The organism is Paracoccus sp. (in: a-proteobacteria) (genome assembly GCF_035556475.1).
GTDB lineage: Bacteria > Pseudomonadota > Alphaproteobacteria > Rhodobacterales > Rhodobacteraceae > Paracoccus.
This window is the reverse complement of record NZ_DATMFA010000045.1, coordinates 1-53,638: the sequence shown is the minus strand read 5'-3', so window position 1 is coordinate 53,638 and position 53,638 is coordinate 1. Positions and strand designations below refer to the sequence as shown.

Genomic DNA, 53,638 nt, shown 5'->3' with positions numbered 1-53,638 from the left:
ATGACTGCGACCTGATGATCGCGGTGGGCGCGCGCTTTGACGACCGCATCACCGGCCGGGTCGCAGATTTCAGCCCCGGCTCGGTCAAGGTGCAGATCGACATCGACCGCAGCTCGATCAACAAGGTCATCCATGTCGACCTGCCGATCGTCGGCGATGTCGGCCATGTGCTCGAGGATCTGCTGAAGATCTGGAAATCGCGCGGCCGCAAGGTCAATCAGGCCGGGCTGACCAAATGGTGGGCCCAGATCGAGGCGTGGAAGTCGGTGAAATGCCTGACCTACCGCAACTCGGAAAAGGTCATCAAGCCGCAATACGCGCTGGAGCGGCTGCAAGCCCTGACCGCGCATCGCCGCGACCGCTACATCACGACCGAAGTGGGCCAGCACCAGATGTGGGCCGCGCAGTTCCTGCATTTCGAGGATCCGAACCGCTGGATGACCTCGGGCGGTCTGGGCACCATGGGTTACGGCCTGCCCGCCTCGATCGGGGTGCAGGTCGCCCATCCCGAGGCGCTGGTCGTCAACGTCGCGGGCGAGGCGAGCTGGCTGATGAACATGCAGGAAATGGGCACGGCAGTTCAGTTCCGCGCCCCGGTCAAGCAGTTCATCCTGAACAACGAACGTCTGGGCATGGTCCGGCAATGGCAGCAGCTTCTGCATGGCGAGCGCTACAGCCAGAGCTGGTCCGAGAGTCTGCCCGATTTCGTCAAGCTGGCCGAGGCCTTCGGTTGCAAGGGCCGGCTGGTCAGCGATCCCGCCGATCTCGACGCGGCGATTCAGGAGATGCTGGACTATGACGGTCCCTTCATCCTCGACGTGATGGTCGAGAAGCATGAGAACTGCTTCCCGATGATCCCCTCGGGCAAGCCGCATAACGAGATGCTTCTGGGCGAATCCTCGACCGAAGGCGCCATCACCGGCAGCGGCGCGGCATTGGTCTGAGCCCGGCGAAACACGAAATCGAGTGAGATGAACATGGCGGCACTGAACATCCAGAAGGGCGCGTCGAGCCATTCGGCCTATGACCTGCGCGACCCCAATGCCCAGACGATCGAAAGCCACACCCTTGCCGTGCTGGTCGAGAACGAGCCGGGCGTCCTTGCCCGCGTCATCGGCCTGTTTTCCGGCCGAGGCTTCAACATCGACAGCCTGACCGTGGCCGAGGTGGACCATCTTGGCCACCGCTCGCGCATCACCGTCGTGACGCGCGGGACACCGGCCGTAATCGCGCAGATCATCGCGCAGCTTGGCCGCATCGTGCCCGTGCATGAGGTCCATGACCTGACCGTGGAAGGCCCCAGCGTCGGTCGCGAGCTTGGCCTCTACAAGGTGTCGAGCAAGGGGGAAAAGCGCGTCGAGGCGCTGCGCATCGCCGAGATCTTCCGCGCGAATGTGGTCGATTCCACGCTGGAGAGCTTTGTCTTCGAGATCACCGGCACGCCCGAGAAGCTTGATGCCTTTGCCGACCTGATGCGCCCCCTCGGCCTGTCGGATCTGGCGCGCACCGGGGTCGCCGCCCTGGCGCGCGGCGTCTGAAATTTCCTAGCCCGCGATCGCGATTTTTAGCGGTTGCGGGTCTTCCTTGCAAAGAGCGTCATTCGTGATCACGCGCAGCATCGGCTGGGCGGGAAGATCGTGGGACATGCCGCGCAGGATATCGGGCAGCTCCGAACGGCGATAGCCCGACACCACCTCGACCCGACGCGCGTGGCGCAGCGGACCGGAGGTCTCGCATTCCAGCTCGACCAGATCGCCCGACTCGGGCCAATTGCCGCTACTCGCCAGATTTTCGCGGCCCTGCAGATAGGCCAATGCGGCGTTATCCTCGCACCAGATGATGGCAGTTTCCTGTGGCAGGCTGCTCCATAGCACAACTCCGATCATAAATTTCCTTCCCGTGGTAACCATGTGCCCTTCTTGCAGCAGGGCTTTCCTTAGTTATGAGGGGAAACCTATCGGCGAACTCTTGCCGATGGAAGGACTTATTCAACGCGAGGTTGCAATTAGCACTTCGTTAAGAAGCAAAATCGGCGATCCCCCAACGCGTGCAGGACGTTTGCCGGAAATTTCCAATATACCCTGATCCGTCAGATAGTTGCATGCGGCGGAAGGTGCTGCATCCTTGTCACAGGACGAGATTATCTTGCCCGCCCGGCGCGAAAATCTGCGACGGCGCGATCCACCTGCGCAATCCGTGCGGCGCTTGGCGGGTGGGTGCCGAAGAACTGGTCGCCTGGATCCGGGATACGGGCGAAAAATTGCGCGCCATGCTGCGGGTTGAACCCGGCCTTGAGCGTAATGATCGCGCCCAGATAATCGGCCTCAAGCTCCCATTCCTTGGAATAATAGCGCGCGCCGAACTGCGCGCCCATCTGCTGCGCGCTCTGGATCGCCTCGGGATTGCCGCCATAGGCGCTGGCCAGCCCGCCGAGGATCACGGCGCCCATTGCCGCGGCACTCGTCTTGCGGTTGATATGGCCGAGGATGTGATGGCTCGCCTCATGCCCGATGACAAAGGCCAGTTCGTCGGCATTGCGCGCCTCGCCGATCAGCGAGAGGGTGAAGCCGATGATCGGCCGGCCGTTCTTGTCGATGGTCTGGAAGGCATTCGGCTCCAGCCCCGAGCGGTCATCGACGACGAACTGGAAATCGCAATTGATCGGCTGGGTCCGGCGCTGCAGGCACTCGCGCTCGACCGCGGGCTCCATCCGGCTCAGGACCTGGATGAAGGACCGCGCCGCCTCTCTCGCGCCGGTGGGTGTGTCGGGGGCCATGGCGGGAAGCGCCGGGACGGTCGCGTCCCCGGGCATCGGCATCTGTTGCGAGACGCAGCCAGCCAGCGCAAGCGCCAGCACCGAGATTGCTGCAGCCTTCCAGGCCTTGAACATTGGCTTCTCCTGCCTCCGGTCCCGGCGGACCGGGCCGCGCGTCGCGCCACCATATCCGCCCCGCTCGGCCAGCGCCAACCCCCGCTCTTGCGGCGGCGTGAAAATCACGCGAAAGTTGCAGTATAACCGCCCGGAAAGGCCCGCGATGTTCACCATCGAGCATGATTTCGACGCGACCGTCATCACCCTGATCGACGAATTGCCGCAAGGCAGCGCGATCGCCGCGCGCCCGCTGAACGAGGATGTGGTGATCCAGACCTTCGATGACCGCGTGGTGGTCGAGCAGTTTGACCCCGATACGGGCGAACTGGCGCAGATCGTCCTGACCATCGAGCAGCTCGACGAATTGCGGGCGGCACTGAACCTGCCCGAGGGCAATTATCGCCTCGAACGCCGCTAGGCTCAGCCCTCGATCCGAAAGACCTTGTCGCGCGAGGTTGCCCCGCGCACCAGCACGATGCGCGTCTTGGCAACCCCCAGCGCCTTCGACAGCAGCTTGACCACGGCGGCATTCGCCTTGCCGTCCTCGGGGACGGTGGTGACGGTGACGCGCAGCTTGCCCTCCTCGACCGCGACGGCATTGCGCGAGGCGCGCGGCGTGACGCGGACGGCAAACTCCGTGCCGGGTTGCGCGAATTGGCTGAGATCGGTCATGGTTCCACAAAACCGGAATGGCGGCGGAAATCAATGGCGACAGGCTTTTTCCATGACGAGTTGACCCTTTGGCATGGTGGCGGGGATTACGCGCTGACCCTGCCCGTCGGCGGCTTCGTCCAGCCCGGCGCCGGTCTGCCCGAAAGCCCCGAGAGCAAGCGACGGCTGGTCAATCTGCTGCATGTGAGCGGGTTGATGCGCGAACTCGCCCTGCAATCCGCGCCTCCGGCCGGGCGCGAGGATCTGCTGCGCGTCCATCCGGCCCATTACCTCGACCGCTTCAAGGCGGTTTCGGATGCGGGCGGGGGCGAGCTTGGCCATCACGCACCCTTCCAGCGCGGCGGATACGAGATCGCGGCCCTTTCCGCCGGGCTTGCCAAGGCGGCGGTCGGGCAGGTGCTGCGCGGCGAACTCTCCAGCGCCTACGCGCTCTCGCGCCCGCCGGGGCATCATTGCCTGCCGGACGGCCCGAACGGCTTCTGCCTTCTGGCGAATATCGCGATTGCGATCCATGCGGCAAAGGCCGAGAGGTTGGCTCGGCGCTTTGCCGTGGTCGACTGGGACGTGCATCACGGCAACGGGACCGAGGCGATCTTTCTGGACGATCCCGACGTGCTGACCGTCTCGCTCCATCAGGACCGCAACTATCCGCTGGATACCGGCGCGGCCTCGATGCGCGGCGCGGGCGGGGGCAATGCGAACATTCCCCTGCCGCCCGGCTGCGGCGATGCCAGCTATCTCGAGACGATGGAGCGTATCGTGCTGCCGCTGCTCAGACGCCACCAGCCCGAGGTGATCATCGTCGCCTGCGGTTTCGATGCCGCGGCCCTCGATCCGCTGGGACGGATGCTGGTTTCGGCCGAGGGATTTCGCGCGATGACCGGGCTTTTGCAGCAAGTCGCCGCCGATCTTTGCGCGGGGCGTCTGGTGCTGGTCCATGAGGGCGGCTATTCCGAAGCCTATGTGCCCTTTTGCGGCCATGCCGCCATCGCACAGCTGGCGGGCTCGGGCATCATCGCGCCCGATCCGCTGGCCGAGGTCATCGCCCGCCGGCAACCGGATGCGCGCTGGCTAAACCCCGTCTCGTCCTATCTGGGCGAACTCGCCGAGTTCTTCGAGGTCTGAATGCAATATATTGATCCCGCGACCCTTTCCTTCCTGCGCAACCGCCGCTCGCACCCGCCCAAGCTGCTGAGCGGGCCGCCGCCCTCGCGGCGCGAGCTGATGGACCTGCTGGAGCTGGCCGCCCGCGTCCCCGATCACGGCAAGCTGGAGCCCTGGCGCTTTGTCGTGCTGGAACGGCAGACGCTGGACCGCCTCGCCCCGATCCTGGGCGAATTCGTGATCCGGCAAGGCGGCGACGAGGCAGCGGCGGAAAAGGCGCGCTCGGCCTTCGCCTCGCCCGTCATCGTGGCGGTGGTCTCCTCGCCCGTCGATAGCCCGAAGATCCCGCTATGGGAGCAGTTCCTGTCGGCGGGCGCGGTCTGCCTTGAATTGCTGAACGCGGCGCTGGCCGCCGGGTTCGGCGCCGCCTGGCTGACCGGCCCCGCCGCACAGCCGGAATTTGCCGAGGCGCATCTGGGCATTGGCGAGGGCGAGCGCATCACCGGCCTCATCCATATCGGCCAACGCGGCGCGACCCCGCCCGACCGTCCGCGCCCCGACGTCGCCGCCAAGACGACGTTCCTCTGATGGTGCTGACTGCCCTTTCACGCGCGTGGGGCGACCTGTTTCGCCCCCGCATCTTCGGCGTGGTCCTGCTGGGCGTGCTGCTGACGCTGGTGCTTTTCACCGTGCTTCAGGCGGCAGCCTTCTGGGCGATCCGCATTTTCGCGCCCGAGACGATGACCCTGCCCTGGATCGGAGAGGTCAGCCTCGCCCCTGCGCTGTCATGGGGCTCGCTGATCCTGTTCCCGATCATGTCGATCTTCCTCATGGCGCCGGTCACGGCCGGTTTCGCCGGCCTTTTCGCCGAGCGCGTGGCCGAAGCGGTCGAGGAGATCCATTATCCCGGCGCGAAGGGGCTTCCGGTCGAGTTCATGGCCGGGCTGATGGAATCGCTCGCCGTCATGGGGGCGGTGATCGGCGTCGCGCTGGTCTCGCTTCTGCTGACGCCGTTCCTCGGGCCGCTGGCCTCGGTGCTGTTCTACCTCGGAAACGGCTGGCTGCTCGGGCGTGAGTTCTTCCAGATGGCAGCCCGGCGCCACCTCCACGCACCGCAGGCGACGGCATTGCGCCAGAGCCTCGCGACGCGCACAACGCTGCTTGGCGTCCTGATCGCGCTGCTGCTGACGGTGCCGTTCCTGAACGTGCTGGTGCCGGTGCTGGCGGCGGCGGGCTTCACCCACCTTTTCCATCTGGCCCGGCGCTAGCTGGTCCAGGCCTCGATATCGGCGCGGGTGATGATGCCCCCCAGGATGATATAGGCGATCACCCCCCAGAGGATTGCCGAGATCAGCGTGGCCCACAGCATCTTCTTTTTCAGCTTCGGCTCATGCGGGGCGCCCGCCGGGGTGCCGGGCGTCACCTCGCCCGCCTCGGCCTGGCTTTTCTGGCCAATGGGCAGCAGGACGAACAGGACCAGAAACCACAGGACCGCGTAAAGGACGATGCCGCCGGTGAGGTTCATCAGACCTGCTCCAACTCGATCAGGCAGCCATTGAAATCCTTGGGATGCAGGAACAGCACCGGCTTGCCATGCGCCCCGATCTTCGGCTCGCCCGAGCCGAGGACGCGCGCCCCTTCGGCCTTCAGCCGGTCGCGTGCGGCAAGGATGTCACCGACCTCGAAGCACATGTGATGGATGCCGCCCGAGGGGTTCTTTTCGAGGAAACCCCGGATCGGGCTGTCCTCGCCCAAGGGATAGAGCAGTTCGATCTTGGTATTCGGCAGTTCGATGAAGACGACCGTGACCCCGTGGTCGGGTTCGTCCTGCGGCTGGCCGACGCTTGCGCCCAGAGTATTGGCGTATTGCGCCGTGGCCGCCGCAAGGTCCGGCACCGCGATGGCGACATGGTTCAGGCGTCCGATCATGCTTTCCTCCCTCGATCCCCGTCGTTCTAGGCCGCGTGCGGGCAGGTTGAAAGCCGAAATCCCGCCAGTCCCATTAACGGCTTCTTAGGGGAAAGGCGCGACCGTGGCGACTTAAAGGGATTCTTCCAAGGGATTTTGACGATGCGCGACGATCTGGCGAATGCTTTCGACGACACTGCCGCCTGGCGGGTGAAACTGCCCGACCGGCCCCTGACCGGGCTTACCGTGCTGGTGGTCGAGGATTCGCGCTATGCATCCGAGGCGGTGCGCCTGCTCTGCCTGCGCTCGGGCGCGCGCATCCGGCGGGCCGATACGATCCGCGCGGCGGTCAAACATCTCCAGACCTATCGTCCGGGCGCCATCGTCATCGACATGGGCCTGCCCGATGGGGACGGCGCGGACATGATCCGCACCATCGCCAGCGCCACGCCGCGCGTTCCGGTGATCCTCGGCATTTCCGGGGATGAGGCCAATCGCGCCCCGGCGATGGCGGCGGGTGCCGACGGGTTCCTGCTGAAGCCGATCGAAAGCCTCGCGGGCTTCCAGCAGGCGATTCTGGCCTGCCTGCCGGACGCGGCGCGCCCCTCCGGTCTGCGCCTCGTCGCCGATGACGTGATCATTCCCGATCAGGCCGCGCTGCGCGACGACCTTGCCCATGTGGCCGAGGTGTTGGCGGGCGCCGATGACGTGGCCGCGATCGACTATATCGCGCGCTTCCTTGCCGGTGTGGCGCGCTCGGCCCATGACCGCCCGCTGGAGGATGCGGCCTCGGCGCTGGCGCGCGATCATGCCGAGGGGCAGGAGATCGCGACCGAACTCGCCCGGATCAGCGGCATGGTGCAGGACCGCCTCGCCTCGGTTCAGGGGGTTTGACGCGCGGGCGCTGTCATCTCGGACAGCCGCCGGCGCTGGTTGCCATCCGCGTCGAAGTTCCCGGGCGACAGCCATGCCTCATGGACCGCACGCAACCGGGGCCATTCGCCGTCGATGATCGAGAACCAGGCGCTGTCGCGGTTGCGGCCCTTGACCACGAGGTGTTGGCGGAACGTGCCCTCATAGATGAAGCCATAGCGCCGGGCGGCGATCATCGAGGGTTCGTTCAGCGCATTGCATTTCCACTCGACCCGGCGATAGCCGGCCTCGAAGGCCCAGCGGATCATCAGCAGGATCGCCTCGGTCGTGGCGGGGCCGCGCTGCAGGACCGGCGCGATCTGGATATGCCCGATCTCGATCACCCCGTTCGGCCGGTCGATGCGCAGGAAGGAGGCGACGCCCCCGACCTTGCCGGACCGGTTGTCGCGCAGGGCAAAAAAGAAGGGGTCGGGCTTGCCAGCCACGCTCTCCTGCCAGGCGCGATAGGCCGCCTGATCCTCGAACGGGCCATAGGGCAGATAGTCCCAAAGCCAGTCATGCCCGCGATTGGCCGCGAAAAGATCATCGGCATGGCGCGCCGGGTCCAGCGGCTCCAGCGTGACGAAGCGGCCCCGAATTGCGGGACCGGGCGGCGGAGGGGGTTCGAAGCCCGTGACGACGGGGCCGATGGGACGGTCAGACATGCCTGCCTCGGATGCGTAGTTTCAGGCGAGCATCCGCGGATCGGCGCCAAGGTCAAGGCCCGGAAAGATCGAGCGTTCCAGCATCTCGCGCTTGGTCCCGAACAGCCCGTGCATCGCCCATGCGGCATAGGCACGGATGTCGCGCGTGGGCATCAGGTCGCGGCCCGCATAAAGGTCGCCCTCGCCCAGTCCCGGCCAGTCGCCAAAGGCCCGCCCGCCCCGGATCGCGCCGCCGGCCATCAGAAGCGCGCCACCGGTGCCGTGATCCGTGCCGTTCGACCCGTTCTCGCGCACCGTGCGGCCGAACTCGGTCATTGCAAGGACGGTGGTGCTGCCCCAATTCGCGCCCAGCCCGTCGCGCAGCGCGAGGATCGCGGCGCTGAGCTTGTCGAGCGCGCGGCCGATCACCGGCCCCTGATTGGCATGGGTATCCCAACCGCCGATCGAGAAAGCGGCAATGCGCGATGCGCCATTCAGGCGCGAGGCGGCGAAGGCGCCAAGCGCGGCCTCGTCCGCCGTGGGGCCCTTGCCGCGCTCGGGCGTCTCGGTCTCGGCCGCGATGCGAAAGGCATCCCGCGCCGCGTCCCGGAACATCGGGTCGTCGTGATAGACATGATCCAGCAGCATCTGCCCCTGCGACGAGAGCGTGACCGAAGAGCGGGGCGCCCAGCCCAGATGCGCGGCCGTGCCGCTCAGGATCTTCATCTGCTCGAGGCCGACGGCATAGGCCGTCTCGGCCGTGGTTCCGGGCATCGCCTGCAACAGCCGGTTCAGCCAGCCGCCGACGCGCCAGTCGACCGGCAGATCGTTTCCTGTCCCGGCCTCCAGCAAGTCCTGCCCGTCGAAATGGCTGCGCTTGTCGCGATAGGGGGTCGAGACGGCATGGGCAAAGGCCAGCTCGCCCTTTTTCCAGAGCGGCATCAACGGCGCAAGGCGGGGATGAAGCGCATGGAACCCGTCGAGATCGAGCGCGCCGTCCTCTGGCCCGACCGAGATATTGCGGCGCAGTTTCGCCAGCATCGGGTCGCCATAGGGCTGGATCGCGTCCAGCCCGTCCATCGCGCCGCGCAGGATGATCACCACCAGCCGGTTGTCCGAGGGCAGCGACGCGAAGGTCATGGAGGTCATCAACGGATGCGCCGCGGCCGAGCAGCCGATCAGCGCGGCGGATTTCAGGAACAGGCGCCGGTCCAGTTCGATCATCGCAATCGCTCCCTATCGCCGGTTGAAGTCGTTCGAGGCAAGGATCAGGGCCACGCCCTCGGCCTGGCTCTCGGCCTTGGGCACTGCCCAGGCCAGCTGTTCGGATTGGGTGCCCCCCAGCGCGGTCTCGATCAACTCGCGGGGATCGGGCAGCTTGCCCAACATGGCGCGCGGGGTCTTCATCGCCCAGGTGATCCGCGCGGCCAGCAATTGCGGCTCGATCCAGGCATCGGGCCCTTCCGGCCAGCCGTCCGGCCCCACCGGGCGCCCCCAGGGCTGGCCCATCATCATCAGATGGTTGGCGGTCAGCGCCGGCAATTGCGGGAAATCGAGGTCGCGGATCTGCTGCCCCGTCACCCCCAGCGCCCGCATCCCCGCCACCATCAGGTCAAAGGGCTGGCGGACCTTCTGACGCAGTCCGGCCGTCATCTCGGGGTGATCGATCATGACGCGATAGACCTGCGGCAGATCGCCGCCGGTATCGCGCCAGGTCGCGGCCATGACATCCACCAGTTCCGGCGACGGGCTGTCCGAAATGAAATGCACCGCCAGCTTGCGCGAGACGAATTGCGCGGTCTCGGGCCGGCGGGCGATGTCACGGAAGGCGGCGCGAATGTCGCGCAGATGACCTTCGCCGGGACCGCCATAGCTGCGCCCCAGCACGGTTTCGGCCCCCGGCTCGGCAAACTGCGGGCGATAGGCGAAACCGTCGCTATAGGAATAGAACAGGCCGGTCAGCAGTTCGGCAAGCTGGCGCACGTCCTTCTGCGTATAGGGCGCGCCGACGCCGAGGGAATGCAGCTCCATCGCCTCGCGTGCGAGGTTCTCGTTCAGACCAAGCGCCTTGCCCTTCTGCCGCTTGGCGGCGGCCGAGTTCGGGCCACGGCTGGTATTCTGGTTCAGATAGACCAGCATCATCGGATGGGTGTCGGCGGCAAAGAACATGTCTTCGAACCGGCCACCTATATGGGGACGGATCGCCTCGTCGACATAGGCCATGGCAAGGGCGTTATGCGTGCCGTCGGTGGCGCGGACAGTGAAGTGATCGGCCCAGAACTGGACCAGACGCTCGCCAAAGCCGGTCGGATCATCCACGGCGCGCGCCAGACGGCGCTGGAGGTCGCGCACCTGCAGCCGGCTGTTCTCGCGGTTATAAGCTTGAAATTTCTTCCTCGCGGCCTCGGTGTCATCCGCCATCGCCTTGCGAAGCTCGATATGACGCCGGGTCTGCTCCTGCGCCCGCGCGGTGGTGACCGCGTTCGCGTCCGGGCCGGAGGCACGGATGCCCGCTAGCAGCGCCGCAGCATTCTCGGCCGGGGGCGCCAGAGGGGAGAGGCCATAGCCAAGGCGGATCGCCGCGATCCGGGGAAAATCAAGGGTCATGCGCAAACCTGCAGGCAGGGAAAAATAGATCCCGGCCCCGGTTGTGTCACGCCTCGGGCTGAAGGTCAGTTCACGCTTTCGGGACAGGCCCGGCGCGGCGCGGACTCTTGCCGAAAGACACGGCACGGGCCTTCGGCAAGCGTCGGCGTGATCACTCGCGCGGCAGCGAGCGCAGGCGCAGCTCGCGCATCTGCTCGTTCGTGGGCTCGCTCGGCGCACCCATCATCAGGTCCTCGGCCCGCTGGTTCATCGGGAACATGATGACTTCGCGGATGTTCTGCTCGTCCGCGAGCAGCATGACGATGCGGTCGATGCCGGCCGCGCAGCCGCCGTGGGGCGGTGCGCCATAACGGAAGGCCTTGACCATGCCGCCGAAGCGCTTCTCGACCTCGTCATGGCCGTAGCCCGCAAGCTCGAAGGCCTTGAACATGATATCGGGACGGTGGTTGCGGATCGCGCCCGAGATCAGTTCATAGCCGTTGCAGGCGAGGTCATACTGATAGCCCTTGACCGTCAGCGGATCACCCGACAGCGCCTCGAGCCCGCCCTGCGGCATCGAGAACGGGTTGTGGCTGAAGTCGATCCGGCCGTCATCGCCCTTCTCATACATCGGGAAGTCGACGATCCATGCAAACTTGAACTGCGCCTCGTCGGTCAGGCCCAGCTCGCGGCCGATCTCGTTGCGGGCGCGACCGGCGACCGCCTCGAAATTTTCGGGCTTGCCGCCAAGGAAGAAGGCCGCATCGCCCTCGCCCAGACCCAGCTGGACGCGGATCGCTTCGGTCTTTTCGGCCCCCAGCGCCTTGGCGATCGGGCCGGCGGCCTCGGTCGAGCCGTCCTCGGCCTTGCGCCAGAAGATATAGCCCATGCCCGGCAGGCCTTGCCCCTGGGCGAAGGCGTTCATGCGGTCGGCGAACTTGCGCGAACCGCCGGTCGGCGCGGGAATGGCGCGAACCTCGGTGCCGTCCTGCTCCAGCAGTTTCGCGAAGATCGCGAAGCCCGAGCCGCGGAAATGATCCGAAACGATCTGCATCTCGATCGGGTTGCGCAGGTCCGGCTTGTCGCTGCCGTATTTCAGCATCGATTCAGCGTAAGCGATGCGCGGCCATTCGGTATCGACACGCCGCCCGCCGCCAAACTCCTCGAAGAGGCCCTGAATGACCGGCTGGATGGTCTGGAAGATGTCCTCCTGCTCGACGAACGACATTTCGAGGTCGAGCTGGTAGAAATCGGTGGGCGAGCGGTCGGCGCGCGGATCCTCATCGCGGAAGCAGGGCGCGATCTGGAAATACTTGTCGAAGCCCGCAACCATGATCAGCTGCTTGAACTGCTGGGGCGCCTGCGGCAGCGCATAGAACTTGCCCGGGTGCAGGCGCGACGGCACGAGGAAGTCGCGCGCGCCCTCGGGGCTGGAAGCGGTGATGATCGGGGTCTGGAACTCGGTGAAGCCCTGATCCCACATGCGGTTGCGGATCGAACGGACCACCTTCGAGCGCAGCATGATGTTGTTGTGCAGGCTCTCGCGGCGCAGGTCGAGGAAGCGATAGGTCAGGCGCGTTTCCTCGGGGTATTCCTGCTCGCCGAAGACCGGCAGCGGCAGGTCGTCGGAGGGGCCAAGCACCTCGGTTGCGGTCGCATAGACCTCGATCTCGCCGGTCGGGAGCTTGGGGTTGATCAGCGCCGCGTCGCGCAGCTTGACGCGGCCGTCGATGCGGATGACGGTTTCGGCGCGCAGCTTCTCCAGCGCCGGGAATGCCGGGCTGTCGCTGTCGGCTATGACCTGCGTGATGCCGTAATGGTCGCGCAGATCGATGAACAGCACGCCGCCATGATCTCGGACGCGGTGGACCCAGCCGGACAGACGGATTTCGGCACCGGCATTCGCGGCGGTCAGCTCGCCGCAGGTATGGCTGCGATAGACGCTCATCATCATTTCCCCTTGGTGATAGCGCACGCATGAACCGCGTGTGCCGGGGGAAGTCAAGCATTCAGAACGGACGGACCACATTCCCGGAATAGAAATAGGTCCCCATTCCGACCGCGAAGAGCACGTTCCCGGCCACCGCATGCAGAAGCCAGGCCGAGGGGAATCCGTGTCGCAGATAGGCGCGGGCAAAGAACCAGCCGCCGATGAAGGTCAGGATCGCGACCACCCATGACCAATACATCAGATGCGCGAAGGAAAAGATCGCCGCGTTCAGCGTGATCGCCGCGCGCCCCTCTGGCAGAAGCGCGCCGTAGCGGTGAAAGAACAACGGGCGAAAGATCAGCTCCTGCGGCAGGGCCGACAGAATCGGGTAGAAGGTCCAGATCACCAGCAGGAATTCCGGCCGGCTCCGCACCATGTTGAAAAGCGCGCCGGGATGGAACCACCAGAGCAGCGCGACCCCGATCACAAAGCTGGCCAGCGCCATGCCCGCAAGCTCGCGCCAGGGCAGGCGCGACCAGCCCCGGACCAGCCCGCGCCAGTTGAAGCCTCCGGTCAGCCACAGCAAGCCGAGGCCGATGATGCTGAAGACGGCCAGCGCCTCGAACAGCAGATGGCCGGGCATGAACAGCGCGATGCCAAGCGGGGCGCCGATGTAAAGCGCCCCGAACTCGGCCCAGCGCAGGCGGCGCGCTATTGCAGCCGTCGATTTAGCCACAGGCGCCACTGCTGGGGGCTTCCCGCAAAGACGTTCAGATCGACATTCCCGCGGATGCCGGGGACGATCCCGGTGCCGGTATATTGCCAGAAGCTGTAGGGCTGGCCCGGATAGACGATGCGGGGATGGCCCGCGACCGAGCGCAGCCAGAACTCCTCGGGCCAGCTTCCAAGATTGTTGTCGCGATAGAAATCGACCGTGGTGTAGATGATCGGACGCTGCCCGTAATGGCGGTGCAGGATGTCCTTGAAGATCTTGGCCTCGCGCAGGACCTCATTGCTTGGCGGGCGGCGCGGGCAGGTCTTGGAGGCGGTCCATTCCAGATCGATCACCGGCGGCATCGCCCCGCGTTCGCGCGGGACATTGGCGATATACCATGCCGCCTGCTGCGCGCCCGAGCGACAGAAGTAGAAATAATGATAGGCCCCGCGCGGAATCCGCGCCTGCCCGGCCTCGTACCAGTAGCGGCGGAAGTTCGGGTCGGCATGATCGCCCCCTTCGGTCGCCTTGATGAAGGCGAAGCTGATGCCCGATCCCCGCACCCTGCCCCAGTCGATATCGCCCTGATAGCGCGAGATGTCGATGCCATGGACCGGGTGGTCATAGGGATGCCCCCCCACCCAGGCGTGGGGGGCGGAATCCCCGAATTGCGGCCCCTCGCCATAGCCGACCGTCACCGCCGCAGGGCCGCGACGACCGCCCCCGCAGGCCGCGAGGCCGATGACCAGCACCGCGCATAGTATCTTGCCCAGAATATTCATCACTGCCCTCTGCCCCATGCCCGCATTTTTCGGGCTTTGGACCTTTATCGCAAAGGCACAGGGTTCTGTCACGATGGCGTGACAGTCACGATGCTGTCAGGCGATCACGATTGACCTGTTGCAGGACTGTCGCACTGCCCCGTCACTGCCCTTCAGCAAGGAAGTCGGCCAGCAGATCGGACAGCGGGCCGGGCGCCTCCATCGGGATCATGTGGCCGGAGGGTAGGATCTCCAGCCGGGCGCCGGGAATGGCCGACGCCATCTCCTCGGCCTCGGCGATGCTGCGCAGGCGGTCGCGGTCGCCGGCGATCACCAGTGTCGGGCAGGTGATGGTGGATAGCAGGGCCATGTCGCCCTCGCGGCGGAACATGGCCTGCCGGCGAAAGGTCTCGCCCCCAAGCCGGGCACTCATCGCATGGATGCGCCCGATCAGGGCCTCGTCCCCTTCCCGCTCGGGGGCGAGTGATTGCGCGATCGAACGCCGGGCGATGCCGCGAAACGCCGAAGGGTCTGCGGACGAGGCGACCGCCCGCCGCCGCGCTTGAATCTCGTTGTCGCCCCGCGCCGAGGTGGCGATCAGCACGAGACGCGAGACACGACCCGGCGCGACCCGCGCCATCTCGCGCGCGACATAGCCGCCCATCGAGAAGCCGATCAGCCCGAACCGCGCGGGGGCGGCGTCGAGCGTATCGCGCGCCATCCCGGCGATCGTCGTCGCCCTCGCCGGGTCGGCATGGGTCAGCGGACCGAACCGCTCCAGCGTCGGGGCGATGTCGGTCCAGAGGTCGCGGTCCAGCATGAAGCCGGGAACAAGCGTAAGCGCCATCCTCGGATCAATCCGCGTCGGGGATCATCTTGCCCGGATTCATGATGTTCTCGGGGTCGAGCGCCTGCTTGATCGCGGCCATCACCCCAATCGCCTCGCCATGCTGGGCGCGCATCAGGGGACGCTTGCCGACGCCGACGCCATGCTCGCCCGTGATGGTGCCGCCGACGGCCAGCGCGCGTTCGGCCATGCGGGTCGCGACGCGCTTGGCGGCGGCAAGCTCCTCGGCATCGCCCGGCATGATCAGAAGTTGCGAGTGGAAGTTGCCGTCCCCGACATGGCCGACCATCGGGCCCAGCAGACCCTCGGCCGTGATGTCGGCGGCGGCGGCGGCAACCTGCTCGGGCAGTTGCGACATGGGCACGCAGACATCCGTGACCACGGCGGTCGCACCGGGGCGCAGCGCAAGGCAGGCGCGATAGGCGCCGTGACGCATCCGCCACAGCGCCGCGCGTTCCTCGGGCGTGGTGGCCCAGTCGAAGCCCTCGCCGCCGAACTCGGCCGCGAGTTCGCCGAATTTCTGGGCATCCTCCTTGACCGAGGCGGGCGAGCCGGTGAACTCGACCATCAGATGCGGCTGCTCGCGCATGTGGCTGCCGGAGGACTGGTTGAAGGCCCGCGCCGCGTCGCCATCGACGAACTCGATCCGCGCCATGGGAATGCCCGACTGGATCGTCGCGGTCACGCATTCCACGGCCTGCTCCAGCGTCGGGAAGGCGCAGACGGCGGCGGCGACCTCCTCGGGCTGGCCATGCAGGCGCAGCGTCAGTTCGGTGATGATGCCGAGCGTCCCTTCGGAGCCGACGAAAAGCCCGGTCAGATCATAGCCGGCGCTGGATTTCGCGGCGCGCGTCCCGGTGCGGATGACGCGGCCATCGGCCAGCACCACCTCGAGCGCCAGCACATTGTCACGCATCGTGCCATAGCGCACGGCGGTGGTGCCGCTGGCCCGCGTCGCGGCCATGCCGCCAAGGCTCGCGTTCGCGCCGGGATCGACCGGGAAGAACAGGCCGGTCGCGCGCAATTCGGTATTCAGCGCCTCGCGGGTGACGCCGGGCTGAACGCTCGCCTGCAGATCCTCGGCCCGGATATCCAGCACCCGGTCCATCTTCATCAGGTCCATGACGATGCCGCCATGGATGGCCAGCGCATGCCCTTCAAGCGAGGTGCCGGTGCCCCAGCCGATCACCGGAATGCGATGCCGGTGGCAGATCGCCATGATCGCCGAAACCTCGTCGGTCGAGACCGGCCAGACCACGGCATCGGGCGGGGGGGCGCGGTGGAAGGTCTCGGATGCGCCATGCAGGTCGCGATCGGCCTGAGACTGGGAAAAACGCGCGCCAAGAAGCTGGCTCAGCGCCTCTGCGGCCAAGGCGGTTATCGGCATGGTGTTCCCTCCTGATTGCCAGGCGGTTGATAATCCCGCCATCGACCCAAGGGCAAGCGCATGGCTGGCCTGCGGTGCCTTCAGGCCTCGGCCTTGCCAAACATGCCCTTCACCGCGCCGATCATCGGCCCGACGATGTGGTTCGCGACCGGGATGAGCACGAAGCCGAGGATCAGGCCGAAGATCCCGTCAAGAAAGGCCGTCGTGGCCCAGCTTGCCGCGCCCGGCGCCCATGGCAGGGTGTGGGCCGCAACCTCGGCCCGGTCACGGACCCATTCATAGGGCTGGTGGAAGCCGAGATCGTGCAGGCCGTGGACGATGATTTGCCCGCCGACCCAGATCATCGCGGCGGTGCCAACGATGGTCAGCACCTTCATGAAGCCCGGCATGAAACGCACGAGGCCGCGTCCGAATCCGGCCAGCATCCCGCCTCGACGGGCAAGGTGCAGGCCGAAATCATCTGCCTTCACGATCAGCGCGACAAAGCCATAGACCGCGGCTGTGATGCCGACGGCAACGACGGCGAGGATCAGCGCCTCCATCCAGATCGGGTCGCCATCGGGAATGGCTGCAAGCGCGATAGTCATGATCTCGGCCGAGAGGATGAAATCGGTCTTGATCGCGCCCCTGACGCGCTCCTCCTCCAGCCCGGCGGCGCCTTCCTCGGTGGTGCGCAGCTTGGGTTCGTTGACCTTGTGATCACCAAGCGCGTGCAGGACCTTTTCCGCCCCCTCGAAGCACAGATAGGCCCCGCCGATCATCAAAAGCGGCGTGATCGCCCAATCCGCAAAAGCCGAGAGCAGCAAGGCCACCGGCAAAAGGATCACCAGCTTGTTCACGATCGAACCGCGCGCGATCCTGAGGACGATCGGCACCTCGCGCGAGGCGTCGAAGCCGTGGACATATTTCGGCGTGACCGCGGCGTCGTCGATCACCGCGCCTGCCGCCTTGGCCCCGGCCTTGGCCGCCTGCCCCGCGACATCGTCGATCGAGGCCGCGGCGATCTTGGCGATCCCCGCCACGTCATCCAGAAGCGCAAGCAAGCCGCTCATCCGTCATCCCTTCGTCCTGCGGCCCGATCACGGCCCGGTGATCCGATTTCTGGCGAAGGAACGCCAAAGGGGCAAGCCCGGTTCATCCGCGAAAGATTGCGGCCTATCGCGACGCGGCCCCGACCGGGGCGGCGCTGCCTTGGGTATCGGTTGACCCAGCCGGGGGCGCGATCAGCGCAAGCACGACCAGCGCCGCGACAAGGGAATGCAGGATGATTGACTGCGGCTGAACCTTCATAGCCCCGTGTTCTCCGATGGCCGGACGCTTTCAATCGCGCCCGATGCTCCAGTCACGAGGGCCGTGGCGGAAAGGTTGCGCCCGCCTCGAGGGGTTCACGCGGGTGTGAGAGGGGCGATGGCAAAGACCGGCCCGGTGGCCCGACCCGTGGGCGAGCCGCCGGCCGGCTCGTCCGAGAGCGCGATCCGCACGCCCTCGACCATGTCGGTTCCCGACGGCAGGGTCGTGCGCATCGGCCCCTCGCGCGCGACGAGGCCCAGCGAGATCGGGGCCGAGCCGTCGGGCATGAGGAACCAGACCTGCCAGTCGCGCCCCTCGGGGACGGTGCCGTCCATCAGCATCACCTCGACCTCGCGCCCTTCGACGCGGGCATCGACGCGCATCGTGGCATCGGCCGAGACCAGTTCCGCCCGATAGCCCGGCAGGTCGCGGCCGTTCAGGACCGGCATCAGCAATACCAGCGCCAGCGCCAGCACGGCCGCCACGCCCGAGAACAGCGCCCATGGCCGCTGCCACCAGCCGATGCGGCTGTCGATCACCTCGCTCAGCGGCGCATGGACATGGCCAAGATCCTCGCGGATGCGCTGGCGCGCCCGTGCCGGGGGCATGACCGGGGTAAGTTCATCGGCAAGGCCCGCCAGCCGCTCCTGCCAGTCGCGCACGCGCTGCGCAAATGCCGGATCCTCGGCCAGACGGGCGACGCCGCGCTGCGCATCCTCGTCCGAGACGAGGCCAAGCGCCATTTCGGCGGCGAGGACTTCGTCCTCCTCCTCGGGCGTGAGGGGCGGGGGAAGCTCGTCGCTCATCGGCTCACGCAGTCCTTCAGCCGCAAGAGACCACGGCGCAGCCAGCTGCGCAGGGTATTGACCGGAACCCCCTCGCGCGCGGCCAGCTCGGCATAGGTCAGCCCCTCCAGATAAACCGCCCGGACCGCGCCGGCCTGCGCCTCTCCCAGTTCATCGAGACAGGCGGCAAGCAGGCTTTGCTGCTGCGACCGGATGGTGGAAAGTTCGGGACCGGGATCGGGCGAGGGCACGACCGCCGCCGCCTCGGCCGGGGCGAATCCGGGCCTTGCCTCGCGCGCCCTCAGCCGGTCGATGGCGCGGTTGCGGGCAATGGTGATCAGCCAGGTCATAGGCGAAAGCCCGTTCGCCGAATAGCGCCCGGCGCTGCGCCAGATGTTGATATAGACCTCCTGCAGGGTTTCCTCGGCCTCGGGCCGGTCCCGCAGCAGCGAAATGCAGATCGCGTGCAATTTGGCCGAGGTAGCGTCATAGAGCGCATCGAAGGCCGACCGGTCGCCAAGGGCGACACGCGCGATCATCTCCTCCAATGCGACCCGCCGGGCGTCGTTCAAACCGGTCCGGTCCTTTCGCTGCAACTGATGAAAGCTTAGAAACTGCCCGGGCGGGCGTCAATGAAGCGCGCCGGCGAAGATCCGCCATGCGCGGGAGCTTGCACGCGCTGCCCGAATGCGCAATCAAGGCATGGTTGCGAGAAAAGGGCCTGAGCTATGCTGGACGTGAACGCGAAACCCACCGAAGAAATCGACCTGCGCGAGGTGTTCGGCCTCGAAAGCGACATGAGGGTCAAGGGCTTTGCCGAACGGACCGACCGCGTGCCCGAGCTTGACCCGACCTACAAGTTCGATCCCGACACCACGATGGCGATTCTGGCGGGCTTTGCCTATAACCGCCGGGTGATGATCCAAGGCTATCACGGCACCGGGAAATCCACCCATATCGAGCAGGTGGCGGCGCGGCTGAACTGGCCCTGCGTGCGTGTGAACCTCGACAGCCACGTCAGCCGGATCGACCTGATCGGCAAGGACGCGATCAAGCTCATCGATGGCAAGCAGGTCACGGTTTTCCATGAGGGCATCCTGCCCTGGGCGCTGCGCAATCCGACCGCCATCGTCTTTGACGAATATGACGCCGGCCGCGCCGATGTGATGTTCGTGATCCAGCGCGTGCTGGAGGCCGACGGCAAGCTGACGCTGCTGGACCAGAACGAGGTCATCACGCCGAACCCCTATTTCCGCCTGTTCGCCACCGCGAACACGGTGGGTCTGGGCGACACGACCGGCCTTTACCACGGCACCCAGCAGATCAACCAGGGCCAGATGGACCGCTGGTCGCTGGTCTCGACGCTGAACTATCTCAGCCACGACGCCGAGGCCGCGATCGTTCTGGCCAAGAACCCGACCTACAACACCGAGAAGGGCCGCAAGATCATCAACCAGATGGTGACGCTGGCCGACCTGACCCGGACCGCCTTCATGCAGGGCGACCTCTCGACGGTGATGAGCCCGCGCACGGTGATCACCTGGGCCCAGAACACCCGCATCTTCGGCGACAATGTGGGCTATGCCTTCCGCCTGACCTTCCTGAACAAATGCGACGAGCTGGAACGCCAGACCGTGGCCGAGTTCTATCAGCGCCTGTTTGACGAGGAGCTGCCGGAAAGCGCGGCGGTCAAGGCTGGCTGATGTCACGGCTTGCCACTCTGATCCTGATCCTATCGGCAACGGCAGCCTCGGCCGTCGAGGCGCCCAAGCGCTATGATGTGGGCAACCGCCCGCATCATGACGCGACAGCGGGAAATGCCGTCGTCTGCGCTGCGGTCTGGCAATTCATGGCCGAGAACCGGATCGCGGTCGCGCCCCCGGAATCGGGTGCGTTCTTCGGCGCGGCCGCCCCGGCCCTACCGGCTGCCGCAGGCCGGCTCGACCCGGCCATGACCGTCGAACGGTTCGAGGATGGTGCAGAGACGATCCGTCAGAAGATCGCATCCGAATACGGCAAGAGCCGGGGGAATGCGCAGCAGGAAGCCGCCTTCCAGACGGCGCTCGACAACCAGTATTTCGGCTGCATCGGCATGATCGACGATCTGGTCGGCAAGGGGCTTCTCCAGACGAACTGAACCGCCCCGACGCAAGCCTCGGCCCCCGACGGCAAACCGGTTCCACGGCATCCGCGGGAGCCGCCGCGCCAGCCGTTGACCGCCGCCATGGCCCGGCATCGTCCCGATCAGACCGGTCAGCCTGCCGACATGCCGCTTCGGCCCGCTGCCCCCCTCGACAGCGGCAGGAATCTGGCTCAGAAACAAGGCATGAAAAAGTCCGACAACCCCGCCGATCCGTTCAAGAGGGCTCTGACCGAGGCGACGCGCGCGCTGGCGGAGGAGCATGAGCTGAACGTGACCTTCTCGGCCGATCCCCCCGGGGTTTCGGGCGATACCATGCGCCTGCCGCAGGTCAGCCGCCGGTTGACCCGGGACGAGGTCTTGCTGGCGCGGGGCACCGCCGATGCGCTGGCGATGAAGCTGCGCCACCACGACGCCGCGACACATGCGAAATACACCCCCGCCGGACCCATGGCCCGCGACCTCTACGAGGCGATGGAGACGGCGCGTTGCGAGGCGCTGGGTGCGCGGGACATGCCGGGCGCGCTCTCGAATATCGACGCGAAGCTGGGACAGGAGGCCGAGCGCAAGGGCTATGGCCAGATCAAGGCCCCGGCCGATGCGCCGCTGGCCGTCGCGGCGGGCTATATCGTGCGGCAGATGGCGACCGGACGCGCCCTGCCCCCTGCCGCCCAGCATGTCGCGGACCTCTGGCGGCCCTTTGTCGAGGCGCAGGCGAGCGCGGATCTCGAGGAGGTGAATACCGTCCTTTCGGATCAGGCGGCCTTCGCGCGGATGGCGCGGCGGGTGATCTCGGACCTCGGCTATGGCGACCAGCTGGGCGAGGACCCGGACGAGCCGCAGGAGGACGAGGCCGAGGACAGCGCCGAGCAGGACGAGGAATCGGGCGACAACCAGTCCCGCGACCAGAACGAGGACGAGGAGGCCGAGGCCGCCCCCGAACGCACGCAGGAGCAGACCCAGGACGAGCGTCAGGCCCAGGTCAGCATGGACGACCAGTCCGACGAGGAAATGGCCGACGAGGCCGAGATGTCCGAGGCAGAAAGCCCGCCCGACATCCCGCCGCCGGTCAGCGACGCAAGCCCCGACTACCGCGTCTATACGCAGGAATTCGACGAGGAGATCCGGGCCGAGGATCTGGCCGAACCAGCTGAGCTGGAGCGGCTGCGCGCCTATCTCGACAAGCAGCTTGAGCCGCTGCGCGGCGCGGTCTCGCGGCTGGCGAACAAGCTGCAGCGCCGCCTGCAGGCGCAGCAGAGCCGGAGCTGGGAGTTCGACAAGGAGGAAGGCGTCCTCGATGCCGGACGCCTTGCCCGCGTCGTCGCGAACCCAACCATGCCGCTCAGCTTCAAGGTCGAGAAGGATACCGAGTTCCGCGATACCGTGGTGACGCTGCTTCTGGACAATTCCGGCTCGATGCGCGGACGCCCGATCAGCATTGCCGCGATCTGCGCCGACGTGCTGGCCCGCACGCTGGAACGGTCGCAGGTGAAGGTCGAGATCCTCGGCTTCACCACCCGCGCGTGGAAAGGCGGCCAGAGCCGCGAGCAATGGCTGGCCAATGGTCGCCCCGCGCATCCCGGTCGCCTGAACGACCTGCGCCACATCATCTACAAGGCGGCGGATGCGCCGTGGCGGCGCGTGCGCCCCAACCTTGGCCTGATGATGAAAGAGGGGTTGCTGAAGGAGAATATCGACGGCGAGGCGCTGGAATGGGCGCATCGGCGGCTGACCCGCCGGCCCGAGGCGCGGCGCATCCTGATGGTCATTTCCGACGGGGCGCCGGTCGATGACTCGACCCTGTCGGTCAACCCCGCCAACTATCTCGAGAAGCACCTGCGCGACGTCATCGCCATGATCGAGAAGCGGCGGCAGGTCGAGTTGCTGGCGATCGGCATCGGCCATGACGTGACCCGCTATTACCAGCGCGCCGTCACCATCACCGATGCCGAGCAGCTTGCCGGCGCGATTACCGAGCAGCTTGCCGCGCTTTTCGAGGCCGACCCGCGCAAGCGCGCCCGCGTGCTTGGCGCCAACGCATTGCGGCGGGCCTGAGAGAGCGGCGACTGCGCGCGAAGCTTGCTTGATTTGATGTCGCGGCCTGTGCGACCACTTCGGCATCCTTGGAGGCGTGTCGTGTTGAAGATTGGCTTTTTCATACCGGAGTTTCCCGGCCAGACGCATATTTTCCTCTGGCGCGAGCGGCAGGCATTGGCCGAGCTGGGGATTGAGGCGGAACTCGTCTCGACCCGGCCGCCGCCGCGTGCGGTCGCCTCGCATAGCTGGACGGCCGAGGCGCAGCGCCAGACCCGCTATCTCATGCCGATTTCGGGCGGCCAGCTTGCCGGCGCTGCGGTCGAGATGATGCGCTCTCCGCTTGGCGCCGCGCGGGCAATCGGCGCGGCGCTTTCGGCCGAGACCAGGGGCGGGGCAAAGCAAAGGCTGCGCATGCTGGCGCTGGTGGCGATGGGCGCGCGGCTGAAGCGCATCGCGCGCGAGGAAGGTTGGGATCACATCCATGTCCATTCCTGCGCCGACAGCGCCAATGTCGCGATGCTGGCCCAGCGCCTCGGCGGTCCCGGCTACAGCCTGACGCTGCACGGCCCGACGCTGGAGGGTTATGGCCCGAACCAGCGCCAGAAATGGCGCCATGCGCGCTTTGCCACCATCATCTCGCGCCTCCTGACCGGCGTGGCCGAGCGCGAGATCGGCCCGGACCTGCCCCCGGTGGTCAATATCGCCCCGATGGGCGTCGACCTCGACCAGATCCGGCGCAGCACGCCCTGGCAGCCCCCTGCCCCCGGCGAGCCGCTGCGCATCTTCAGTTGCGGGCGGCTGAATGCGATCAAGGGCCATGACCACCTGATCGAGACCGTGGCCATGCTGCGCGAACGGGGCATCGACGCGCGGCTGGAGATCGCGGGCGAGGATGAGTTGGGCGGCAGCGGCTATCGCCAGCACCATCTTGAGGGGCTGATCGCACGCATGGGTCTTTCCGATGCCGTCACGCTGCTGGGCGCGATCAGCGAAGGCGCGGTGCGCGAGGGGCTTGAACGGGCGCATGTCTTTGCGCTGGCCAGCCTGAACGAAGGCATCTCGGTCGCCATCATGGAGGCGATGGCGATGGAAATGCCGGTCATCGTCACCGATGTCGGCGGCAATCACGAGCTGATCACCTCGGGCCGCGACGCCGTCCTTGTCCCGCCCGAGCGCCCCGACATCATGGCCGATGAGATCGCGGCGCTTCTGGCCGATCCCGAACGCGCCGGACGGCTGGCCCATGCGTCGCGGGCGCGCGTCGCCGAGGAATTCCATCACCGCCGCAGCGCCGAGGCCGTCGCCGACGGCCTTGCCCGGACCATGCCCGGCGCCGAGGTCCGGCTGCGGCGGGCGAAAACTGCCTGAGAACCAAGACGAAGAGGTTAAGATGTTCCAGAGTTACGAGAGCCATTCCGACCCGGCCCAGCATGTGCCGCGGCTGGCCGCCCTGCGCGGCGAACTGGCGCGGCGCGGACTCGACGGGTTCATCGTGCCGCGCGCGGATGCCCATCAAAGCGAATATGTCGCAGGCCACGACGCGCGGCTGGGCTGGCTGACCGGCTTCAGCGGCAGCGCGGGCTTTGCCATCGTGACGCCGGAACGCGCCGGAGTCTTTGTCGACGGCCGCTATCGCGTTCAGGTCAAGTCGGAAATCGACCTTGGCCATTTCACCCCGGTCGACTGGCCCGAGGTCAAGGCCGCCGAATGGCTGCGCGAGGCGCTGCCCGAGGGTGGCCGCATCGGCTATGACCCCTGGCTGCATACCCGGCGCGAGATCCGCGAGATCGAGAAGGGCCTGCATGGTTCGGGCATCGCGTTGATCCCGGTCGAGACGAACCCGGTCGATGCGATCTGGCCGGACCAGCCCGCCCCGCCGGTGGGTCAGGTCCGGCTCTGGCCCGACGCGCTGGCGGGCGAGACGGCGGGCGAGAAGCGCGCGCGCATCGCCGGTCTGCTGCGCGAGGCCGAGGCGCAGGCCGCCGTGCTGACGCTGCCCGATTCGATCTCGTGGCTTCTGAACATCCGCGGGGCGGATGTGCCGAAGAACCCGGTCGTCCTCTCCTTCGCCATCATCGAGGAGGATGGCCGCGTCGCCGTCTTTGCCGATCCGGCGAAATTCGGACCCGAGGTCAGGACGGCGCTGGGGAATGAGGTGACCTTGCTGCCGCCCGACGCGCTGGTCCCGGCGCTGACCAATCTTGCCGGGCCGGTGATCGTCGATCCGGCGACCGCGCCCGACAAGGTCTTTGCCCTGATCGAAAGCATGGACACCCCGATCCGCGAGGCGCAGGACCCGGTGATCATGCCGAAGGCCCGCAAGAATGCGGCCGAGATCGCGGGGATGCGCGCCGCGCATCTGCGCGACGGGGCAGCGGTCGCGGATCTGCTCTGCTGGCTGGACGGTCGCGCGCCTACCCTTGCGACCGATCCGCTGACCGAGATCGACATCTGCAAGAAGCTCGAGGAGTTGCGCGTCCAGCGCGGCATCATCGATGTCAGCTTCGACACGATCCTCGGCTCGGGCCCGAATGGCGCGATCAACCATTACCACGTCTCGGAGCAGAGCGACCGGCGCATCCTGCCGGGCGACATCGTGCTGATCGATTCGGGCGGGCAATATTCCGACGGGACGACCGACATCACCCGCACGCTGCCGATGGGCGATTTCGACCCGGCGATCCGGCGGCCCTATACCCGCGTCCTGCAAGGCATGATCGCAATGTCGCGGGCGCGCTTTCCCAAGGGCGTCGCCGGGGCTCATCTGGACGCGCTGGCGCGCGCGCCGCTCTGGTCCGAGGGCATGGATTACGACCATGGCACCGGGCATGGCGTGGGCGCGGGACTGTCGGTCCATGAGGGGCCGGTCAGGCTGTCGCGGATCTCGGACATTCCGCTGCAACCGGGCATGATCCTCTCGAACGAGCCGGGCTATTACCGCGAGGGTGAATACGGCATCCGCATCGAGAACCTGATCGTGGTCGAGCCGGCCGAAAGCCCCGACGGGCGCAGCATGCTGGGTTTCGAGACGCTGACCTTCTGCCCGATCGACCGGCGGATGATCGACCCCGCGCTGATGTCGCGAGACGAGATCGCCTGGCTCGACGCCTATCACGCCCAGGTCCGGCGCCTGATCGGCCCGCTGGTCGCGCCCGAGACGCGGGATTGGCTGGAGGCGGCGACCCGGCCGCTTGCTACGACGGCCTGAACCCGGCAGGCGCCGCGCCTGTCGCGGCGTTGCTGTTTGGGTATTTGGAAAACGGTGAAAGGGCGCGCGGTCAGGGGGATCGTGCGCCCTCGGTCATTCGGCTTTCGCATTGGCCTTGTCGGGATGGCGGCGACGCCAGGAGAGCGAGTTCATGAAGGCGACCGCGATGAAGGCGGCGCCAAGGAGACCGGTGATATATTCCGGGATCGGGCGCAGGGTCTGGATGAACATGATGATCGAGAGGACGAAGATCGACCAGAAGGCCCCGTGTTCGAGATAGCGGAACTGGGCCAGCGTGCCCTTTTCGACCAGCATCACCGTCATCGCGCGGACATACATCGCCCCGATGCCGAGGCCGATCGCGATCAGGAACAGGTTCTGGGTGAGCGCGAAGGCCCCGATCACGCCGTCGAAGCTGAAGGAGGCGTCGAGCACCTCGAGATAGAGGAAGGCTCCGAAGCCGCCCTGCGCCGCCGCCCGCGCGCCACCCCAGCGGTCGAGGATGTGGCTCAGCGTGTCGACGAGCAGATAGGTGATGACGCCCCATATCGCGGCGATAATGAAGCTGTGCTCTTTTCCGTCGGGCATGAAATACAGCACCACCATCACGCAGACGAGGACGAAGCCGACCTCCATCCCCCGGATCTCGCCGATCTTGCGCAGCGCGGCCTCGACCCCCGCGATCCAGTCCACATCCTTGCTCTGGTCGAAGAAGTAGTTCAGCGCGACCAGCATGAGGAAGGCGCCGCCGAAGCCCGCGATGGGCAGATGCGCCTCGTGGATGATCTCGGCATAGCGGGCGGGCTGGGTTGCGGCGAGGCGCACCGCCTCGACCGGGTTGAGGCGGGCGGCGATGACGACGATCAGCAAGGGAAACAGCACCCGCATCCCGAAGACCGCGATGACGATGCCCCAGGTCAGGAAGCGGCGCTGCCATTTCGGCGTCATCTGCTTCAGCTTGTTGGCATTGACGATCGCATTGTCGAAGCTGAGCGAGATTTCCAGCACCGCGAGCACGGCGGCGATCAGGAAGAAGGCCAGCGCGCCCCCCGCCGTCGCCTGATACTGCCAGCCGATCAGACCGGCCAGGAGAAGCCCCGCGCCGGTGACGATGAAGGGCCAGGTCATATAGCGCAGTGTGGATTTCATCCGGCGTCCCCGATTGTGGACCTGCCCTAGCAGCCATAAGCTGCACGCGCCTTGCGGACAACCCGCCGGGCCGGGATTTCGCCGCGCGCGGACCGGAAATGCATCTGAGGCAGGAGAACCGGATGAAATTCGCGCGCTTTGCGATCTATCACCTTCCCGAGGGGGAGCTTGGCGATTTCGGCGCCGCCTGGCTTGGCTGGGACGCGCGGACGGGCAAGGCTCCGGCGCGGCCCGAAGTCGCGGGGCTTCAGGCGAGTGCGGCGGAGATCACCTCCGTTCCGCGCCGATACGGCTTTCACGCCACGCTGAAAGCGCCGTTCCGGCTGGCCGAGGGGCATTCGCCCGATGATCTGGTGCTGCGCACGGCGCTGATCTGCGACCACCTCTCGGCCTTCGCGCTGGATCTGGGGCTGAGCTGCGACTGGGGCTTCGTGGCGCTGCGGCCGCTGCGCCAGCCGGTGGAGCTGGTGGCGCTGGAGCAGGCCCTCGTCACCCGGCTCGACGATCTGCGCGCGCCCCTGACGCCTGCCGAGCGCGAGCGGCGCAAGCCCGATGCGCTGCCCGAAAAGGCCCGCGCGCATCTGGATCACTGGGGCTATCCCTTCGTCCTCGACCTGTTCAACTATCACCTGACGCTTTCGAAAAGCCTGCCCCGCGCCGAGGGCGAGGCGCTGGTCGCGGCGCTGGGTCCGGTACTGGACCCGCTGATCCGGGCGCCGATGCAGGTCCGCGCCGTCTCGCTGGTCGGCGAGGATGCCGAGGGCCGGATGCACCGTATCGAGGATTTCCCGCTGCGGGGCTAGAACCACCGCTTCCATTTGAGGACGACCAGAACGCCGATGACCGAAACCGCCATCAGCCCGATGGCCATGGCAAAGCCGAGGCCGAAATCGAGCCCCGGCATATGCTGGAAATTCATCCCGTAGATGCTGGCGATCAGCGTCGGCGCCAGAAACAGCGCGGTGATGACCGAAAGGAGGCGCACCCTCTCGTTCTGCTGGAGCCCGATCATGCCCATGGTCGCGTCGATGGTCATCCCGATCCGCGAGGTCAGGAAATCGGCATGGACCTCGAGCGCCTGAATGTCGCGCTGGATGGCCGAACGCACGCTGCGCGTCGCCGAATCCTCTTTGTCCTGTCCGGTGACCGCGTGGTGATAGACGAGGATCCGGTCCATCGACAACAGGCCCATCCGCACGCGGCCCATCAGCTCGGCCTGCTGGCCGATGGTGACAAGGGCGGATTCCAGATCCGCGGCATTGCCCGGCTTGGGCTGCCCCAGAACCTTTGCCGCGCTGGCGTCAAGGACGCGGCCCACCCCCTCGGAGAGGTCGGCGAGGCGGCCGATGATCTCGTCCACGAGGCCCAGAAACAGGTGTTCGGCAGTGGCGCAACCGGCGCTCGACCGGTCGGCGCGGTCGGGGAAGGTCGCGAAGGGCCGGGGCGCGTGATGGCGGACCGTGACCAGTCGCCCGCGGTCAAGGATGAACGTCACCGGCATGGCAAGCGAGGTTCCGTCGGGCAATTGCCCCGGCAGCACCCCGGTCATGTAGAAGACCCCCTTCTCCATGTAGAGACGGTTCGAGATCTCGATCTCCTCCATGTCCTCGAGGGTCGGAACCTCGTAGCCGAGGGCGGTCACGGCTGCCACCTGTTCGGGGAGGGGGCGGTAGAGGTCGATCCAGATCGCCTCCTCAAGCCCCGCATCCGGCGGCAGAAGAACCAGACCGGGCGCCGATCCACTCCGGGCATAGGCGTGCAGCATCGTGACCTCGTCGCAAGTCCTGGGCCAGCCTGCTCAGCGCGACCGTCGGCGTCAAGACCGCAGCGCACAGGCGCAATCCTGCGGCCGGGCGGGAATGTCATGCGCATTTCACACCGAGGGGTCATTCTGCCCGGGACAACCCCGCCGAGTATTGCGATGCCCTCTCTGCCCCCGCTGCGCCTGGTCGGCGCCACCATCCTGCGCGAAGGCGAACTTCGCCAGCGATCCGTCGCCATCTCGCGCGGCAGGATCGCCAAGGGCCCGCTGCCCGGCGTGGACCTGACCGGCTATCTGGTGCTGCCGGGCATCGTCGACATGCTGATGCGTCCCGAGCCGGGCCATGACGCGGGCTTGCGGCTGCGCGGATCGGCGCAACTGGCCGCGCGTTCGGGCATCACCACGGCCTGGCTGACGCCGGGCTGGTCATGGGAAGGCGGCGCAGAGGCCCCCGAGCGCGCGGCGTCCCTGCTGGCAGCGATGCCGCGCAGCAGCGTCCCCGATCTGCGCCCGGCCCTCTCGATCGAAAGCTCGCGGACGGACTGCACCCAGCAATTGATCGATGTCTGCCAGAAGGTCGGCATCCGGCTCGCCTGGTTCGAAAGCGATTTCGCGCGCCTGCGCGACCTGATGCAGCATGATGCCCCGGCCTTCGGGATCGAGGCCGGGCGGCTGGACATGCTGGCCGCGGATCTGGCGGCAGAACTGGAGGCGGCGGCGGGGCGCAGGCGCGAGGTGCCGCGCCATCTCTGCCGGCTGGCCGAGGCGCTGGACGAGATCCGCGCCCGCTATGGCAGCATCGGCGATACCGGCGGCGCCATGCGCGAGACGCATTCGATGATCGGCGCGGGCCTTGCCGCGCGCCCCGCCGCCCATTCCGCCGCCGCCGCCGCGCGCGCGATGGGCGACCCGGTCCTGCTTTCGGCCGCGGACGAGGATCGCCTGCGTGACTTCCTGCACGCGGGGCTGGGCGATGTGATCATCTCGGACGGGGCGCCCGAACGGCTGGTGCCGCTGGCGCTGTCGCTGGCCGGTCCCGACCTCGCGAGCCTGCCCCGGATCTGGGCGCTGCTTTCGGCCCGCCCGGCCGAGATCATGGGCCTTTCGGATCGTGGCAGGCTGGATCATGGCTGCCGCGCGGACCTGACGATCATCTCGCTTGGGACCGGAGAGGTCGAGGCAACGATCTGCGCCGGTCGCCTCATCTATCTGGAGGGCGAGGCGCGCACGCGTTTTGCCCAGACCGTCGCGACACCGGGCCCCTTTCCCGATGATCCGCGCATCGCGGCGGAATAGGGTTCAGGCGCGGACCAGAACGGCGAGGTCGGCCACATTGGTCCCGGTCGGGCCAGTGACCACCAGCGCATCCCCTGCGGCGAGCGCGGGGGTCGAATCGTTCCGCGCCAAGGCCGCGACCGGATCGACGCCGCCCGCGCGGATCGCGTCCGGCGTGCCGGGTCCGACAAGGCCCCCCGCCGCTTCGCCCGGCCCGTCGCGCCCGTCGCTTCCGACCGCCGCGAAGGCCCAGTCGAAGGACACGGGCCGCGCCTCTGCCAGCAGGGCAAGCCGCAAAGCGAGTTCCTGATTGCGGCCCCCCATGCCATCGCCGGTCAGCCGCACGGTGGTTTCCCCGCCAAAGGCCAGCGCCTCGCCCGGCGAGAGGCCGGAGCCAAGCTGCCAGATCGCCTCGGCGCAATCCTGCACGTCACCTTCCAGCGGAAGCGGCGCGGCATGGGCTCCGGCCGCAACCATGGCGGCGACCGAAATCGCGTTCGAGCCGACAAGGATATTGCGGGCGGGCGGCAGGGGGTCCGTCTCGTCCCGCCGCAGCAATGCCGCACGCGCGCTCTCGGGCATCCGGTCCCAGATGCCCAGCCTTCGGGCCAGCGCCGCGGCCTCGGCCCGGCTGCCCACCGGCGCGACCGTCGGACCCGAGGCGATGACACGCAGGTCGTCGCCCGGCACATCCGACAGGATCAGCGCCGTGACAGGTGCCGCCGACAGGCGCAGCCAGCCGCCGCCCTTCAGCCGCGACAGGCTCTGCCGGATCAGATTGACCTGCGCAATATCCGCGCCCGAGCCGAGCAGCAGCCGGTTGACCGCCTGCTTCTCGGCAAGGCTCACGCCCTCGACCGGCGCAGGCAGCATGGCCGATCCCCCGCCCGAGATCAGGGCGAGGACGCGATCCTCGGGCCGGCCGGCACGCAGGATCCGCTCGACCTCGACTGCGGCTGCGGCACCATCGGCATCGGGTTCGGGATGGCCCGCACGCAGCACGCGCGCGCCCGTCAGCGGCGCGTCATTCCCGGCATTGGTAACGACCAGCGCCTCCGCCTCGGGCAGACGCACCAGCGCGGCCCCGGTCATGGCGCGGGCGGCCTTGCCAAGAGCGATGACCTGCCAGCGCCCCCCCGGTCCGGGTGGGTCCGCCAGCGCCGCATCCAGCCCGCGCGCGACGGCGGCGGCCGGATCGGCGGCGGCTATTCCGGCTTGGATCAGCGCCATCGCCCGGTCGGAGGGCGACATCAGTTCACCCGGTCGGGCAGCGCCCGCCCCTCGGAAAAGGCAATCAGGTTCGACATGGCCCGCATCGCCATCGCGGTGCGCACCTCCTCGGCCGCGGTGCCCAGATGCGGCAGCAGGGTCACGTTCTCGAATCGCGTGAGACCGGGCGAGACCTGCGGCTCGCGCTCATAGACATCCAGCCCCGCTCCGGCGATGCGGCCGGTTTCCAACGCCTCGACCAGCGCGGCCTCGTCCACCACGTCGCCCCGCGCGATGTTGATCAGGAAGGACTGCGGCCCCAGAAGCGCGAGCTCCCTCGCCCCGATCAGATGCCGCGTCCCGGCCCCGCCCGGCACGGCGATCACCACGAAGTCGGATTGCGTCAGCAACTCCTCCAGCCCCGAGGTCTGGCGCGCCGGAACGTCCAGAGACGAGACGGTCGAGCGGTTGTGGAACAGCACCTGCATCCCGAAGCCCAGATGGCAGCGCCGGGCGATCGCCTTGCCGATCCGGCCCATGCCGATGATGCCGACCGTCGCGCCGGTGACATGCCGCCCCATCAGTTGCGTCGGCTGCCAGCCCGTCCATTCCCCGCGCCTCAGCAGGCGCTCGCCCTCGCCCGCCCGGCGTGCGGTCATCAGGATCAGGGTCAGCGCAATATCGGCGGTCGCGTCGGTCACCGTATCGGGCGTATTCGTCACCGCCACCCCGGCATCGGCAGCCGCCGCCACGTCGATATGATTATAGCCCGCGCCGAAATTCGCGATCAGCTTGCAGCGCAGATCGCCCCGGAACGCCTCGGCGGTAAAGCGGTCGCCCAGCGTCGGCATCACCAGATCGAAATCCCGCATCGCCTGTGCGGCTTCCTCGGGCGTGAAGCCCTGCTCGCGCTCAAGGATCACGGTGTCGAAGCGACCCGTCAGGGCGCGTTCCGCGGCTTCGGTCATCCGGCGTGTGACCAGCAATCTCATCAATACATCCTCCCCCCGACCGGCACAGGCTTGTCGGGCGCGATCAGCACGACCTCTCCCGCCTCGTCGGGCAGGCCCAGAACCAGGACCTCGGACATGAACGGCCCGATCTGGCGCGGCGGGAAATTCACCACCGCCAGCACCTGCTTGCCCACCAGCGTCTCGGGCGAATAATGCCGGGTGATCTGGGCCGAGGATTTGCGCTCGCCGATCTCGGGGCCGAAATCCAGCCACAGCTTGATCGCCGGGCGGCGCGCCTCGGGGAAGGGTTCGGCGCGCAGGATGCGGCCGGCGCGAATGTCGACGGCGGCGAAATCGTCCCAGCCGATCGGGGCAGCGGGCGCGCCGCTCATTTCCCCAGCTCCCGCCCGCGCGCGGCGGCAGCCGCGATGGTGCGCCGCATCAAGGGCGGCAGGCCGCGCTCGGGGTCCATCAACTCACGCAGGCCCGCGGCGGTAGTCCCACCGGGAGAGGTCACGTTCTCGCGCAGCACCGCCGGATCCTCGTCCTCATGGACGGCAAGCGCCCCTGCCCCGGCCACCGTCGCGCGCGCCAGTTCCAGCGCCAGTTCCGGCGACAGCCCCTCGGCCTCGCCCCCAGCAGCCATCGCCTCGATCATGTGAAAGACATAGGCAGGCCCCGATCCCGAAAGCGCCGTCACCGCATCCATCTGCTCCTCGGCCTCCAGCCGCACGACGCGACCGACGGCGGAAAGCAGCACCTCGGCCAGCGCTATCCGCGCCTCGCCCGCCTTGGCATTGCCGATGATCGCGGTGATGCCCTGCCCGATCGCTGCCGGAGTATTCGGCATCGCGCGCACTACCGGAGACTGCGGGAACGCCGCCTCATAGGCGGCGATGGTGACACCCGCCGCGACGGTCAGGACCAGCGTATCCGCCCCGACAGTCAGCTTCGGCAGCACGTCGGCCATCATCTGCGGCTTCACCGCGATGACGAGGACGGCGGGATCGGACGGCAATTCACCGTTTACCGAAATACCCAATGCCGACAGATCCGCACGCGGCTTGGGATCGATCACATGAACCGCCTGCGGCTCCAGCCCGTTCTTCAGCCAGCCATCCAGCAGCGCGCCGCCCATCCGGCCGCAGCCGACCAGCACCAGCCCGCGGCTGTTCAATGTCGAGATATCAGTCATTCGTCCCGTCCCTGCCCACATCGCGGCGCGAACCCGCCCGCGGTCACAATCGTTTGGGGCATCTTTGCGCAAAGCCCGCCGGGACGGAAGTCCGCACCGCCCTCCCGGCCAAGGCTTTCGCCTTCCGCAAGGCTAGGGACAAGGATCCCGCCCGCTGAAGAAAACCCGCTTCATCGTTTCCCAAATACCCTGCGGGGGTCCGGGGGTGCAAAACCCCCGGCAGCAGCCCGGCCGTTAGCCCAGGGCGGCCGCCCGCATCTCGACCACCTCGAAGGGCACGCCGGGCTCGTCCTTGGCGCAGCGGATGACGAGGCTCGTCTTGACCGAGGCCACATTCGGGGCCGAGGTCAGGCTGTCGGTCAGGAAGCGCTGGAAGCTCGGCAGGTCGGGTGCGACGCATTTCAGGATGAAATCGATTTCACCATTCAGCATGTGGCATTCACGGACCAGGGGCCATGTCCGGGTCAGCGCCTCGAAGGCGGAAAGGTCCTTCTCGGACTGGCTCACCAGCCGGACGAGGGCAAAGACCTGCACCTCGAAGCCTAGTTCCCGCGCGTCGATTTCGGCGTGATAGCCGCGGATATAGCCCAGCTCCTCCAGCGCGCGGACGCGGCGCAGGCAGGGCGGGGCCGAGATCCCGACGCGCCGCGCAAGCTCGACATTGGTCATGCGCCCGTCGGCCTGAAGCTCCGCAAGGATTTTTCGGTCGATCTCGTCTAGTCGGGCGCCGCTCATACGTTTCCTCTTTGGCCCGTCGCGGACCGGTTTTCATGCGGGAAGCTAGCGTGCCGGCCCTGTCCGCGCAATATTCTTTCCGTCCGCCTGCCCCAGCCCGGGCACGTTGCATGAGGCGGCGGGGGTGATTACCTAGGCGCGTAAACGCGAAAGGTCCAGTTGCCATGTCCCACGCCCCCGCAGATTCCGCCCCCGACATGCTGCCCGCGCATAGCCGGGTGCTGATCATCGGCTCCGGCCCCGCCGGCTATACCGCCGCCGTCTACGCCGCCCGCGCGATGCTCGAGCCCGTGCTGATCCAGGGCATGCAGCCGGGCGGCCAGCTTACCATCACCACCGAGGTCGAGAACTGGCCGGGCGAGACCGAGATCCAGGGCCCCGACCTGATGGTGAAGATGGAGGGACATGCCCGCGCGATGGGCGCGCGCATCTTCATCGACACGGTGACGAAGCTTGACCTGAAGGTGCGGCCCTTCGTCGCGGAGCTGGATTCGGGCGCGCGCATCACCGCCGATGCCGTCATCCTCGCCACCGGCGCACAGGCGCGCTGGCTCGGCCTCGAGAGCGAGGAGAAATTCAAGGGCTTCGGCGTCTCGGCCTGCGCGACCTGCGACGGCTTCTTCTATCGCAACCGCGAGGTGGCGGTGATCGGCGGCGGCAATACCGCGGTCGAGGAGGCGCTGTTCCTGACCAATTTCGCAAGCCGCGTCACCCTGATCCACCGCCGTGACAGCCTCCGGGCCGAGAAGATCCTGCAGGAGCGCCTGTTCAGGCATCCCAAGGTGCGCATCCTGTGGGATCACGAACTGGTCGAGGTCGAGGGCGAAAGCAGCCCGCCGGGCGTCACCGGCGTCCGCGTCCGCCATACCGGCCACGGCGCGGAACAGGTGATCCCCGCCGACGGGGTTTTCATCGCCATCGGCCATGCGCCGTCCTCGGAACTGGTGCGTGATCAGCTGGAGCTGCATCACGGCGGCTATGTGAAGGTCGAGCCGGGCTCGACCCGCACATCGATTCCCGGCGTATTCGCCGCGGGCGACCTGACCGACCATATCTATCGCCAGGCGGTGACTTCGGCGGGCATGGGATGCATGGCGGCGCTGGACGCCGAGCGGTGGCTTGCCGAACATCACATGGCCGGTGCGCCCAATCCCGACGCGGCAGAAATTCCCGCCTGACGCGGGCCACGCGGATCGCATTTCGAGAGACTGCGGGAAGGGCGGAACCGACCGCCCTTCCCGATCCTGCGAGACCGAACGGCGGCGCCGTTCAACCCGGCGCATTTGCTGGCAATTTTCCGCAAGGTCCAGGGGAAATCTCAAAGCTTGTGTTGAAGCCGCCAGACTGCGCGGCTTAATGGCGGTCGAGCCGGTGCTGGTCTTTGCCACGCGCCGGTTCACCCAAAGACCTCCGCCATCGGGCAGGAACCCGCCCCAGATCAACTGTCGAGAGATCCGATGACCTTGCCGAACCTCGCTCCGATCCCCGAACTCTATGTCAGCGCCGAATCCGCGCAGAAGCTTAAGGCCGAGGCCGGCAATATGCTGTCCTGGGATCTGACCCCGCGCCAGATCTGCGACCTCGAACTGCTGATGAACGGCGGGTTCTATCCGCTGCGGGGCTTCCTGACCGAGGCCGATTACAACAGCGTGCTGGATGACATGCATCTGAGCTGGGGCGGTCTCTGGCCGATGCCGATCAACCTCGATGTCAGCCAGGACTTCGCCGACAAGGTCGAGCCGGGCCAGGACATCGCGCTGCGCGACCAGGAAGGCGTCATCCTCGCCATCCTTTCTGTCACCGACAAATGGAGCCCGGACAAGTCGCGCGAGGCCGAGAAGGTCTTTGGCGCCGATGATGTGGCGCATCCTTCGGTCAATTACCTGCACAATGTCGCGGGCCCGGTTTATCTGGGCGGCCCGGTCACCGGCATCCAGCAGCCGACCCATTACGATTTCCGGGGCCGCCGCGACACGCCGAATGAATTGCGGGCGCATTTCCGCAAGCTGGGCTGGCGGCGCATCGTCGCGTTCCAGACCCGCAATCCGCTGCACCGGGCGCATCAGGAACTGACCTTCCGCGCCGCGCGCGAGGCTCAGGCGAACCTGCTGATCCATCCGGTCGTCGGCATGACGAAGCCCGGCGATGTCGATCACTTCACCCGCGTCCGCTGCTACGAGGCGGTGCTGGACAAGTATCCCCATGCCACCACCCATCTGTCGCTTCTGAACCTCGCCATGCGCATGGGTGGCCCGCGCGAGGCGGTCTGGCACGGCATCATCCGCCGCAACCACGGCCTGACCCACATGATCGTCGGCCGCGACCATGCCGGCCCCGGCAAGAACAGCGAGGGCGGGAATTTCTACGGCCCCTATGACGCGCAGGAGCTGTTCCGCAAGCATCAGGCCGAAATCGGCATCGAGATGGTCGACTTCAAGCAGATGGTCTATGTGCAGGAACGCGCGCAATACGAACCGGCGGACGAGATCGAGGAGGGCGCGACCGTCCTCGACATCTCGGGCACCGAGTTGCGCCGCCGGTTGCGCGAGGGCCTTGAGATCCCCGAGTGGTTCTCGTTCCCCGAGGTCGTGACCCAGCTTCGCCGCACCTCGCCGCCGCGGAACAGGCAGGGCTTCACGGTCTTTCTCACCGGCCTTTCCGGCTCGGGCAAGTCGACCATCGCCAATGCGCTGATGGTCAAACTGATGGAGATGGGCGGCCGCCCGGTCACGCTGCTCGACGGCGACGTGGTCAGGAAGCATTTGTCGAGCGAGCTTGGCTTCTCGAAAGAGCACCGCGACATCAACATCAAGCGCATCGGCTATGTCGCCTCCGAGATCACCAAGAACGGCGGCATCGCGATCTGCGCACCGATCGCCCCCTATACCGCGACGCGGCGCGCGGTGCGCGAGATGATCGAGGCCTATGGCGCCTTCATCGAGATCCATGTCGCCACCTCGATCGAGGAATGCGAGCGCCGCGACCGCAAGGGTCTCTACAAGCTGGCCCGCGAAGGCAAGATCAAGGAGTTCACCGGCATCTCGGACCCCTATGAGGAACCCGCGAGCCCGGAACTGCGCATCCAGACCGAGGGCTATGACGTCGATTACGCCGCCCAGCAGGTGTTGCTGAAGCTTGAGCAGATGGGGCTGATCGGCCTCGAATGAGGCGCCTTGCAAAATGACGGGGGCCGCGCCAGCGTTGACCGGCGTGACCCCTTCGCCTATCCGGGGGCGCGATGCAGCAGCGCAGGAAAAGCAGATGACCGAGCCTGTCCTGATTCTGACGATGAAATGGGGCACGCTCTATGGCGCGGCCGATGTGAACCGGCTTTACCGGCAAGTGCGCCGCCACCTCGCCCGGCCGCATCGCTTCATCTGCTTCACCGACGATGCCGAGGGGATCGACGAGGGCGTCGAGGCGCTGCCGCTGCCGGAACTGGGCTTGCCCAAGGGTCATGGCGACACCCGCTGGCGCAAGCTGGCGCTGTTCCGCCACGACCTTGGCGGCTTTACCGGCATGACGGCGTTGTTTCTGGACCTCGACCTTGTGGTGGTCGATGACCTCTCGGCCTTTTTCGACCTGCCCGGCACGTTCTTCATCATCCGTGACGACGATCTGTTCCGACCCAAGCCCCTGCGCAAGATCAATCCCGAGCGTGACCGCTTCCTGAACTCGGTCGGGAACTCCTCGGTCTTTCGCTACGAGGTCGGGGCGCATTCCTATATCCTCGACGCCTATCTGGCCGACCCCGAGGCCGCGACCCGGGATTACGAGATCAGCCAGCAGTTCCAAAGCGCGCAACTGGCGCTGCACGGGCAACTGCATTACTGGCCGCAGGGTTGGTGCGTCAGCTTCAAGAACGATTGCGTGCCGCGCAATGTGCTGAGCTTTTTCGGTGACCCGCGCCTGCCCGAGGGCGCGAAGATCGTTCTTTTCGCCGGCGCGCCGAAGATGGAGGACGTCTTTGCCGGGCGGGGCCACACCTGGTATCGCCGGATCGGCAATATCGACTGGCTCAGGAAGGCATGGCAGGGATGATCGCCGACGCCTTCCGGCGCTGGAAGCAGGGCCGCCGGATTTCGCGCGCCGAGGCCGAGATCACGTCCCGCAAGGTCGATGCCCGCCCGCACGGGCTTGACGCACCTTTGATCGTCAGCCTGACCAGTTACCCGGCCCGCTTCGCCTCGCTTCCGCTTGTCCTGCAATCGCTGGCGAACCAGACCGTGCGGCCCGACCGGGTGATCCTGTGGCTGGACCGAAGGGACGCGGACGCGCTGCCACCTGAGGCCGCGGCGCCGGGGATCGAGGTGCGGACCTGTCCGAACTGGCGGTCCTACAAGAAGATCGTGCCCACCCTGATCGAGGCGCCGGATGCCTATGTGGTGACAGCCGATGATGATGTCTATTACGGTCCCGACTGGCTGGAGGCGCTGGTGCGCCATGCCGCTGCCGGGGTGGTCTGCCATCGCGCCCATCACATCACCCTGCAGGACGGAGGGCCGCGCCCCTATGGCGACTGGCAGCGCAATATCGGCCGCCCCGAAACCTCGCCCCTGATCTTTCCGACCGGGGTGGGCGGGGTGCTCTACGCGCCGGGCGTGTTCCATCCCGACGTGACCCGCGCCGATCTGTTCGAGACGCTTGCGCCTTCGGCCGATGATGTCTGGCTTTACTGGATGCACCGCCTTGCGGGGTCGCGCCCGGCCAAGATCGGCGGGCGTTTCCGCATCACCGAATGGCCGGGATCGCAGGCCCAGAACCTGCGCAGCGGCAATTTGTCCGGCGACGGCAATGACCGCGCGGTCCGCGCCATGGTCGAAAGATACGGCTTTCCGGGCTGAGGCCGGCAGGTATTCCCCGCCTTCGTTGACGGAACCGTGAGCTTGCGAAATCGTTCGCTGAACACGTGTCCGTTACTTCTGGGGAATATCATGCAGATCAAGCATATGACTGGAAATGTGCCGAACCGTCTCAGCAAGGGCCTGGGCATTGCCCTGCTTTCCTGCGCGCTGCTGGCAGCCTGCGAAAGCACGCAGGAGAAGGCCGTCAGCGATCCCGACCATCTGACCGTAACCGTCGCGGACGGCAAATTGATGGGGCAATATAATCCCGCCGGCTTCGATCAGGAGGTCGTCCGCCAATCGCTCGCCGCGAATTGCATCGGGGGCAAGGTCGCAACCTACGAGGAAGCGGTGGGTGTGGACGGGCTTGTCGCCTTCACCGCCACCTGCGTCGACGGTACCACCGAGGCGAGCGGCACCTTCACCTATCGCCGCCTCTCGACCGCGCCCGCAGCCACAGCGGCCGGCGAAGGCGGCTCCTCCGGCTACTGAGGCGGGGCATCAAACGCATTGCGCCGCCATCCTTCGCGGGAGGGCGGCGCCACAGATGCGATATCCGGCAGCGTTCAGTGGACGCTGACCGGGGTTAGTTCATTCTGCCGCGCCAGCATGAAGGCCATGCTGCGGTCGGCCACCAGCGCCAGACGTGCGCCATCGACGCCATGGACGGCGTAAAGCGCGTCGGCATCGGGCACCTGACGGCGCACATCCTCGGGCAGGGTGTCGATCTCGACCCGGCGGATATAGACCAGATTGCCCGAGGCTTCCGGTCCGAAGCTGAATTTCTCGTTCATTTGCGATCCCCTTTCATTTGCGGCTGATCGGTATGGTCTGCACGATGCTGTCGGGCACCGAACGGCTGAGGTCGATGTTCAGCAGGCCGTTTTCCAGTCCCGCCGCCACGACCTCGACCCCGTCGGCCAGGACGAAGCTGCGCTGGAACGCACGCGAGGCGATGCCCCGGTGCAGGAAGACGCGCCCCTCGTCCAGTTCGGTCTGTCGCCCGCGAATCACCAGTTGCCGGTCCTCGAGTGTGATCGCGAGATCGTCGTCCGAGAAACCCGCGACGGCCAGCGTGATACGAAACCCGTTCGGGCCCCGGTGTTCGATATTATAGGGCGGATAGCCCTCGGCGCCCTTGGCGGCGCGTTCGGCCAGACGCTCAAGCTGGTCGAACCCCAGCAGGAACGGATGAGCGGCCAGACTGATCTTGGTCATCTTCCCAAGCCCTTTGCATCAAAGCGACTGTCGGCCGGATCCCAGGATGGCGACCCGGCCTCGTCAATATGTGGGCGGGGTCGGCGCTCTGCAAGGGCGGGGTATTCGCGGCCCCCGCCAGCAAGGCCATTAACAGTGCGTATTCGGTGGGTTATAAACGGAACAGAAAAACCGAGGCCCCAGATGAACGCCCTGCATGAAATGTCCCATGAAGAGATCGCCCGCACCCGGCTCGAGGTGCTGCGGCGCGAGCACCGGGACCTTGATGCGGCGATCGACGCCCTGTCCAGCCAAAGCCTGATCCACTCGCTGACCCTCCAGCGGCTGAAAAAGCAGAAGCTGGCGCTGAAGGACCGCATCGCGCGGCTCGAGGATGAGTTGACCCCCGATATCATCGCGTAAGATTGCATCGCTGCCCGGCCCGCGCTAGGGCGGGGGCAACGATGCGAACATGGGGTCTGGTCTTGGAAAAACCCGTCGGAATCATCATGGGCAGCCAGTCAGACTGGCCGACCATGCGCGAGGCAGCCGCCATTCTGGACGAGCTGGGGATCCCCTATGAGGCGAAGATCGTCAGCGCCCATCGCACGCCGGACCGGCTGTGGGACTATGGCAAGACCGCCGTTTCGCGCGGGCTGAAGGTCATCATCGCCGGGGCTGGCGGCGCGGCGCATCTGCCGGGCATGATGGCCTCCAAGACGCGGGTGCCGGTGGTTGGCGTGCCGGTCCAGACCAAGGCCCTCTCCGGGGTCGATTCGCTTTATTCGATCCTCCAGATGCCCAAGGGCTATCCGGTGGCGACCATGGCGATCGGCGCGGCAGGTGCGGCCAATGCCGGGCTGATGGCGGCGGGGATCCTTGCGGTTTCCGACCCCGCGCTGGCCGAAAGGCTGGATGCCTGGCGGCAGGCCCTCTCCGATTCCATCCCCGAGGAGCCGAAGGATGACTGAGCTGAAACCGGGCGCGACCATCGGTATCCTTGGCGGCGGGCAACTGGGGCGCATGCTCTCGGTCGCGGCGAGCCGTCTGGGCTATCGCACCCATATCTATGAGCCGGGCGCGGCCCCGGCGGGCGATGTCGCCCATAGCGTGACGAACGCCCCTTATGAGGACGAGGCGGCGCTGCGCGCCTTTGCCGGCGCGGTCGATGTCATCACCTATGAGTTCGAGAACGTGCCGACCGCAGCGCTGGACCTGCTGGAATCGATCCGGCCGATCCGCCCGAACCGCCGCGCACTGGCCGTATCGCAGGACCGCCTGACCGAGAAGGATTTCCTCAGCGGCATCGGCCTTCGCACCGCCCCCTATCGCAATGTCGAGACCGAGGCAGACCTGCCCGCCGCGCTGGCCGAACTGGGCGCGCCCTCCATCCTCAAGACCCGGCGCATGGGCTATGACGGCAAGGGCCAGATCCGCTTTCGCGACAGCGAAAGCCGGGAATGGACCGGCGCGCCCTCGGTGCTGGAGGGGTTCGTAGATTTCTCGGCCGAGATCAGCGTGATCGTCGCGCGCGGCGCGGATGGAGAGGTTGCGGCCTTCGATCCCGGCCTGAACGTCCATCGCGAGGGCATCCTGCGCACCACCACCGTGCCCTGCGGATTGCCGCAATCGCTGCTGACCGATGCCGTGCTGATGGCGGCGCGGATTGTCAACGCCCTCGATTATGTCGGTGTCATGGGGGTCGAGCTTTTCGTCACCCGCGAGGGGCTGATCGTCAACGAAATCGCGCCGCGCGTCCACAACTCCGGCCACTGGACGCAGGCGGGTTGCGCCGTCGACCAGTTCGAGCAGCATATCCGCGCGGTTGCGGGCCTGCCCTTGGGCGATGGCCAGCGTTATGCCGATGTCGAGATGGAGAACCTGATCGGCGACGACATGGACCGGGTGCCCGAATTGCTGCGCCGCCCGCGCATGCAGGTCCATCTTTACGGCAAGGGCGAGGCGCGCCCCGGCCGCAAGATGGGTCACGTCAACCGGGTTCTTTGAGCGCCTTCGCGAGGCGGTCGAACTCGGCCCGGTCCGCCGGGATGCCAAGGCGGATCCAGCGCGGATGCCAGGGAAAGATCCGGCTCCAGATCGCGGCGCGGGCCAGACGGTTCTGCGCCGCTTGCGCATCCGGCGTCTCGTAAAGCCGGAAAAGATGCGTGCCCCCGACCAAGGGCCAGCCCGCCCCCGTGACGATCTGGTCCAGATGCAGGCTCGCCTCGGCCAGCCATGTCACCGTCGCGGCGGACCAGTCGGCATCGGCAAGCGCCGCCGTCCCGATCTCGATCGCGGGGCCGGAGACGGACCATGGCCCGGCGCGCTCGGCCATACCCGCAAGCAGATCCGGCGCGCCGATCGCGAAGCCCAGCCGCAGCCCGGCGAGGCCCCAGAACTTGCCGAAGCTGCGCAGCACCGTGACATTTCCGGGCCGCGCCGCCGCGACCGAGAGGTCGGGCCGGGCATCGGCAAAGCTTTCATCGACGACCAGATGCCCGACCCGCGCCGCGATACGGGCAATCTCGGCGGGCGAAAGGCAGCGCCCGTCGGGATTGTTCGGATTGACGATGACCGCAAGGTCACCCGCAAGCGAATCGGGGTTGGGAACCGCCTCGACCTGCCATCCGGCCGCGGTGAGGCTTGCCGCATGTTCGTTATAGGTGGGCGAGAGCACCGAGGCGCGGTTTCCCGGCAGCAGGCGGGGCAAAAGCTGGATCGCGGCCGAGGCCCCGGCAATGGGCAGGAGCTCGCCCTCTGCCGCGCCATAGCGGGTTGCGGCCGCGCGGATCAGCCCGATCTCGTCCGCCCGCAGGGGCAAATCCTGCAAGGCATGGGCGGAAAGCGGCTTTGCGGGATAGGGCCGGCGGTTGATCCCGGTCGAAAGGTCGATCCACGCCGCACCGCCGAAATCCGATGCCGCCCGGTCCATGTCCCCGCCGTGATCCCTGCTTTCCCAGCCAGTCATACCTGGTTCCCCTTGTGTCCCTGTCGCCGGATGCAGATGCAGCAAAACCGGAGGCGGTAACATTATTTTCTCTTTACACCCTGATGGAACAGTCACACGATATCTTGTAGGCACATTCGGGAAACTACGCCGGGTGTAGTCAAGGCCCACCAGAGTTGGGGTGGGCTGGCCCTACTCTGGAAAGGCAGGGGGAACATGACGCAGCTAGGTGACTTCATCCATAGTGACGAAATCCATCCCATCGACATTGTCGAGACGGTTGCTGCCCATCACGAATGGGATTTCGACCGTCTTGCCGAAGATCAGATCGCCATGGCGGTCGAGGGGCAGTGGCGCAGCTATTCCATAACGCTCGCCTGGTCCCCGCGCGAGGAAGTCCTGCGACTGATCTGCACCTTTGACATGGACCCGCCGGCCGAGCGGTTGCCCGCCCTCTACGAGGTGCTGAACCTCGCCAATGACGAGGTCTGGGACGGCGGCTTCACCTTCTGGGCGAAACAAAAGCTGATGGTCTGGCGCTACGGGCTGGTCCTCTCGGGCGAGGCGATCGCCAGCCCCGAGCAGATCGACCAGATGATCCGCAATGCGATCGAATCGGCCGAGCGGTTCTATCCCTGCTTCCAGCTTGCCTGCTGGGGCGACGCGACGCCCGCGACGGCGATTAACATCGCCATGGCCGAGGCCTACGGCCGCGCCTGATCCCTGAACGACCCCGCGACGCCAGAGGCTTCGCGGGGCTGCCCGGGCGCGGGTGGACGAGATACCCGTGCCATCAAGCCGGCGTTCAGCGCGGCCAGAAATTCGGCCCGGACCGCCTCGCGATTCTCGTCGATCATGGCGCGCAATTCGGCTTCGAACTCCTCGCGGTTGAAATATTCGTCGAGATTGACAATCGCGGCATCGGTTCCGAACCAGATCACCGCGGCAGCCCCCGCGCCGCAGATGATACTGGCGATCGGGCCGCCCGGCGCGCAGATCGCCGCACCGCCCGCCGCGCCGCCACCGATCCCCGTCGCCTTGACCGCGCCTTTCGCCGCGGCCTTTCCGGCGATCTTGGTGGCAAGCTTCTTGGCCATCAGCGCCGAGGCCGCCTTGATCGCGGGCGGCGCTGCGAGCGTCATCGCGGCCGCGACCGGCGCGGTCACACGGACCCGGGCAATCGCATCGTCCTCGATCCCTCGCGTCACCTCGCCAAGCACGGCGGGCCGTTCCAGAGCTGCAAGCTCGGCCCCGATCTGCCGGTCGAGGGTCTGGCTGAAGATGTCGAGAAACCCCTGGTCGAGATCGGCGGCGACGCCTTCCAGCCGGTGGGCGAGACCGGGGAAAAGCCGCCCCTCCATCGCCTCGCCCATCCGGCCGAGCGCCGCCGCGCCAAGCTCGCTATATTCTCCAAGAAGGCTGTAGTGGAAATCCGCATAGGCCGGGATCCCGGCATAGACCGGCGCATAGGCCGAGGCGAGAAGATCGTCGAGCCGCGCGGCCTGACTGCGATAGGCAGCCTCTCCCGCCTCGCGGATCATCTGGCCCAGCCGGGTCTCGGGGATCTCATGCAGGCTGGGCGCGGGTGGCGGCAGGATGCGAGCCAGAACCGGATGGTCGCGCAGCAGCGCCACGGCCGAAAGCCCGATCACCAGCGCCGCCATCATCAGGATCGCACCCCAGAAGCTGCGGATGAACAGGCGGTCGCGCCTCATGCCCGTGCCCCGGTGATGCTGCGCGTGAACTCCAGCACGGCGACGGATGACCGGGCCGCAACGAAGGAGACGAGCGCGGCGTCAATGCTGAAGACCAGCCCGACCCAGACCGTCTGGCGATATTGCGCGGCAAGCCACAGCTTCACGGTGTCGAGGGCCGCGAACAGCCCCATGACCTCGGCGGGCCAGCCGTCTCTGGCCGGTCGCGCGGCCAGAGCGGCGGAGACCGCATCGGCAAGGCTGGCCGAGGTGATCTCATTCGGGATCGGGATCACGGCCCAGTTGATCCAGACAAGCGGCACCAGCCCCGCCAGCGCAGCGACCACGCTGCCGATCCGCTGCCCGGCGAGCCGGGCATAGGGATCCGTCAGCGTCGTCGAAAGGAGCCGCGTCATGAGGGTCGAGAGGATACCCGCCATCAGCCCGACCGCCGCGACGGCCATGATCACCGGCGCCTGCCCCCCGAGGGCGAGCCAGCCGAGGACCGGCAGCGCCACCAGCAGGCCCAGCGTCGCATTGAGCCCGGCCCCGAAGCGTCCGGTCAGCCAGCGGCCCAGCCGCGCGCCGGGCAGGATGGCGACGGCAAGCTCGGCCCGCCTGCGGTCACGCAGCGGAAGGTAGATGCCCCACCAGATCGCGATCCCAAGCGGCAGCAGCGCCAGCGCGGCCCAGCCGGTCAGCGGCAGGGCGAGCCGCCACAGCGCCAGCGGCACCGCCATCGCGACGAAGCCCCGCAGGATCCCCGTCGCCATGCACATCAGGCGGCCGGGCGGCTTCCGTCGCGCGTCACCGGCAGCAGGGGGCAAGGGCCTTGCATCCGCCCCCGCGCCTCACAGCCGGATGACCGAGATCAGCCGCCCGTAATCCACTTCGTTCTGATGGGTGCTGCGGCGATAGGAATAGAAGCGGTCGGGGTCGCTATAGGTGCAATGCCCGGTCCATTCCGCCTCGACCCCGGCCTCGCGCAGCCGCATCAGGCCAAAGCCGGGCAGATCGAACATCGGCCGGCCGTTCGGCCCCCCGGCGAAAAAGCGATGATGGCCGGAATCCTCGGCCAGAACCTCCTCCATGAAGTCCTCGCCGACCTCATAGGCACGCTGGCTGATGCAGGGGCCGATCACCGCGCGGATCCGCGTCGCGCCCAGATCGGCCATGGCGCCGACCGCCGCTTCCAGCACACCGACCAGCGCCCCGCGCCAGCCGGCATGGACCGCGCCGATGATCCCCGCCTCGGGATCGGCCAGCAGGACCGGCTGGCAATCGGCGGTCAGCACCGCCAGCGCGACGCCCGGTTGGTTCGTGACGATGCCGTCGGCGCGGACCTTTGCAAGATCGGCGGGCTCGTCGCCGGCGCGAAGGATCGCGATTTCGGCCGAATGGATCTGGTTGACGGTGGCAAGGCGGTTCGGGGGAAGGCCCATCGCCTCGGCGACCCGGCTGCGGTTGATCGCGACGATCTCGGCCTGATCGCTGGAGCCGAAGCCGCAATTCAGCCCCGAGAAAAGGCCCGAGGACGCGCCCCCGCGGCGGGTGAAGAAACCGTGCCGGATTGGTTCGAGCAGCGGATGGGTCAGGATCTCAAGCGTGGTCTGCATGGGGCTCCAAGGGGTTGAAACCGGGCGGCGGCACGGCGGCCGGCGACCAGATCGCGAGCGTCTTGAATAGCTGGCCCATTTCCTCGGGCGCGGTCAAGCGATGAAGCGCAGCCGCCGCACCCGCATCCCCCGCCGCCTGCAACCGGGCGGCCCGCGCCCTGATGCCAAGCTGAAGGAGCCATTCGCCCTGCGTGACCATGTGCGAGACGCTGGCCCCCGCCGCATGCGCGGCCAATGCCAGCGGCCGGAAATCGACATGCGCGGTCAGATCGGCCTCGCCGGGGTTCAGCAACGGATCCTCGGGCCGGTGCGCGCGCAAGGCCTGGAACGTGTCGCCCTGCCCGTCCCAATTGCCATAGTCGATCAGGATCGCCGCCCCGCCCGCCTTGGCGATGCGGCTTGCGATCTCGGCCATGATCGGTCCGGCGGCCGGGCAGGTCTCGCGGATCTGGCCCTGCGGTGCCGCTGGCCCCGGCTGCGGCGCGGCGAGGCCGAGGGTCAGCCGCCCGTCGGGGTCGAGGGCGACGATCCGCTCGGCCCAGCCCTCAGGCATGCGCTGGAACTGCCGGATCGGTAGCGCGTCGAAGAACTCGTTCGCGACAAGGAACAAAGGCCCGCGCGGCAGCTCTGCCACCGTATCGAGATGGCGGACCTTGCCCAGCCTGCCGCGCTGCACCTCGCGCAGATGGGGCGAGGCCTCGACCAGCACGACCTCGGCCGCCTCGGCCATGCCGGGGGCGGCGCGGATCGCGCGCAGGATGTCGGCCATCAGGGTGCCACGCCCCGGCCCGATCTCGGCCAGGGTAAAGGGCGCGGGGCGGCCCTGATCGAGCCAGGCCTGCGCCAGCGCAAGGCCGACCATCTCGCCGAACATCTGGCTGATCTCGGGCGCGGTGGTGAAATCACCGGCCGCGCCAAAGGGATCGCGGGTCGCGTAATAGCCGTGTTCGGGATGCAGCAGACAAAGCTGCATGTATTCGTCAAGCCGCAATGGCCCCGACAAGCGGATGCGCGAGGCGATCAGCCGCCCCAGCGGGGTCATGGAACAGCCTGCGCCACCGGCGGGCGGCTGCGGGCGCGGATGACGAAGGCCAGTCCGACAAGGACCATCGGCAGCGACAGCAGCTGGCCCATGCTGAGCCCCCAGACCGCGCCGCCGAGGACATGGCCTAGCGGATTGTCGGGCGTGATGAACTGCGCATCAGCCTGACGGAAGAACTCGACCACGAAGCGCGAGAGGCCATAGCCCATGACGAAGACGCCCAGCGCGAGGCCCGGCCGCCTGAGGCCACCGCGGCGGACCAGCGCGAAGAGGACCACGGCCAGCAAGATGCCTTCCAGCGCGGCCTCGTAAAGCTGGCTCGGGTGGCGGGCGCACAGCCCGACAACGCCGGGACAGGTCTGCGCGGCGTCGCCCGGAAAGATCACGCCCCAGGGCAGGTCGGTCGGACGACCCCAAAGCTCGGCATTGATGAAATTCGCAAGCCGCCCCAGCCCCAGCCCGATCGGGGCGGCAACCCCCATTGCATCGGCCAGCCGCAGCGGCGGGATGCCGTGGCGCCGGCAATAGATCCACGAGACCAGCACGACCCCCAGGAACCCGCCGTGAAAGGACATGCCACCGTTCCAGAGCTGCAGGATCTGCCCCGGATTGGCGAGGTAATAGCCCGGCTCGTAGAACAAGACGAACCCAAGCCGCCCGCCCAGCACCACGCCGAGGACAACCCAGGTCAGCAATTCCTCGACCTTCTCGGGCGGCATCGGCGCGCGGTCGCCCCAGAGCGCCGGGCGGCGCATCAGCCCGACGATGATGCGCCAGCCAACGAGCAGGCCGACCAGATAGGCCAGCGCATACCAGCGCAGCGAGAGCGAGAGCCCGAACAGGTGGATGGTAAAAATCTCGGGCGAAATCTGGGGAAAGGGGATCATGGGCTCCTCATCAGCCGGGGGCAGGCTAGTCGCCCGGGCGGGTGTGTCAACATGCGGCCCCCGATTGAACCGCGGCCCTGTCGGGGCCATATAGGCGGCAACCGGAAATCGAAAGGCCCGCCATGACCGCGAACAACCGTTTATTCGACGATCTCTCGAAATTGATGACCAATGCCATGGGTGTGGCCCAGGGCGCCAAGGACGAGGCGCAGACCGCCTTCAACAGCTGGATCGACCGCTGGCTGGCCGAACGCGACTTCGTCACCCGCGAGGAATTCGAGGCCGTGCGTGAAATGGCGATCAAGGCGCGGGCCGAGAATGCCGAACTGCGCGCGCGCCTCGACGCGCTGGAGGGCAAGGCCCCGGTTCAGGGCGAGGCCTGATCCCTCAGCCTGCCCTGCTGGTCATAAAGCAGGATCTCGCCCGCTTCCGTCACCACCACGATCCAGTCGCGGGCAAAGGTGACGGCGGCGGGAACCGCCCCTTCGGGCAGCGCGATCTGGTCGGGCAGCACGGGCAGCGGCGCCTGAGACAGCCTGAGCCACAGCAATGCCACGATCGCAAGCACCCCGATCCCCATCACTGCGGCCAGAGAGGTCACGAGGATACGCAGCCAGCGCAACATCGGCAGCGCTTCCTCGGCCCCCGGTTCCGCCCTATCATTCCGTCCCATGCCAGAAATCCTGATCCACGTCCCCGAGGGACTGTCTGACCGGCTTGATAAAGCCCTTGCCAGCCTCGCGCCAGAGGAGGCGGCGCTGTCGCGCTCGCGCCTCGCTAAGCTGATCGCCGAGGAGGCCGTGACCGGCCCCACGGGTCCGGTGACGGATGGCAAGGCGCGCGCCCTGCCCGGCATCTACCGCATCGAGATCGGCGAGCCCGAGCCGCTGGAGGCGCTGCCCGAAGCGATTCCCCTCTCGATCGCCTATGAGGATGACGAGTTGATCGTCGTCGACAAGCCTGCGGGCATGGTCGTCCATCCCGCGCCGGGCGCGCCAAACGGCACACTGGTCAATGCGCTCCTCGCGCATTGCGCGGACAGCCTCTCGGGTATCGGAGGCGCGGCGCGGCCGGGGATCGTCCACCGGATCGACAAGGAGACCTCGGGCCTTCTGGTCGTCGCGAAAACGGATCGCGCGCATCAGGGGCTGGCGCGGCAATTCGCGGATCACTCGGCGCATCGCCGCTATCTCGCCATCGCGCATGGCACGCTCGATGCGGCCGATCCGCGGCTGCGCGGCCTCAGGGGACTGGCATTCGAGCCGGGGGGCGTCCTGCGCATCACCACGCTTCTGGGCCGCCATTCTTCGGACAGGCAGCGGCAGGCGGTCAGCTTTGACCGTGGCCGCCATGCGGTCACGCGGGCGCGGCTTCTGGAAAGCTTTGGCCACCCGCCCGCCGCGATGCTGGTCGAATGCCGGCTGGAAACCGGCCGGACTCATCAAATCCGCGTGCATATGGCCCATGCCGGGCTGGGTCTGGTCGGCGACCCGGTCTATGGTGGCGCGCGCAAGCCCTCGGCCAAGGCGCTGGGAGCGGAGGCCGCAGCGGCGATCGCCGCCTTCCCGCGCCAGGCGCTCCACGCCGCCGAGCTGGGTTTCGAGCATCCGGTCAGCGGCGAGTGGCTCAGCTTCGAAAGCCCGCTGCCGGAGGACATGGCCCTGCTTTTGCAGGGTTTGCGCGGCCCCCGGGCGGAATGAGCTTCCCTCGCGGAACCGGGGAGGCCATGATCGAGTTTTCAGATACCGCGCAAAAGCGCGGAGCAGGGATTTCAAGATGGCCAGTTACGAGAATCTTCCGGCGCCGAGCCCCGAACAGGGGCTGAACCGCTATTTGCAGGAGATCCGCAAGTTTCCCCTGCTGGAGCCCGAGGAGGAATACATGCTGGCCAAGGCCTGGGTCGATCACGAGGATCCCGAGGCCGCGAAAAGGCTGGTGACCAGCCACCTGCGCCTCGCCGCCAAGATCGCGATGGGCTATCGCGGCTATGGCCTGCCGCAGGCCGAGGTGATCTCGGAGGCGAATGTCGGGCTGATGCAGGCGGTGAAACGCTTCGACCCGGAAAAAGGCTTCCGCCTCGCGACCTATGCGATGTGGTGGATCCGCGCCTCGATCCAGGAATATATCCTGCGCTCGTGGTCCTTGGTGAAGATGGGCACGACCAGCGCGCAGAAGAAGCTGTTCTTCAACCTGCGCAAGGCCAAGGCCAAGCTGGGCGCGCTGGAGGAAGGCGACCTGCGCCCCGAGAACGTGGCCCAGATCGCGCATGACCTGAACGTCTCGCAGCAGGAAGTCATCGACATGAACCGCCGCCTGTCGGGGGGCGACGCCTCGCTGAACGCGCAGGTCGGCAGCAGCGACGGCGATTCCACCGCGCAATGGCAGGACTGGCTGGAGGATGACACCGCCAATCAGGCCGAGGCCTTCGCCGAGGCTGACGAGCTTTCGACCCGGCGCGAAATGCTGATCGCGGCGATGGACGTCCTGAACGACCGCGAGAAGGACATCCTGATGGAGCGTCGGCTGCGCGACAATCCGATGACGCTCGAGGATCTCTCGACCCGTTATGATGTCTCGCGCGAGCGGATCCGCCAGATCGAGGTCAGGGCCTTCGAGAAGCTGCAGAACCGCATCCGCGAACTGGCCCGCGCGCGTGGCATCACCGTGCCCGACAAGATCTGAGGCGGAAATCCGCGGTTGAAAGGGTCTTTCCCGAGCCGAACCGGGCGAAACTGGCGCGCGTCACGCGTGGCGGCGACGGATTGCCCCTTTCCCGTGGCGGCCAGCCAGCTAAAACGCGGGCGAGCGCTGCGGCTGTCGGTTGACCGACAGCCACGCAGGCATATGCTCAGATCCGTGCAGCGGGGGTCCGTGGCGCAAGCATGACGGCGCTAAACCAATATCAGCGGCTCGAGGCCGCAGGGACCTGGCGTGAAAAGCCCGGCGCCACGCCACGCGAAATCGTCGTTTCGCTCGGCGATGCCACATTGGTGCTGACCGACCTGAAAACCGATGTGCCGCTGTCGCATTGGTCGCTTCCCGCCGTCATGCGCCTCAATCCGGGCGAGAGTCCTGCCCGCTATGCGCCCGGCCCGGATGATGCCGAGATGATCGAGCTGGACGATCCGCTGATGATCTCGGCGATCGAAAAGGTGCATCACGTCATCGCGGCGAACCGCCCGCCGGCGGGACGACTGCGCGGCTGGATGCTGCTGCTTGCCGCCATCGCGATGGTGGTGGCCGGGGCGTTCTGGGTGCCGCCCGCGCTTTTGCGTCACGCCGCCGACATCGCCCCGCCCGCCCAACGGGCCGAGATCGGGCGGATGATTCTGTCCGATATCGAGAAATCCGTCGGCGGCGCCTGCTCGCGCCCGGCGGGCGACATGGTGCGCCACCGCCTTGCCGCGCGCCTGATCGGGCCGGAGGCGGATATTGCCGTCCTGCCCGCGGCGCTGCGCGGGGCACGGCGGCTGCCCGGCCCCATCACCATCATCGGCGAGGATCTGATCGCGGGCCAGCCCACGCCCGAGATCGCCGCGGGCCATGTCCTTGCCGCGCAGGCCGCCGCCGCGGCGAGCGATCCGTTGCTCGAAGCCCTGCGCTATGCCGGGCCGCGCGCCACCTTCCATCTGCTGACCAAGGGCACGCTGCCGGCAGGCGCGCTTACCGGCTATGGCGAGCGGCTGCTCGCCACCCCGCCACCCCGCGCCGAGGACGAGGCCGTCCTTGGCTATTTCGCGCGGGCCGGCGTATCGAGCGAGCCCTATGCCCGCTCGCTCGACCCCACGGGCGAGGCGGTGCTGGGCCTGATCGAGGCCGATCCCTTCCGCACCTCGCAGCCGAAGCCGGTCCTGAGCGATCGCGACTGGGTGGCGCTCGAGGAAATCTGCGACCAGTAGTGGGGCGCGGCACCCGGCGGCGCATGACGTCCCGAAGATCCTGCGCCCGCTCATCGCAGCACGGCTGAGGCTCTGCGAACCAGAGCGGTCGGGTCGCGGCATCCGGTGGCGCCCCCCACATCCGCTCATCGCGGCACGGCCGCAGCGAAACCGTTCCGGCGCAGGCGGTCGAGGGCGCGCACGATCGCCTCGCGCGTGTCGAAGGGGCCGGCGAGCAGGGTGGACTGCGTGACAGGCCCGCCCTTCTGGCGCTGGACGGAATAGCCCAGCCCGGCAACCCGCCGGACCACCGCTGCGACCGCCTCGCCCGCCGGAAATGTCCCGATCCGCACATAGCGCGCCGATGGGGGGATCATGTCCGCCTCCACGATCGGACCGCCGCGCTGCCTTGCCGCCCCCTTTGTTCCGCTATTGTCGCGGCTGACCGCCGCCACCGCCGCCGGGACAGTTCTACGCTGAGAAACGGCAACCTGCCCCGCACCGCCCGCCACCTCGACCGGGCGGGCAAAGGCCAATCGCGAGAGGCTCGCGCCCGGCGCGGCCCCGCAATAGCCCGAGGTCGGGTCATTGCCCGCGCCCGATCCGGGGGTCGCGTCATAGCCGAGAAGCCGGCAGAGCCGCCGATTGGGCTGGATTTCACGCGCCATCGCCTCGCGCAGTTCGGGCGCGACGCGGAGCGAGGCCTTGAGCGCGTCGAGCGGCTCGCCCCCCATCGGCTCCGGCCCCATATCGGGCAGAATCTCGGGCGCGATGGGGTCGCTGGTCAGTTCGCCCGGGCGCAGATTGGGGATGATGGCGGTCGCGAGCGCCGCCTCCATCCGCTCGGCACGGCTTTTCCCGGCATCGGGGTCAAGAGCGCGCAGGCGGCTTTTCCCGCCAAGTCCCCGGATCGTCGCCGAGGGGGGATAGCCGCAGATCGGGGCACCGTCGCGCGCGACCCTCGCCTCCCACCGGCCGGAATCGCTGCGCAGAAAGACGCAGCCCCGGCTGTCGATATATTGCCGCGCGGTGAAATCGGCCGGCGGCTCCTCGGCCGGGCGCAGGTCACGCCCGGATGCGGCGAAGGGCAGAATCGCCGCGATCAACGCCCAATAGAGGATTCGTCCCATCTTCAGCCCCTGATCCCTTTCCGGGGTGATAGGGTCAAAGGGCTGAAGCTTCGGTTAACGCGGCCCTATTTCGTGCCGAACATCCGGTCGCCAGCATCGCCCAGCCCCGGCACGATATAGCCATGGTCGTCCAGCCGCTCGTCCAGCGAGGCGGTCACGATAGGAACGTCGGGATGGGCCTCCCGCATCCGCTTGACGCCTTCGGGGGCGGCCAGCAGGCAGAGGAAGCGGATATTGCGGGCGCCGCGCTGCTTCAGCATCTCGACCGCCGCGACCGAGGAATTGCCGGTGGCCAGCATCGGATCGACCACGATGGTCATGCGCGCG

The 53,638-nt window shown here is 67.3% G+C and carries 62 protein-coding genes (1 of these 62 cut by a window edge); 27 read left to right on the top strand and 35 right to left on the bottom strand.

Annotation, left to right across the window (positions count from 1 at the left end; genetic code table 11):
* On the top strand, nt 1-944 hold part of the coding region annotated (gene ilvB / locus VNQ78_RS05825) for a biosynthetic-type acetolactate synthase large subunit (RefSeq protein WP_325687548.1) (this coding region is incomplete at its 5' end). The annotated region extends 564 nt beyond the left edge of the window; 944 of 1,508 annotated nt are visible.
* A 33-nt stretch (nt 945-977) separates the two neighbouring features.
* Entirely contained in the window at nt 978-1,538 is a 561-nt protein-coding gene (gene ilvN, locus VNQ78_RS05820; protein ID WP_325687546.1) for an acetolactate synthase small subunit, read from the top strand.
* Nucleotides 1,539-1,544: 6 nt separating this feature from the next.
* Here the strand turns inward: ilvN and VNQ78_RS05815 are convergent, their stop codons facing one another.
* Together VNQ78_RS05815 and VNQ78_RS05810 are read right to left on the bottom strand one after the other, a co-directional pair.
* The gene (locus VNQ78_RS05815) at nt 1,545-1,886 is read right to left on the bottom strand and encodes a hypothetical protein (protein WP_325687544.1); all 342 of its coding nucleotides are present in this window, start codon (nt 1,884-1,886) and stop codon (nt 1,545-1,547) included.
* Nucleotides 1,887-2,140: 254 nt separating this feature from the next.
* On the bottom strand, nt 2,141-2,890 hold the full coding sequence (locus VNQ78_RS05810) for a M48 family metallopeptidase (RefSeq protein WP_325687542.1): 750 nt from the start codon (nt 2,888-2,890) through the stop codon (nt 2,141-2,143).
* Between the two features lie 145 nt (nt 2,891-3,035).
* Here VNQ78_RS05810 and VNQ78_RS05805 point away from each other — a divergent pair, with 145 nt between their 5' ends.
* Nucleotides 3,036-3,290, top strand: a complete 255-nt coding sequence (locus VNQ78_RS05805; protein WP_325687540.1) for a hypothetical protein — start codon at nt 3,036-3,038, stop codon at nt 3,288-3,290.
* Between the two features lie 2 nt (nt 3,291-3,292).
* On the opposite strand, the gene VNQ78_RS05800 is transcribed toward VNQ78_RS05805, so the two are convergent.
* Nucleotides 3,293-3,544, bottom strand: a complete 252-nt coding sequence (locus VNQ78_RS05800; protein ID WP_325687538.1) for a DUF167 domain-containing protein — start codon at nt 3,542-3,544, stop codon at nt 3,293-3,295.
* A 33-nt stretch (nt 3,545-3,577) separates the two neighbouring features.
* Here VNQ78_RS05800 and VNQ78_RS05795 point away from each other — a divergent pair, with 33 nt between their 5' ends.
* From VNQ78_RS05795 to VNQ78_RS05785, 3 genes are read left to right on the top strand one after another with little or no spacing between them, the layout of a single operon-like run.
* A complete protein-coding gene (locus VNQ78_RS05795; protein WP_325687536.1) occupies nt 3,578-4,669 on the top strand; it encodes a class II histone deacetylase in 1,092 nt (363 codons plus the stop codon).
* Nucleotides 4,670-5,236, top strand: a complete 567-nt coding sequence (locus tag VNQ78_RS05790) for a nitroreductase (RefSeq protein WP_325687534.1) — start codon at nt 4,670-4,672, stop codon at nt 5,234-5,236. It abuts the gene before it with no gap.
* On the top strand, nt 5,236-5,916 hold the full coding sequence (locus tag VNQ78_RS05785) for an EI24 domain-containing protein (protein ID WP_325687532.1): 681 nt from the start codon (nt 5,236-5,238) through the stop codon (nt 5,914-5,916). The genes VNQ78_RS05790 and VNQ78_RS05785 overlap by 1 nt, the downstream gene beginning before the upstream one ends.
* Here the strand turns inward: VNQ78_RS05785 and VNQ78_RS05780 are convergent.
* The gene (locus VNQ78_RS05780) at nt 5,913-6,173 is read right to left on the bottom strand and encodes a DUF1467 family protein (RefSeq protein WP_325687530.1); all 261 of its coding nucleotides are present in this window, start codon (nt 6,171-6,173) and stop codon (nt 5,913-5,915) included. The genes VNQ78_RS05785 and VNQ78_RS05780 overlap by 4 nt on opposite strands.
* Complete coding sequence (mce, locus tag VNQ78_RS05775; RefSeq protein ID WP_325687528.1) at nt 6,173-6,577, bottom strand: methylmalonyl-CoA epimerase; 405 nt, start codon at nt 6,575-6,577, stop codon at nt 6,173-6,175. Before mce ends, VNQ78_RS05780 begins: the two co-directional genes overlap by 1 nt.
* Nucleotides 6,578-6,718: 141 nt before the next feature.
* Between mce and VNQ78_RS05770 the strand changes: the two genes are divergently transcribed.
* Nucleotides 6,719-7,450 carry a response regulator gene (locus VNQ78_RS05770; RefSeq protein WP_325687526.1) on the top strand — a complete coding sequence of 244 codons (732 nt, stop codon included), beginning with the start codon at nt 6,719-6,721 and terminating at the stop codon, nt 7,448-7,450.
* Here the strand turns inward: VNQ78_RS05770 and VNQ78_RS05765 are convergent.
* The 12 genes from VNQ78_RS05765 to VNQ78_RS05710 all read right to left on the bottom strand — a co-directional run bounded on the left by VNQ78_RS05765 (nt 7,438) and on the right by VNQ78_RS05710 (nt 18,985).
* A complete protein-coding gene (locus VNQ78_RS05765) occupies nt 7,438-8,133 on the bottom strand; it encodes a GNAT family protein (protein ID WP_325687524.1) in 696 nt (231 codons plus the stop codon). The two genes, VNQ78_RS05770 and VNQ78_RS05765, sit on opposite strands and share 13 nt — an antisense overlap.
* A gap of 21 nt (nt 8,134-8,154) precedes the next feature.
* Nucleotides 8,155-9,336, bottom strand: a complete 1,182-nt coding sequence (locus VNQ78_RS05760) for a DUF1501 domain-containing protein (RefSeq protein WP_325687522.1) — start codon at nt 9,334-9,336, stop codon at nt 8,155-8,157.
* 12 nt (nt 9,337-9,348) lie between these two features.
* Nucleotides 9,349-10,719: a DUF1800 domain-containing protein gene (locus VNQ78_RS05755; protein ID WP_325687520.1), complete on the bottom strand. Its 1,371-nt coding sequence runs from the start codon at nt 10,717-10,719 to the stop codon at nt 9,349-9,351.
* A 151-nt stretch (nt 10,720-10,870) separates the two neighbouring features.
* Entirely contained in the window at nt 10,871-12,646 is a 1,776-nt protein-coding gene (gene aspS / locus VNQ78_RS05750) for an aspartate--tRNA ligase (RefSeq protein ID WP_325687518.1), read from the bottom strand.
* 61 nt (nt 12,647-12,707) lie between these two features.
* Nucleotides 12,708-13,364, bottom strand: coding sequence for a type II CAAX prenyl endopeptidase Rce1 family protein (locus tag VNQ78_RS05745; RefSeq protein WP_325687516.1), 657 nt, complete (start codon nt 13,362-13,364; stop codon nt 12,708-12,710).
* Nucleotides 13,340-14,125, bottom strand: coding sequence for a GH25 family lysozyme (locus VNQ78_RS05740; RefSeq protein WP_325687514.1), 786 nt, complete (start codon nt 14,123-14,125; stop codon nt 13,340-13,342). The genes VNQ78_RS05745 and VNQ78_RS05740 overlap by 25 nt, the downstream gene beginning before the upstream one ends.
* Before the next feature lie 142 nt (nt 14,126-14,267).
* Nucleotides 14,268-14,951, bottom strand: a complete 684-nt coding sequence (locus VNQ78_RS05735; protein WP_325687512.1) for an alpha/beta hydrolase — start codon at nt 14,949-14,951, stop codon at nt 14,268-14,270.
* Between the two features lie 7 nt (nt 14,952-14,958).
* Complete coding sequence (locus VNQ78_RS05730) at nt 14,959-16,338, bottom strand: FAD-binding oxidoreductase (RefSeq protein ID WP_325687510.1); 1,380 nt, start codon at nt 16,336-16,338, stop codon at nt 14,959-14,961.
* A gap of 80 nt (nt 16,339-16,418) precedes the next feature.
* The gene (locus tag VNQ78_RS05725) at nt 16,419-17,390 is read right to left on the bottom strand and encodes a DUF808 domain-containing protein (protein WP_325687508.1); all 972 of its coding nucleotides are present in this window, start codon (nt 17,388-17,390) and stop codon (nt 16,419-16,421) included.
* Nucleotides 17,391-17,493: 103 nt separating this feature from the next.
* Nucleotides 17,494-17,628, bottom strand: coding sequence for a hypothetical protein (locus tag VNQ78_RS05720; protein ID WP_325687506.1), 135 nt, complete (start codon nt 17,626-17,628; stop codon nt 17,494-17,496).
* Between the two features lie 95 nt (nt 17,629-17,723).
* Nucleotides 17,724-18,434, bottom strand: coding sequence for an anti-sigma factor (locus VNQ78_RS05715; RefSeq protein WP_325687504.1), 711 nt, complete (start codon nt 18,432-18,434; stop codon nt 17,724-17,726).
* Nucleotides 18,431-18,985 carry a sigma-70 family RNA polymerase sigma factor gene (locus tag VNQ78_RS05710; RefSeq protein WP_325687502.1) on the bottom strand — a complete coding sequence of 185 codons (555 nt, stop codon included), beginning with the start codon at nt 18,983-18,985 and terminating at the stop codon, nt 18,431-18,433. The genes VNQ78_RS05715 and VNQ78_RS05710 overlap by 4 nt, the downstream gene beginning before the upstream one ends.
* A gap of 156 nt (nt 18,986-19,141) precedes the next feature.
* Between VNQ78_RS05710 and cobS the strand changes: the two genes are divergently transcribed.
* From cobS to VNQ78_RS05685, 5 genes are all read left to right on the top strand, one after another.
* A complete protein-coding gene (gene cobS, locus VNQ78_RS05705; protein ID WP_325687500.1) occupies nt 19,142-20,116 on the top strand; it encodes a cobaltochelatase subunit CobS in 975 nt (324 codons plus the stop codon).
* Nucleotides 20,116-20,550, top strand: coding sequence for a hypothetical protein (locus VNQ78_RS05700; protein WP_325687498.1), 435 nt, complete (start codon nt 20,116-20,118; stop codon nt 20,548-20,550). The genes cobS and VNQ78_RS05700 overlap by 1 nt, the downstream gene beginning before the upstream one ends.
* 189 nt (nt 20,551-20,739) lie before the next feature.
* Nucleotides 20,740-22,608: a cobaltochelatase subunit CobT gene (gene cobT / locus VNQ78_RS05695; protein ID WP_325687496.1), complete on the top strand. Its 1,869-nt coding sequence runs from the start codon at nt 20,740-20,742 to the stop codon at nt 22,606-22,608.
* A gap of 81 nt (nt 22,609-22,689) precedes the next feature.
* The gene (gene epsE / locus VNQ78_RS05690) at nt 22,690-23,958 is read left to right on the top strand and encodes an exopolysaccharide biosynthesis GT4 family glycosyltransferase EpsE (RefSeq protein ID WP_325687493.1); all 1,269 of its coding nucleotides are present in this window, start codon (nt 22,690-22,692) and stop codon (nt 23,956-23,958) included.
* A 22-nt stretch (nt 23,959-23,980) separates the two neighbouring features.
* A complete protein-coding gene (locus VNQ78_RS05685; protein WP_325687490.1) occupies nt 23,981-25,798 on the top strand; it encodes an aminopeptidase P family protein in 1,818 nt (605 codons plus the stop codon).
* Nucleotides 25,799-25,891: 93 nt separating this feature from the next.
* On the opposite strand, the gene VNQ78_RS05680 is transcribed toward VNQ78_RS05685, so the two are convergent.
* Entirely contained in the window at nt 25,892-26,947 is a 1,056-nt protein-coding gene (locus VNQ78_RS05680; RefSeq protein ID WP_325687488.1) for a DUF475 domain-containing protein, read from the bottom strand.
* A 122-nt stretch (nt 26,948-27,069) separates the two neighbouring features.
* On the opposite strand from VNQ78_RS05680, the gene VNQ78_RS05675 reads away from it, so the two are divergent.
* Nucleotides 27,070-27,750: a DUF1045 domain-containing protein gene (locus tag VNQ78_RS05675; protein ID WP_325687485.1), complete on the top strand. Its 681-nt coding sequence runs from the start codon at nt 27,070-27,072 to the stop codon at nt 27,748-27,750.
* Here VNQ78_RS05675 and VNQ78_RS05670 read toward each other — a convergent pair.
* Entirely contained in the window at nt 27,747-28,712 is a 966-nt protein-coding gene (locus tag VNQ78_RS05670; protein WP_325687483.1) for a magnesium transporter CorA family protein, read from the bottom strand. The two genes, VNQ78_RS05675 and VNQ78_RS05670, sit on opposite strands and share 4 nt — an antisense overlap.
* A gap of 156 nt (nt 28,713-28,868) precedes the next feature.
* On the opposite strand from VNQ78_RS05670, the gene VNQ78_RS05665 reads away from it, so the two are divergent.
* Nucleotides 28,869-30,005 (top strand): amidohydrolase family protein, encoded by a 1,137-nt coding sequence (locus tag VNQ78_RS05665; RefSeq protein WP_325687480.1) that lies wholly within the window; start codon nt 28,869-28,871, stop codon nt 30,003-30,005.
* 3 nt (nt 30,006-30,008) lie between these two features.
* Here the strand turns inward: VNQ78_RS05665 and VNQ78_RS05660 are convergent, their stop codons facing one another.
* The 5 genes from VNQ78_RS05660 to VNQ78_RS05640 form a co-directional block, all read right to left on the bottom strand.
* On the bottom strand, nt 30,009-31,235 hold the full coding sequence (locus tag VNQ78_RS05660) for a glycerate kinase type-2 family protein (protein WP_325687478.1): 1,227 nt from the start codon (nt 31,233-31,235) through the stop codon (nt 30,009-30,011).
* Nucleotides 31,235-32,185 (bottom strand): D-glycerate dehydrogenase, encoded by a 951-nt coding sequence (locus VNQ78_RS05655; RefSeq protein ID WP_325687476.1) that lies wholly within the window; start codon nt 32,183-32,185, stop codon nt 31,235-31,237. The genes VNQ78_RS05660 and VNQ78_RS05655 overlap by 1 nt, the downstream gene beginning before the upstream one ends.
* Nucleotides 32,185-32,538, bottom strand: a complete 354-nt coding sequence (locus tag VNQ78_RS05650) for a tRNA-binding protein (protein WP_325687474.1) — start codon at nt 32,536-32,538, stop codon at nt 32,185-32,187. Before VNQ78_RS05650 ends, VNQ78_RS05655 begins: the two co-directional genes overlap by 1 nt.
* Nucleotides 32,535-33,341 carry a pyrroline-5-carboxylate reductase gene (proC, locus tag VNQ78_RS05645; RefSeq protein WP_325687472.1) on the bottom strand — a complete coding sequence of 269 codons (807 nt, stop codon included), beginning with the start codon at nt 33,339-33,341 and terminating at the stop codon, nt 32,535-32,537. The genes VNQ78_RS05650 and proC overlap by 4 nt, the downstream gene beginning before the upstream one ends.
* Before the next feature lie 234 nt (nt 33,342-33,575).
* Complete coding sequence (locus VNQ78_RS05640; protein ID WP_325687470.1) at nt 33,576-34,076, bottom strand: Lrp/AsnC family transcriptional regulator; 501 nt, start codon at nt 34,074-34,076, stop codon at nt 33,576-33,578.
* 164 nt (nt 34,077-34,240) lie between these two features.
* Here VNQ78_RS05640 and trxB point away from each other — a divergent pair, with 164 nt between their 5' ends.
* The 5 genes from trxB (at nt 34,241) to VNQ78_RS05615 (ending at nt 39,412) form a co-directional block, all read left to right on the top strand.
* Nucleotides 34,241-35,254 (top strand): thioredoxin-disulfide reductase, encoded by a 1,014-nt coding sequence (gene trxB / locus VNQ78_RS05635; protein ID WP_325687468.1) that lies wholly within the window; start codon nt 34,241-34,243, stop codon nt 35,252-35,254.
* Between the two features lie 279 nt (nt 35,255-35,533).
* A complete protein-coding gene (locus VNQ78_RS05630; RefSeq protein WP_325687466.1) occupies nt 35,534-37,243 on the top strand; it encodes a bifunctional sulfate adenylyltransferase/adenylylsulfate kinase in 1,710 nt (569 codons plus the stop codon).
* Between the two features lie 94 nt (nt 37,244-37,337).
* Nucleotides 37,338-38,117 carry a hypothetical protein gene (locus VNQ78_RS05625; RefSeq protein WP_325687464.1) on the top strand — a complete coding sequence of 260 codons (780 nt, stop codon included), beginning with the start codon at nt 37,338-37,340 and terminating at the stop codon, nt 38,115-38,117.
* Nucleotides 38,105-38,920 (top strand): glycosyltransferase family 2 protein, encoded by an 816-nt coding sequence (locus VNQ78_RS05620; protein WP_325687462.1) that lies wholly within the window; start codon nt 38,105-38,107, stop codon nt 38,918-38,920. The genes VNQ78_RS05625 and VNQ78_RS05620 overlap by 13 nt, the downstream gene beginning before the upstream one ends.
* Nucleotides 38,921-39,010: 90 nt before the next feature.
* The gene (locus VNQ78_RS05615; protein ID WP_325687460.1) at nt 39,011-39,412 is read left to right on the top strand and encodes a hypothetical protein; all 402 of its coding nucleotides are present in this window, start codon (nt 39,011-39,013) and stop codon (nt 39,410-39,412) included.
* 74 nt (nt 39,413-39,486) lie between these two features.
* Here the strand turns inward: VNQ78_RS05615 and VNQ78_RS05610 are convergent, their stop codons facing one another.
* Complete coding sequence (locus VNQ78_RS05610) at nt 39,487-39,714, bottom strand: DUF1150 family protein (protein WP_325687458.1); 228 nt, start codon at nt 39,712-39,714, stop codon at nt 39,487-39,489.
* Between the two features lie 13 nt (nt 39,715-39,727).
* Complete coding sequence (locus VNQ78_RS05605) at nt 39,728-40,138, bottom strand: Hsp20 family protein (RefSeq protein WP_325687456.1); 411 nt, start codon at nt 40,136-40,138, stop codon at nt 39,728-39,730.
* A 183-nt stretch (nt 40,139-40,321) separates the two neighbouring features.
* Here VNQ78_RS05605 and VNQ78_RS05600 point away from each other — a divergent pair, with 183 nt between their 5' ends.
* The 3 genes from VNQ78_RS05600 (at nt 40,322) to VNQ78_RS05590 (ending at nt 42,124) form a co-directional block, all read left to right on the top strand.
* Entirely contained in the window at nt 40,322-40,540 is a 219-nt protein-coding gene (locus VNQ78_RS05600; protein ID WP_325687453.1) for a YdcH family protein, read from the top strand.
* Nucleotides 40,541-40,626: 86 nt separating this feature from the next.
* Nucleotides 40,627-41,088, top strand: coding sequence for a 5-(carboxyamino)imidazole ribonucleotide mutase (purE, locus tag VNQ78_RS05595; RefSeq protein ID WP_325687451.1), 462 nt, complete (start codon nt 40,627-40,629; stop codon nt 41,086-41,088).
* Entirely contained in the window at nt 41,081-42,124 is a 1,044-nt protein-coding gene (locus VNQ78_RS05590) for a 5-(carboxyamino)imidazole ribonucleotide synthase (RefSeq protein ID WP_325687449.1), read from the top strand. The genes purE and VNQ78_RS05590 overlap by 8 nt, the downstream gene beginning before the upstream one ends.
* Here the strand turns inward: VNQ78_RS05590 and cobD are convergent.
* Entirely contained in the window at nt 42,108-43,085 is a 978-nt protein-coding gene (cobD, locus tag VNQ78_RS05585; protein ID WP_325687447.1) for a threonine-phosphate decarboxylase CobD, read from the bottom strand. The genes VNQ78_RS05590 and cobD overlap by 17 nt on opposite strands.
* Nucleotides 43,086-43,280: 195 nt before the next feature.
* Between cobD and VNQ78_RS05580 the strand changes: the two genes are divergently transcribed.
* A complete protein-coding gene (locus VNQ78_RS05580) occupies nt 43,281-43,784 on the top strand; it encodes a YbjN domain-containing protein (protein ID WP_325687445.1) in 504 nt (167 codons plus the stop codon).
* Here the strand turns inward: VNQ78_RS05580 and VNQ78_RS05575 are convergent.
* The 5 genes from VNQ78_RS05575 to lgt all read right to left on the bottom strand — a co-directional run bounded on the left by VNQ78_RS05575 (nt 43,769) and on the right by lgt (nt 48,303).
* Nucleotides 43,769-44,779, bottom strand: coding sequence for a hypothetical protein (locus tag VNQ78_RS05575; protein ID WP_325687443.1), 1,011 nt, complete (start codon nt 44,777-44,779; stop codon nt 43,769-43,771). The two genes, VNQ78_RS05580 and VNQ78_RS05575, sit on opposite strands and share 16 nt — an antisense overlap.
* Nucleotides 44,776-45,531: a hypothetical protein gene (locus tag VNQ78_RS05570; protein ID WP_325687441.1), complete on the bottom strand. Its 756-nt coding sequence runs from the start codon at nt 45,529-45,531 to the stop codon at nt 44,776-44,778. Before VNQ78_RS05570 ends, VNQ78_RS05575 begins: the two co-directional genes overlap by 4 nt.
* A gap of 78 nt (nt 45,532-45,609) precedes the next feature.
* Nucleotides 45,610-46,374, bottom strand: a complete 765-nt coding sequence (gene pgeF, locus VNQ78_RS05565; RefSeq protein ID WP_325687439.1) for a peptidoglycan editing factor PgeF — start codon at nt 46,372-46,374, stop codon at nt 45,610-45,612.
* Entirely contained in the window at nt 46,358-47,416 is a 1,059-nt protein-coding gene (locus VNQ78_RS05560) for a class I SAM-dependent methyltransferase (protein WP_325687437.1), read from the bottom strand. Before VNQ78_RS05560 ends, pgeF begins: the two co-directional genes overlap by 17 nt.
* Nucleotides 47,413-48,303, bottom strand: coding sequence for a prolipoprotein diacylglyceryl transferase (gene lgt, locus VNQ78_RS05555; RefSeq protein WP_325687435.1), 891 nt, complete (start codon nt 48,301-48,303; stop codon nt 47,413-47,415). Before lgt ends, VNQ78_RS05560 begins: the two co-directional genes overlap by 4 nt.
* Nucleotides 48,304-48,425: 122 nt before the next feature.
* Between lgt and VNQ78_RS05550 the strand changes: the two genes are divergently transcribed.
* Nucleotides 48,426-48,686: an accessory factor UbiK family protein gene (locus VNQ78_RS05550; protein WP_325687433.1), complete on the top strand. Its 261-nt coding sequence runs from the start codon at nt 48,426-48,428 to the stop codon at nt 48,684-48,686.
* Here the strand turns inward: VNQ78_RS05550 and VNQ78_RS05545 are convergent.
* Complete coding sequence (locus tag VNQ78_RS05545) at nt 48,671-48,976, bottom strand: DUF6476 family protein (protein ID WP_325687431.1); 306 nt, start codon at nt 48,974-48,976, stop codon at nt 48,671-48,673. The genes VNQ78_RS05550 and VNQ78_RS05545 overlap by 16 nt on opposite strands.
* On the opposite strand from VNQ78_RS05545, the gene VNQ78_RS05540 reads away from it, so the two are divergent.
* From VNQ78_RS05540 to VNQ78_RS05530, 3 genes are all read left to right on the top strand, one after another.
* Nucleotides 48,975-50,003 carry an RluA family pseudouridine synthase gene (locus VNQ78_RS05540; protein ID WP_325687429.1) on the top strand — a complete coding sequence of 343 codons (1,029 nt, stop codon included), beginning with the start codon at nt 48,975-48,977 and terminating at the stop codon, nt 50,001-50,003. The two genes, VNQ78_RS05545 and VNQ78_RS05540, sit on opposite strands and share 2 nt — an antisense overlap.
* A 76-nt stretch (nt 50,004-50,079) precedes the next feature.
* Nucleotides 50,080-50,985, top strand: coding sequence for an RNA polymerase sigma factor RpoH (gene rpoH / locus VNQ78_RS05535; RefSeq protein ID WP_325687427.1), 906 nt, complete (start codon nt 50,080-50,082; stop codon nt 50,983-50,985).
* 200 nt (nt 50,986-51,185) lie between these two features.
* A complete protein-coding gene (locus tag VNQ78_RS05530) occupies nt 51,186-52,202 on the top strand; it encodes a hypothetical protein (RefSeq protein WP_325687425.1) in 1,017 nt (338 codons plus the stop codon).
* 125 nt (nt 52,203-52,327) lie between these two features.
* On the opposite strand, the gene VNQ78_RS05525 is transcribed toward VNQ78_RS05530, so the two are convergent.
* The gene (locus tag VNQ78_RS05525) at nt 52,328-53,311 is read right to left on the bottom strand and encodes an SPOR domain-containing protein (RefSeq protein ID WP_325687422.1); all 984 of its coding nucleotides are present in this window, start codon (nt 53,309-53,311) and stop codon (nt 52,328-52,330) included.
* A 65-nt stretch (nt 53,312-53,376) separates the two neighbouring features.
* On the bottom strand, nt 53,377-53,638 hold a 262-nt coding region (gene upp, locus VNQ78_RS05520; RefSeq protein WP_325687420.1), incomplete at its 5' end, for a uracil phosphoribosyltransferase.

Coding starts and splice junctions, on each gene's coding strand:
- ilvN (WP_325687546.1), top strand. CDS start 978: ATGGCGGCACTGAACATCCAGAAGGGCGCGTCGAGCCATTCGGCCTAT.
- VNQ78_RS05815 (WP_325687544.1), bottom strand. CDS start 1,886: ATGATCGGAGTTGTGCTATGGAGCAGCCTGCCACAGGAAACTGCCATC.
- VNQ78_RS05810 (WP_325687542.1), bottom strand. CDS start 2,890: ATGTTCAAGGCCTGGAAGGCTGCAGCAATCTCGGTGCTGGCGCTTGCG.
- VNQ78_RS05805 (WP_325687540.1), top strand. CDS start 3,036: ATGTTCACCATCGAGCATGATTTCGACGCGACCGTCATCACCCTGATC.
- VNQ78_RS05800 (WP_325687538.1), bottom strand. CDS start 3,544: ATGACCGATCTCAGCCAATTCGCGCAACCCGGCACGGAGTTTGCCGTC.
- VNQ78_RS05795 (WP_325687536.1), top strand. CDS start 3,578: ATGGCGACAGGCTTTTTCCATGACGAGTTGACCCTTTGGCATGGTGGC.
- VNQ78_RS05790 (WP_325687534.1), top strand. CDS start 4,670: ATGCAATATATTGATCCCGCGACCCTTTCCTTCCTGCGCAACCGCCGC.
- VNQ78_RS05785 (WP_325687532.1), top strand. CDS start 5,236: ATGGTGCTGACTGCCCTTTCACGCGCGTGGGGCGACCTGTTTCGCCCC.
- VNQ78_RS05780 (WP_325687530.1), bottom strand. CDS start 6,173: ATGAACCTCACCGGCGGCATCGTCCTTTACGCGGTCCTGTGGTTTCTG.
- mce (WP_325687528.1), bottom strand. CDS start 6,577: ATGATCGGACGCCTGAACCATGTCGCCATCGCGGTGCCGGACCTTGCG.
- VNQ78_RS05770 (WP_325687526.1), top strand. CDS start 6,719: ATGCGCGACGATCTGGCGAATGCTTTCGACGACACTGCCGCCTGGCGG.
- VNQ78_RS05765 (WP_325687524.1), bottom strand. CDS start 8,133: ATGTCTGACCGTCCCATCGGCCCCGTCGTCACGGGCTTCGAACCCCCT.
- VNQ78_RS05760 (WP_325687522.1), bottom strand. CDS start 9,336: ATGATCGAACTGGACCGGCGCCTGTTCCTGAAATCCGCCGCGCTGATC.
- VNQ78_RS05755 (WP_325687520.1), bottom strand. CDS start 10,719: ATGACCCTTGATTTTCCCCGGATCGCGGCGATCCGCCTTGGCTATGGC.
- aspS (WP_325687518.1), bottom strand. CDS start 12,646: ATGAGCGTCTATCGCAGCCATACCTGCGGCGAGCTGACCGCCGCGAAT.
- VNQ78_RS05740 (WP_325687514.1), bottom strand. CDS start 14,125: ATGAATATTCTGGGCAAGATACTATGCGCGGTGCTGGTCATCGGCCTC.
- VNQ78_RS05735 (WP_325687512.1), bottom strand. CDS start 14,951: ATGGCGCTTACGCTTGTTCCCGGCTTCATGCTGGACCGCGACCTCTGG.
- VNQ78_RS05730 (WP_325687510.1), bottom strand. CDS start 16,338: ATGCCGATAACCGCCTTGGCCGCAGAGGCGCTGAGCCAGCTTCTTGGC.
- VNQ78_RS05725 (WP_325687508.1), bottom strand. CDS start 17,390: ATGAGCGGCTTGCTTGCGCTTCTGGATGACGTGGCGGGGATCGCCAAG.
- VNQ78_RS05720 (WP_325687506.1), bottom strand. CDS start 17,628: ATGAAGGTTCAGCCGCAGTCAATCATCCTGCATTCCCTTGTCGCGGCG.
- VNQ78_RS05715 (WP_325687504.1), bottom strand. CDS start 18,434: ATGAGCGACGAGCTTCCCCCGCCCCTCACGCCCGAGGAGGAGGACGAA.
- cobS (WP_325687500.1), top strand. CDS start 19,142: ATGCTGGACGTGAACGCGAAACCCACCGAAGAAATCGACCTGCGCGAG.
- VNQ78_RS05700 (WP_325687498.1), top strand. CDS start 20,116: ATGTCACGGCTTGCCACTCTGATCCTGATCCTATCGGCAACGGCAGCC.
- cobT (WP_325687496.1), top strand. CDS start 20,740: ATGAAAAAGTCCGACAACCCCGCCGATCCGTTCAAGAGGGCTCTGACC.
- VNQ78_RS05685 (WP_325687490.1), top strand. CDS start 23,981: ATGTTCCAGAGTTACGAGAGCCATTCCGACCCGGCCCAGCATGTGCCG.
- VNQ78_RS05680 (WP_325687488.1), bottom strand. CDS start 26,947: ATGAAATCCACACTGCGCTATATGACCTGGCCCTTCATCGTCACCGGC.
- VNQ78_RS05675 (WP_325687485.1), top strand. CDS start 27,070: ATGAAATTCGCGCGCTTTGCGATCTATCACCTTCCCGAGGGGGAGCTT.
- VNQ78_RS05670 (WP_325687483.1), bottom strand. CDS start 28,712: ATGCTGCACGCCTATGCCCGGAGTGGATCGGCGCCCGGTCTGGTTCTT.
- VNQ78_RS05665 (WP_325687480.1), top strand. CDS start 28,869: ATGCCCTCTCTGCCCCCGCTGCGCCTGGTCGGCGCCACCATCCTGCGC.
- VNQ78_RS05660 (WP_325687478.1), bottom strand. CDS start 31,235: ATGTCGCCCTCCGACCGGGCGATGGCGCTGATCCAAGCCGGAATAGCC.
- VNQ78_RS05655 (WP_325687476.1), bottom strand. CDS start 32,185: ATGAGATTGCTGGTCACACGCCGGATGACCGAAGCCGCGGAACGCGCC.
- VNQ78_RS05650 (WP_325687474.1), bottom strand. CDS start 32,538: ATGAGCGGCGCGCCCGCTGCCCCGATCGGCTGGGACGATTTCGCCGCC.
- proC (WP_325687472.1), bottom strand. CDS start 33,341: ATGACTGATATCTCGACATTGAACAGCCGCGGGCTGGTGCTGGTCGGC.
- VNQ78_RS05640 (WP_325687470.1), bottom strand. CDS start 34,076: ATGAGCGGCGCCCGACTAGACGAGATCGACCGAAAAATCCTTGCGGAG.
- trxB (WP_325687468.1), top strand. CDS start 34,241: ATGTCCCACGCCCCCGCAGATTCCGCCCCCGACATGCTGCCCGCGCAT.
- VNQ78_RS05630 (WP_325687466.1), top strand. CDS start 35,534: ATGACCTTGCCGAACCTCGCTCCGATCCCCGAACTCTATGTCAGCGCC.
- VNQ78_RS05625 (WP_325687464.1), top strand. CDS start 37,338: ATGACCGAGCCTGTCCTGATTCTGACGATGAAATGGGGCACGCTCTAT.
- VNQ78_RS05620 (WP_325687462.1), top strand. CDS start 38,105: ATGGCAGGGATGATCGCCGACGCCTTCCGGCGCTGGAAGCAGGGCCGC.
- VNQ78_RS05615 (WP_325687460.1), top strand. CDS start 39,011: ATGCAGATCAAGCATATGACTGGAAATGTGCCGAACCGTCTCAGCAAG.
- VNQ78_RS05610 (WP_325687458.1), bottom strand. CDS start 39,714: ATGAACGAGAAATTCAGCTTCGGACCGGAAGCCTCGGGCAATCTGGTC.
- VNQ78_RS05605 (WP_325687456.1), bottom strand. CDS start 40,138: ATGACCAAGATCAGTCTGGCCGCTCATCCGTTCCTGCTGGGGTTCGAC.
- VNQ78_RS05600 (WP_325687453.1), top strand. CDS start 40,322: ATGAACGCCCTGCATGAAATGTCCCATGAAGAGATCGCCCGCACCCGG.
- purE (WP_325687451.1), top strand. CDS start 40,627: ATGGGCAGCCAGTCAGACTGGCCGACCATGCGCGAGGCAGCCGCCATT.
- VNQ78_RS05590 (WP_325687449.1), top strand. CDS start 41,081: ATGACTGAGCTGAAACCGGGCGCGACCATCGGTATCCTTGGCGGCGGG.
- cobD (WP_325687447.1), bottom strand. CDS start 43,085: ATGACTGGCTGGGAAAGCAGGGATCACGGCGGGGACATGGACCGGGCG.
- VNQ78_RS05580 (WP_325687445.1), top strand. CDS start 43,281: ATGACGCAGCTAGGTGACTTCATCCATAGTGACGAAATCCATCCCATC.
- VNQ78_RS05575 (WP_325687443.1), bottom strand. CDS start 44,779: ATGAGGCGCGACCGCCTGTTCATCCGCAGCTTCTGGGGTGCGATCCTG.
- VNQ78_RS05570 (WP_325687441.1), bottom strand. CDS start 45,531: ATGGCGACGGGGATCCTGCGGGGCTTCGTCGCGATGGCGGTGCCGCTG.
- pgeF (WP_325687439.1), bottom strand. CDS start 46,374: ATGCAGACCACGCTTGAGATCCTGACCCATCCGCTGCTCGAACCAATC.
- VNQ78_RS05560 (WP_325687437.1), bottom strand. CDS start 47,416: ATGACCCCGCTGGGGCGGCTGATCGCCTCGCGCATCCGCTTGTCGGGG.
- lgt (WP_325687435.1), bottom strand. CDS start 48,303: ATGATCCCCTTTCCCCAGATTTCGCCCGAGATTTTTACCATCCACCTG.
- VNQ78_RS05550 (WP_325687433.1), top strand. CDS start 48,426: ATGACCGCGAACAACCGTTTATTCGACGATCTCTCGAAATTGATGACC.
- VNQ78_RS05540 (WP_325687429.1), top strand. CDS start 48,975: ATGCCAGAAATCCTGATCCACGTCCCCGAGGGACTGTCTGACCGGCTT.
- VNQ78_RS05545 (WP_325687431.1), bottom strand. CDS start 48,976: ATGGGACGGAATGATAGGGCGGAACCGGGGGCCGAGGAAGCGCTGCCG.
- rpoH (WP_325687427.1), top strand. CDS start 50,080: ATGGCCAGTTACGAGAATCTTCCGGCGCCGAGCCCCGAACAGGGGCTG.
- VNQ78_RS05530 (WP_325687425.1), top strand. CDS start 51,186: ATGACGGCGCTAAACCAATATCAGCGGCTCGAGGCCGCAGGGACCTGG.
- VNQ78_RS05525 (WP_325687422.1), bottom strand. CDS start 53,311: ATGGGACGAATCCTCTATTGGGCGTTGATCGCGGCGATTCTGCCCTTC.